Genomic DNA, 57,671 nt, shown 5'->3' with positions numbered 1-57,671 from the left:
GCCGAATGCGCCGTCCTGCACACCGAGGAGTTCGGCGTACCGCAAACCCGTCGACGCGCCATCCTGATCGCGCGCAAGCGTCCGACGGACTCGGTCCTGAGCGACGTGGTCGAGTTCCCGAAGCCCACCCATCGGCGGTTCCGGAAGGGTGCGACCCAGGACACGCACGACGGCGGCCTGCAGCCTTGGGTCACCATGGGGAAGGCACTCAAGGACGTGCGGACGCCCTACGAGGTGGTGTCGAACTACGGCACCGGCGGTGACCCTGCGGCCCGTGGTCGCCGCGGCCACGACGAGCCCGCCTTCACCGTCACCGGCAAGGTCTCCCGTAACTGGCTGGAGCGCCCGGACATCCCCTTGGACCCCAAGAACAAGGAGCGCTTCGGCCTCCCCCAGTCCGGTGTACTGCAGACCTTCCCCGCGAACTATCCGTGGCGCGGGAACGACCAGGCCCAACAGATCGGCAACGCCATTCCGCCGCGTCTCGGTGTCCACGTCCTGGCCGCGGCCCTCCGTCACGGGTCGGGGGACGTCGAGGTGGCCCTGAAGTCCCTCGACACCTGGGTGCCCCCGACCGACACATCCACGATGTACTCCGTGGACGAGTGGAAGCAGAAGGTCGCGTCCGACGAGCAGGCACCGGCGACCGTAGGAGCCTGAGCCGGTGACCTGTGGGTGGGGCGGCTCCTTCGCACAAGGAGCCGCCCCACCCACAGGTCACGACGTCGCCTCGGCGTCGCGCTTGCGCCCACGGTCCCGCAGCGGCGCGTGCTCGCTGAACTGCTGAAACATTCGGGCCAGTCGGTCCACCGAGTCGCGGCGCACCGCTTCCTCGGACGGACCGTCGGGCAGCCGGTCCCACGGGACGGAGGGCGCCGTGTCCGCTTCCGCCACCCAGGAGAGCAGGGCATCCGGATCGGGAAGGTCGTCCTGGGCGATGACGTCGTACATCAACGTGCTGCCGGCCGCGTTCACCGCCGTGCAGAGGGCATTGACCCGGTCACCCAGCCGAGTGGCACCCGACTCGGCCAACCCCTTCAGGACCCGAACCATGGCCAGGGCGGTGGGACGGTGGTCGATCGCGTCCAGCCGCATCGCCGTGTTGAGCATGTCCTGGTTCCGGCAGGCGATCTCGACCGGCCGGTAGTCTCCTCCGTCACGGAACAACTCGGCCGCCCACCACAGACGGGCAAAGGCCTGGGTGTAGTGGGTCCCGGTGAATCGGGGAGCACTGACCTTCGGCGGCTCGCCGTTCTTCGCCTCGCCGCGCGGGAGATGACGCCACAGCACGTAGTCCGGTGCGACCACCAGGGCGAGGAAATTCCACAGGCCCGGCCGCGCGGCTTCCGCACGGGTCAACCGGAGTGTCGCGTGCAGCCGGGGCGACAGCCAGGCGTCGGCATCGGTGGGCGAGTCCCCGAAACGGTGGATCGCCTCGTCGAGGAGTTCCCGGACCGGAGCTGTGTCCCAGCGGCCGGAGTCGTCGTCGACGGCCTCGCTCGCGCGCAGCAGCGCCACCTGGGGCAGTTGCTCCCGGCCCGCGCGGACCCCGACCGTCAGATATTTGGCGGCGACCGCCGGGGACAACAGGGCAAGCCGGTCGGGGGTGTCGATTCCGGGCCGGGTCAACGGCTTGCACCTTCCTGGTTGCGCGAGACGGTTCGGACGGCGGTGGTCAGCTGCTTGGGGACCTGGGCCCGGCGGGCCGCCGCGAACTGGATACGGGACTGGAGTTCGGCCCAACCGTGCCCCTCACGCCGGCGGGCGTGCGCCTCGGCCAAGGCATCGGCGAGGGGTCGGCCGGGAAGGACGTCCGGCAGCATGGCACGCAGGGCGGCTTCTCTCCAACCGTCGGGGAATCCGGGCGTACCTTCCTCGTCCAGCTCGACGTCGCCGAGCGCCGCGTGGAACATCGCGGTCCACGCCTCTCCCGCCACCTGGGCGGCCACCAGCCCGGCAGTGGCCTTCTCCAACGGACCGCGTGGAGTGTTGAGCAGTTCGGTCAGGCCTTCGAAGGACGTGTTGAGGTACACCACGGGCAGATCGCCCGTCGTCTCGACCAGCCACGGCGAATCCCTGAAGGGGTGGAGCCACTCGAGCGGACCGTCACGGAAGTCCTCCTGTCTGATCTCGATCTCGCGGCGCCGGAGCGGGGTTCGGGCGAGGAGGTCGACGAACCAGGGTTCATCGGCCGTTCCGATGATCCGACCGTCGACGCCGTCGTAGCTGCCGACCAGACTGACCTGCAGAGTCGCACGCGCCACGTGCGAACTCCGGCGGACCACCACCTCGCCGCGCCACTTGCGGTCGGTACGGCTGCGTTCGAGCCGGGTGACGGTACGGGCGTTGGTGGCGCCCTCGGTCAGGACAGCGACACAGCTCACCGCGGCCCACGGGCCGTCGGCCAGTTCGTCGCCGGGGGCGGTGACCTCCAGCTCGAGCACCCCCTCCCGCCAGTCGTCACGGTCTATCTGGTGCAGCGCGACAACGTGCTCCCGCTCGGAGACGTAGGAGAACGGAAGGTCCCTGCCGTCGATGCTCGCCCTCCGGACCGAGGCGTCGATCCTGCCCAGGAGGGTCGGGTAGGGGTAGACGGTGCTCACTGGGCGACCTCCCGGGCCTGCTGGACCTCCACGATCACACCGGCGAGGGCGGCGGCGACCGGATGGCTGCCGACAGCGGTGGTTCCCGTGAACCTGGCCGTGCGGGCGTCCTGGTCCACCATGATCCGGCCCTCGACGATCCTGCAGTTCTCGACGGCCGACAGCTCCGCCCACTCGAGCGACGGGCGCCCACCGGAGCGGACGTCGAATTTGACGACCGGCGTCAGCTGCCACGGGTCCTCTCGCGGTGGAATCTTCACCGCCACGTCCAGTGTCCAGGCACCGGAGGCATCGACCCGGCCCCTGGTCCGTTCCACCGCGGGGTGCCCGTCCACCCGACGCGCGGCGGCGGCCGGCAGGTCGAGACGGAGCAGGTTCCGTAGCACCTCCGGCCCGGCGGACTCCTGCCGCTCCAGGCGGCGACCGACGATCGCGCGCAGCGCCGCGTCCATCGCCGTGTTGAAGTCCGACAGCTTCCTCGGCGCGTTGGCGTAGGTCGCCGTCAGGTCCTCCGTCGCGGCCCAGCGGTCGTGCTCGGGGGGCTCCGCGGCGCGCAGGAACGCCTCGGCGGCGTGCACCGCCGCGCCGTCCTCCCCCGTGGCATAGCCGGCCAGCAGTACGGCCTGGAACGGGTCCGCGCCGAACCCGAGGTTGCGCGGCCGTCGGGAGGTGACGGTCATCCGGGTGCCGCGCATGCAAACGATCCGGCTGTGTTCCTCGTCGGAGTCGTCGGCCGGGGTGACCAGCAGGACGGCCTCGTGGGTGACCCCCTTGGTCCGGCGTCCGTCGGATCGCGGGGCCGGGACGTCCAGGGCGACCCGCACCGCTGCGACCTGGTCGGCGGCGGTGAGCTCCTCCACCGTGTCGCCGTCGAGGTAGGCCCGAAGAGCATGGGTGAGCGCGGGTCGGTGCTCCCGGGGGTCGACCGGTCGTTCCGGCAGGACGGCCTCCCCGTTGTGGAGGACCCGGACCGAGGCCTCCAGGAGGGCAGGGGTCGAGCGGCCCGCTGTCATGGCGGCCCAGAAGTTGTCGGCGAGGGCGGTGACCAGTGCGTTCTGCATCTCCTGCAGGGTGGTGCAGTTGCCCGCCGCGTCGTGCGCCCCGACGATCAGGAAGGACGTCCCGGGATCGTCACTGTCACGGTCGAGGTGCAGGTCGGCCACGGTCCGCTCGTCCGCCCACCAGGAACGCGAGACGCCCTCGTGCTCCTTCTCGCTGTCGGGTTCGCCGAGCCACGCCGGTCCCGCGTAGGCGGTGTCGTCGACGGTTCGCCACGGGAGGTCGAGCCTGCCGACCACCCGCCGGGCGGTGCGTCCCTCGTGCGCGGCGGACAGGGTGCTGTTGATCAGCACCAGGCCCAGCCTGCTCGCCGCCCACAGGGTGGCCTTGCCGAGTCCGTACGATCCACCCGCCCGGTCGCTCTTGTGGCTGTCGAGCTGGCGGCGGACCACAGCGGCGAACCGCCCGTCGCCGTACTCGGGGCCGGTCAGGCCGGATGCGTTGTAGTCGTCGATCCGCAGGAGGAGCAACGACGCCTCCTCGTCACCGAGGCCCCTGAGTCCGCGCAGCCCCTCGGCAACCACCCGGCCGACCTTCTGGCGGGACTCCGCGGCCGCGTCGTAGTGCGGCTCGATGTCGTCCCAGCGCAGCGCCCGCAGAAAAGAGTGGAGGTGCTCGCCGGTCAGCTCGTGCAGGGTGAAGCGGATCCGCACCGGCCGGGTCGCGTCCAGTCGCTCGTCGAGGCTGTTCTGGGTGGCCTCGCGCGCCAGTACCGCGAGATTGGCGTCGAAGGCGAACGCGGCGGCGTTGCCGTACTCGCGGCCGCCGTCCTGGTGGGCGAGCCGGTGGTGCCACTGGACCGGCCTGGTCGTTCCGGCGTCCGTGTCCCGGGTGACGACCGTGGCCACGTCCGTGGCGAGCAGCTCGGCGATCCTGGGCATGAGGTCGGGCCGGGGCTGTGCCCGCCCGGTGACCCACGCCGACACCGCTGCTCTGGTGAGCCCCAGTTGTTCGGCGAACTCGGCCTGCGACATCCCGGCGCGGCGCAGCTGGCGCCCCAACCACACGCCGAAGTGTTCGTCCTCCATCGACCCCTCTCCCGTCCGCTTCCGATGCTCTCCGGCCCTGGGCGGGCGGATCTTGAGACATCAGACTAGCACTTCGATTGACGGGATCGCACTTGTCAAATTCCCTTTGACGCGACATGCTCGTTCCAGCGCCAGCAGTCCCCGTCGAGAAGTTTTCGATCTTGCTCGGAACGGGGTCGACAGCGCCACTGCCGACCGGGTATGTTCATCGGCCACGGGGGCAACAACTATCCCTCCAGCCACGGCTGTTGAGGGGTGAGGTGTATCTTGTGGGCGCTTCCGCGCCCATTTTTCGGAGGGGAAGAAGAACATCATGTCGTACAACCGTTGGATCGCCCGTCGCATCGCGGACTTCGATGCGCTCGCCACCGCCCCGGAGCGGGCCGCCTTCCTGGCCAGGCACTGCCTCACCACAGCCGACCTGGACTACTGGCGGCAGCTCCTCCTGCGGGCCCGCGCCTCGGCCGAGGAGCCGAGCGCCTCCGTCCACGTGCGCCTCCGACCGCGTCCGATCGGGCGGCACGGGCGGGTGCGGATCCGCCTGCGCCGTTCGCACACCCGTCGCTCCCGCACCAACAGCATCACCGTCACGACGACCACCACGGTGACGACGACGATCACGACCCGCGTCCGGGGCTGATCGGGCTCCTCCCCTCCGCATCGCACCACCGCACCACCCGGGGTGCCGGCCCACCGTGCGCCGGCACCCCCACCCCACGTGATCGTTCGGACACACCCCGGAACAGGTGCTCCATGAGTGACCGGCAGTTCGCCGACCCCTCCTCCTCCCCCGTCATCGCCACGGTGCTGCGACAGTCGTCCGTGGTGCTCCAGACGTACCGGGTCGACCCCGGTCTCGTGCAGGAGCACGCGAACGGCGAGGTCCGCATCACCCAGGGCGGCTACGGCGACCGCCAGCTCTTCGAACTCGTGCAGAACGGTGCCGACGAGATCGCGGCGGCGCCCGGCGGCAAACTCCACGTCGTCCTGACGGACACTCACCTCTACTGCGCCAACGAGGGAACAGCGGTCACCGCCGAGGGCGCCGAGACCATCCTGCGCATGAGCGTCTCGCGCAAGCGGGGGGGCCAGATCGGTCGCTTCGGCGTCGGCGTCAAGTCGGTGCTCTCCGTCAGCGACACGCCGCAGTTCTTCAGCACCAGCGGCAGCTTCGGCTTCGACCGCGACTGGTCCGCCGAGGAAATCGCCGCCGCGCTCGGTGCCACCGGTCCCCTGGGCATGGACACACCGGTGCTGCGGATGGCCCGGCCGCTCGACGTCGACCGGGAGAAGGCCGAGGACAGCGTCCTCGCGAGCCTCCTCAAGTGGGCCAGCACGGTCGTCCGGCTCCCCCTCCTGCCGGGCGCCGCCGAACGCCTCGGGCACGACATCAACGGGCACAAGTATCGCGACGGACGAAAGGTCGACCCCTTCCCCGCTCGGTTCCAGTTGTTCTCCTCGCACGTCGGGGAGGTTCTCCTGCTCGACCACCGGACGATGCCCCCGGTCCGCCGTGAGATCACGGTGGAGAACAGTGGTGTCCACCGCCGACTGAAGGAGATCACCCGGGGGGCCAAGCCCACCGTCGAGGACTGGAAGGTGTACTCCGTCGCGCACCGGCCCACGGAAGGTGTCCGCGACAGCGCCGGGGAGCTGCAGTACCGCCCGGTCCTCGACATCTCCTGGGCGGTGCCGGAGTACACCGTGAAGAACGGTCTGCACACGGTGCCGCAGGGGAAGGGCGAGTTCTGGGCCTTCTTCCCGACCAAGTACGAGGTGTCGCTCAGCGGAATCCTCAACGCTCCGTGGAAGACCAACGAGGACCGTCAGCACCTGCTCGACGGAAACACCTTCAATCTGGAACTCCTGCGGACCGCGGCCGAACTGGTCGTGAGCACGATCCCCGCCCTGATGCCCGCCGAGGACCCCGCCGCCTACCTGCCGCTGCTCCCGGGCCGCACCAAGGAGTCCCTCAACTGGGCGGACGACTACCTGCTCCGGCAGATCTGGTCGCTCGCGAACCGCATGCCCTCGCTCCCCGACCAGGACGGTGAGCTGCGGATCCCGGCGGACCTGCACATCACCCCGGCGAACCTCGAGAAGGACTGGGTACGGATCTGGTCCGAGTACCCCGGCCGTCCCAAGGACTGGATCCACCCGTCCGTCGACGCCGCCGACAACGCTCTGCGTCGCGGCAAGATGAACCACATCCTCGACGAGACCGGCCTGAAGCCCGAGAGCGTCACCACCTGGCTCGAGGCCCTGGTCGGCGACGGAACGGCGGAGGCGTCCTGCCACGCCATCGAGATCCTCTCCTCCATGGTGCTCACCGACCAGTCCCGCCGACTGCGTGGGGACTCCGAGATCACCGCGGCGGCCCGCAGGGCGCGGATCGTGCTCACCGAGGAGCACGGCATGGTCGCCCCGGTGGCCGGTGAGATCTTCCACCGCACCTCGGAGGACGCCCTGCGCGACGACATGGTCTACGTCGACCCGCGGATCTCCGGGCGCAACGACATGGCTCGCCACCTGCACAACATCGGCATCCGGGTCGCCGACGCCCAGGGCCGGTTCGAGGGTGTCCTCGACCAGGGGTTCGACCACTACGGGGCTCAGGACTGGACCAACTTCTGGGTGCTGCTGCGCAGCGCCGGCGGCAACGCGCAGGTCGACCGCGTCCGTGCGAAGGTCCCGAAGCCGATGGAAACCCTGCGCGTCCGGACCGTCGACGGTCGTTTCCGTCCCATGCGCGACTGCCTCCTGCCCGGCCCGGTGGTGCCCGCCGACGGCAGCCGGGACCGGTCGATCGCCGTCGACGTCGACTTCCACGGCAGCGACCGACCGATCTTCCGCGACCTCGGACTGACCGATCGACCGACCCCGGGGCACCGACCGGACCAGGAGCCGTGGTTCGAGAGGTACCGGGAGGTCGTGCACGAGCACCACCTGCGGACCCTGCCGTCCAACGCCCCGCGGCCGAGCCTGTCCCGGCTGACCCTCGAAGGCGCCCCGACCGCGGGACCGCTGCACCTCCTCGAGACGCTCTCGGACGAGGGCCGCGCGGGATTCGTGGCGGCGCTGCCCGACATGGGGATCGTCCGACAGTGGACCAGCCAGTACGGTGCCCAGACGGCGACCCGCAAGGCCGTGCTCTCCCCGCTGCGTTGGATGGTCAACAAGTACGGGCGGGTCAACACCTCGATGGGCATGACCCGGGTCGGCGAGGCCGTGGGTCCGCAGCTCAAGGAGTACGCCGGGGTCCTGCCGGTCGCCGACATCGGCGCGGAGACCGCGCAAAAGCTGGAAATGCCCACCACCGCCGACGCCGTGCCCCCCGGCCGCTGGGGCAAGCTGCTCGAACGGGTGCTGGAGAGTGAGGACGACGCCTTCATCGGTCGTGCCTATGCCCTGCTGCTGCGGGTCGGCTTCGACTTCCCCGAGGACGTGCTGACACGGTGCCGGATCGGGAACACCTGGGACACCCGCCCCGACGGCAAGATCGCCGTGGCGACCAACGAGAACGACTTCAAGGAGCTGGTCCGCGAACAACTGCCCGCCGTCCTGGTCGCCGACCGGTCCGATGCGACCACCGCCAAGGCGATGATCGAGGAATGGGGCATGCTCAAGGTCTCCGACGTCATCACCAAGGAGATCCGGGCCGTCAGGATCGGGCCGGCGGTCTCCCTGTTCGACGAGTTCACCACCGTGCGTGCCCGGATCGGCAGCGCCGGGAGCAACCTCAAGATCCAGCGCTGCTCCGAGCTCGAGCAGGTCGTTCGCACCGAGAAGGGCGCCGAGCCCACCCCGCTCGCCTCCGCACGCAAGGGCAGTGCCCTCCTCGTACTCGATTCCCTCGATCGCCTGCAGGTCCTGGTCGCGGCCGACACCGAGTTCAAGTGGGGCTTCGGTACGGCCGGATGCCGGCAGGCGCTCGAACTCCAGGACCGCCAGGAGCAGGACCAGCAGCTCCAGGCGCGCCTGCGGGCCGTACGGGAGGCCGAGAGCGTCATCGACAAGATCGCGCTGCTCATCGGCGCCGATGCGCTCACCCGGGGCCTGCCGCCGGGCCTGTTGGAAAGCGAGGTCGAGGAGAGCGGCGAGGAGCCGGAGACCCGCCGTATCGCGGAGATGGCCTTCAACTCGCACGGCGAGTCGATCCTCGCGGAGCACGTCCGCGACCTGGCACTGGAGTTCCCGTCCCGGGCCCCGAGTTCCTTCAACGGGAGCGACAAGGCCCGCCGCTTCGTCGCCGACCTCGGCTTCCCCGACTCCTTCGCAGGTGCCCGGGCGCCGTCGCTCGACCCTCGGCTGGAGGTCGACGGGCCGTCGGAGTTCCCGTCGCTGCACGCGTACCAGGAACAGCTCGCCCAGGCGCTGTTCCGGCTGCTGGAGAGTCCCACGCCGCAGCGCGGCATGCTCAGCCTGCCGACCGGCGCCGGCAAGACCAGGGTGACGGCCGAGGGCGTGATCCGCTGGATCCGGGACGTCGAGTCCCGTCCGGGGCCCGTGCTCTGGATCGCCCAGACCGAGGAACTGTGCGAACAGGCCGTCCAGAGCTGGCGGTTCGTCTGGTCGAAGGTCGGCCCGGAGCGCCCGCTGGTGATCAGTCGGCTGTGGTCGTCCAACTCGGCCACTCCCGTCGACGGTCGCATCCACCTGGTCGTGGCCACCGACGCCAAGCTCGCCGAGTGCCTGGACACCGACGACTACGCCTGGCTGCGCGAGGACACGTCGCTCGTCGTGGTCGACGAGGCCCACACCGCTGTCTCGCCCCGCTACACCCGGCTGCTCGAACTGCTCGAACTCACCCAGCACCGCACCGGCAGGCACCTGGTCGGGCTCACCGCCACGCCCTACCGGAACAACGAGGAACTGACCCGACGTCTGGTCCAGCGTTTCGGCGCGCGCCTCGACACCGGGGTGTTCGACGGCGATCTGGCCGACGCGATCAAGCAACTGCAGCACATCGGGGTTCTTGCGGAGGTGCGCCATCGGGAGCTGGCCGGTGGGACGATCTCCCTCAACCCCGACGAGCTGAAGCGGTCCGCGACGTTCGCCACCTTGCCGAAGGGGGCCGAGCAGCGGTTGGCCGACGACCACGACCGCAATCAGCGCATCATCGACGAGATCGCCGACATGCCCTCCGACTGGCCGATCCTGGTGTTCGCCACCTCCGTCGCCCATGCCAAGTTCCTCGCCGCGAAGCTCAAGGACCGAGGGATCACCGCCACCGCCATCGACTCGACGACCTCGGTCGCCGACCGCCGTCAACGGATCGACGCCTTCCGCAACGGTCGGATCCAGGTGATCACCAACTACGGTGTGCTCACCCAGGGCTTCGACGCGCCGGCCACCCGCGCCGTGGTCGTGGCCCGTCCGACCTACAGCCAGCACATCTACCAGCAGATGATCGGGCGTGGCCTGCGCGGCCCCAGGAACGGTGGCAAGGAGACCTGCCTGATCCTCAACGTCCGGGACAACGTCACCAACTTCGGTGAGCGACTCGCCTTCACCGACTTCGAGTACCTGTGGGGAGCGGAGAAGTGACGTCGCCGATCCTCGAGAACCACGTGCTCACCGCCGAGCAGCAAGCCGTCGTCGACCAGCCCTGGGACGCGCGCGTGCTGGTGACCGCCGGTGCGGGAGCCGGAAAGACCCACACGCTCGTCCGGCGCCTGGACGCCCTCGTGGAGCGTGAGGAGCTGGAGACCTCGGAAATCCTGGTACTGAGCTTCTCCCGAGCCGCGGTACGCGAACTCACCGAACGGATCGGACGCCGTTCCTCGGCCGCGCAGCGGGTGCGGGCCCGGACCTTCGACGCCTGGGCCGCGGGTCTGTTGAACCGCGCGTACCCGGAGACCGACTGGAGTGCCTTGCCGTTCGACCGACGGATCGAGGCAGCCACCGAGGCCATCGACCGCGGCGCCGTCGAGGTCGGCGAGTACGGCGTACCGGCCCACGTCGTCGTCGACGAGGTCCAGGATCTCGTCGGTGCCCGCCGGGAGATGGTGGAGGCGTTGCTCGACCGTTTCCAGGAGAACTGCGGATTCACCGTGGTCGGCGACTCGGCCCAGTCCGTGTACGGCTTCCAGGTCTCCGATCCGGACCGACGCGCCGAGGAGACGGATCGTTTCCGGGACTGGCTCCGGGCGAGTTTCGGCGAGGACCTGGTCGAACTGTCCCTGGGGGAGAACTTCCGCGCGCGCAGCGAGGACGTCAGGTCGGTCCTGCGGTTCGGTCCGCAGCTCCAGCGGCTGCCGCGCGACAACGGGTCGGCGGCCACCGAGGCCGAACGGATCCACGGCGATCTGCGGGCCCTGCTGCTCGCAGCACCGAACTTCGGGAACCTGGACTCCGAGTTCGTCCGGGCCGCGCTCCACGACTACCCCGGCACCACGGCGATCCTGTGCCGCGACAACGGCCAGGCCCTGATGATTTCCGGCCGTCTGGCGGACGCCGGGGTGCCGCATACTGTCCAGCGGTCGGCCGAGGAGCGCTCCGCGCCCGCGTGGATCGCCGGTCTGCTCGCCTCGACCAGTGCCTCGACGCTCCTGCAGGGCCGGTTCACGGAGCTGCTCGGTGACCTCGAACTCCCTCCCGGCCCGAGCCCCGACGCGCTGTGGCGGTCGGTGCGCAAGGTCGCCAGGGGCGCCCGCGGCGTGCTCGACCTGGCGGCACTCCATCGTGCGCTCGCCGAGCGACGGCTTCCGGACGAGCTCACGGCCCCGTTGCCGTCGTCGCTGGTCGTCTCGACCGTCCACCGCGCGAAGGGCCTCGAGTTCGACCGGGTGCTGATCGTCGAACCGCGGGTGCTGAAGGAACCGCGACGTGTCGCCAAGAAGAAGTACGACTACGATCCGGCGGCAGAGGCCCGCCTCCTCTACGTCGCGATGACCCGGGCCCGGGACGACCTGTACGTGCTGGACGCTCCCAGTACGTGGCAGGTCCGCAAGGACGGCCGGCTCGACCGCTGGTACCTGGGCGGCCGGAGCTCCTGGGCGCGCAACGGCATCGAGATCCTCGGTGACGACGTGTCCCACGAGCTTCCGCCGGGGGCGGAGGACCTGCGGAAGGATCCGGTCGGACTGCTCGAGGGCCTACGGACCTGGGTCGCTCCGGGTGCGCGGGCGGAGCTGGTGCTGCTGCACGGCATCCCGGTCGCGCCGGACCAGTCGCCGCCGTACGCCGTCGCCGTGGACGGACGGCACGTCGCCGTCGTCTCGCAGCGGTTCCGCGCGGACCTGTGGCGGATGCTCCGCCGCAGTGCGCACTCCGAGGTCGAGAACTGGCCACCGCTGATCACCGGGCTGCGGGTCGACTGCGTCGAGAGCGTGGCCGGCGACGCCGCCGCGGTCGAGCGGGCAGGTCTCGACAACCGGGGAGTCTGGTTGGCACCCCGGCTCTGCGGTCTCGGTCGCTTCCAGTGGTACGACGACGGGCAGACCCCGACGAACGCCGACACCGAGGAGGGGTCCGCATGAACGACTCGCCGTACACAGCCCACTACGGGATGTGCGATTCCCTTCTCGAGGCGCTCCGTTCCGACCTGCTGGGCCCCCTCGGAGGTGAGGAGGAGGTGCTCACGGACGACGCGCCGATCACCGTGTATCCGATCGGCGTGCTCTTCCCCCGGACCCGGCCGGACGAGATCCGTCCGGAGGTCCCGGAGCTGGAAGCGGAACGCGACGGACTGGACAGCGCTCCGCTCACGGCCCGACGTGACGCCGAGGAAGCCTCCACCGACCTCGGCGTGTCGCTCGCCAACATGCGCATGCCCTCCTCGATCGGCCTCACCTTCGCCGTCGACCCCGCCGTCGCGCACCGGATCCGCTTCACCGTCCGGGCGGGCATCTACGTCCCGCAGGACGAGAAGGGCAGGCCCGTGCCTGCCGAACGCTCCGAGGCGCGGACGACGAAGACCCAGCAGGAGAACTGGCGACGCGTCCCCCTCCGCCCCGAGGCCGTGGAGGTCGACATCACCTCCCCGGGGAACCTGCCTCCGACGGTCCTGCACACCGGTCTCGAACTCCGGGTCCTGGTCCGTCCGGCCTCGGGGGCGGAGGGCACGGTGACGGTGACCGCGACAGTGGTGAACAGTCTGGAGATCGGCCCGTACGACCTCCGTGACGCCCACTGCTTCTACCAGCCGGTGCTGGAGGTCACCGGCGTGCCGGAAAGCTCCACCCCGTTCGTCGAGCGACCGGCCGCACTGGCGGCCGTCGATTCCGAACAGGCACTCAGCCGTCTGCTCCATCGTCACGCGCCGAGTTTCGCCACCGGCCACGGGTGTGCCGCGCAGTGGAACTGGTCCCCCTCGCCGATCGGAGCACCTGCCACGGAGCGAGCGGCCGTCGGGGCGGTGCGCACCGAGTTCGTACCCGCCCACGAGGTGCTGCTGACGGAGTCGAATCCGCTGATCGACACCGCGGCCCTCACCATGCACGGCCTCGGGACCGCCGATGCCGAGGACATCGTCGCGTCACTCCACCGACTGCTCACCGGGTACGAGGAATGGGTGGACGCCCAGGAGACTCTGGTGCGGTCCGCGGCGCTCGACGGGCACCGCGGGACCGCCGCCGAGCAGATCGACCGCTGCCGACACGCGCTCCGCCGCATGCGTGTCGGCGTCGACCTGCTGGCCGACCCGGCACGGCCCGAGGTCCTCCGGGCCTTCCGGTTGGCGAACCTCGCGATGGCCGAGCAGCGGGCGCGGACCGCCTCGGTCAAGAACGGCCGGCAGGACGCACCCGACGTCCGCGCCGGTCGGTGGCGACCGTTCCAGATCTCCTTCGTCCTGCTGTGCCTGGCGGGCATCGTCGACTCCGAGCACGAGGACCGCGGTGTCGCCGATCTGCTGTGGTTCCCGACCGGTGGTGGCAAGACCGAGGCCTACCTGGGCCTGATCGCCTTCACCACCTTCCTCCGCCGACTCCGTGACGGCGAGGACGGCTCGGGTGTCACGGTGCTGATGCGGTACACCTTGCGGTTGTTGACCCTGCAGCAGTTCGAGCGGGCGGCGGCCCTGATCTGCGCCATGGAGAGACTGCGGTCGGCGGATCAGGAGTCGCTGGGGCGCGAGGAGATCTCCATCGGCATGTGGGTCGGGCGCTCCGCGACGCCCAACACGCTGGCTGTCGCCTCCGAGAAGCTCGCCGAGCTCGTGACCAACCCGCTCCGCTCGGTGCAGACCGAGAACCCGGTGCAGCTGCGGAACTGCCCCTGGTGCGGCGAACCGCTGTCGGCAGCCGACTACGCGGTCGACGAGGTGGAGGAGCGCATGAGCATCCGCTGCCCGTCGACGGCCTGCGACTTCCGTTCCGGGCTCCCCGTACACCTGGTGGACCAGGCCGTGTACCGGGCCCGGCCGACCCTGGTGATCGCCACCGTCGACAAGTTCGCTTCCATGCCCTGGCGGGAGAAGTCGGCGGCGCTGTTCAACCGGGACCGCCCGGGCCGTACCCGGCCCCCCGAGCTCATCGTCCAGGACGAGCTGCACCTGATCTCCGGCCCGCTCGGCACCCTGACCGGTCTGTACGAGACCGCGGTGGACACCCTGGCGGCCCGGCCGAAGATCATCGCCTCGACAGCCACCATCCGACGGGCGGACGAGCAGGGAGCCCGCCTCTTCGCACGCCGGGTGGAACAGTTCCCGCCGGCCGGTCTGGACGCCCGCGACTCCTGGTTCGCGGTCGAGACACCCGCCGACGGGAAGGCCGCCCGCCGCTACGTCGGTCTGCTGACCTCCAGCACGAGTCAGTCCACGCTGTTGATCCGTGTCTACGCAGCGCTGTTGCACCGTGCCGCGGTGCACGACGCTCCCCCGGAGGTGAAGGACGCCTACTGGACCCTGGTCGGCTACTTCAACAGCCTGCGACTGCTGTCCGCCGCCGAACTGCAGGTCCTCGACGACGTACAGGACCGACTGGAGTACGTCTCGGCACGCGACGGGTCGAAGCCCCGCACCGTGAACGGGCTCACCGAACTCAGCAGCCGGGCGAACGCGAGCGACATCTCCAGAAGGCTGAAGGAACTCGAACGGGGACTCCCCCAGGCCGACGTGCTGGATGTTCTGCTCGCCACCAACATGATCTCGGTCGGGGTGGATGTCGATCGACTCGGCCTGATGGCCGTGATGGGACAGCCACAGACCACCGCCGAGTACATCCAGGCCACCAGCCGGGTCGGCCGTCGTCACCCCGGTCTGGTCGCCGTCATGCTCAACTCGGCCCGGTCCAGGGACCGCTCGCACTACGAGGACTTCCACCACTTCCACTCGGCGCTGTACCGGGAGGTGGAGTCCAGCAGTGTCACACCGTTCTCCTCCCGGGCGCGTGACCGCGGGCTGCACGCGGTGGTCGTGGCGCTGACCCGCCTGATGCTCCCCGAGGCCGCCGCGAACGACCGGGCGGCGCGGATCGAGGACTTCCTACCCGCCTTGGAACGACTCGTCCGTCCCGCCGTGCTCGAGCGGGTGGCGCAGGTCGAGCCGCACGAGTCGGAGGCCACGACCCTCGCCTTCGACAGGTTCGTCGAATGGTGGCGGGACGCGGCACATCTCTCGCCGAGCCTCGTCTACGAGGCGCCTCGCGGGACGCGGACCCCGGCCCTGCTGAGCAGCTACGACGACGAGAGCCCGCACGCCACCGGATGGCCCACGCTGTGGAGCCTGCGCGACGTCGACGCGTCGTCCCCCTTCTTCGAGGAGCGCTGAAGCGATGAGCCCCCTACCGCCCCGCACCCGTCGTCGTGGCCCCCTGGCCGCCCCCGTGCGCGCCGCCCGCCGCCTGGGCGAGATCCGCCGCACCCAGCTCGTCACCACGTACGGTGTCGGCGCCATGATCGCAGTCGAGAACGAGTCCTTCATGGTCCGGGGCATCGACTCGTGGGACACCTCGGAGGCGGTCACGGTGGTGGAGCCCCGCCTCGCGCAGCAGTTGGGCGTGGGCGGGTTCCGGCTGCCGCCGGCACCCGACCCGACCCGGGCCCGGGACGGCGTGCGTGCCTCCCGGTTCCCCCTCGTGTACTCCTGCCCGCAGTGCGGTTCGCTGGCCCCTTTCCAGCGGTTCAACTCCCCGGCCGGAAAGGCGGAATGCTCGCTCTGCTCGGAGGATCTCGTACCGTCCCGGTTCGTCGTGGCCTGCGAGAACGGCCATCTGGACGACTTCCCCTACTGGCACTGGGTCCACCGCGGCACCGGGCGACCGAGTGGCGGTTCCTGCGGCGGGAGTCTGTCCCTGCGCACGGAGGGTTCGACCGCCTCGCTCCGCGGCGTGGTCGTGAGCTGCAGCTGCGGTGTCGACCCCGTGTCCATGGAGGGTGCCTTCCGGCGGAAGGCCCTCAGGGACCTCGGACTCGGCTGTACCGGGCGGCTTCCCTGGCTGAAGGACGCACCCCACGAGCGGTGCGGTCTTCGGCCGCGCACCCTCCAGCGCGGTTCGTCGTCCGTCTGGTTCCCCGTGGTGCACTCCGCGCTGTCGATCCCCCCGTGGAGCGAGGGACTGGCCAAGCTCGTGTCCCGCTACTACGACAAGCTCAAGGACGCCTCATCGGCGGACATCCGGGGCTTCCTGAAGGTCGAAGGGGTGCTCGGAAAGCACCCCGAGTACTCCGCCGACGAGGTCGTCGATCTGGTCGACCAGTGGCGACAGGCGGGAACGGTCGACGAGGGGACGGCGGAAGGGCGATCACAGAGCCTGCGGGAGAAGATCTACCGTGACGAGTACGACACGCTCCGTCGTGCGTACCCGGAGCGGGAGGACGCCGAGCACCAGGACTTCGTCTGCGAGCCCCCGATCTCTTCCGTCCTGCCACTCACCCGCTCGCACGGCATCGAACAGGTCATGCTGCTGCACCGGCTGCGGGAGGTGCGGGCGCTCGAGTCGTTCACCCGGGTGGACGAGCCCAGCATGGCCGACGCCCCGTCGCGGCGGGCCCGGATCTCGCTCACGCCGCAGAACTGGCTCCCCGCCATGGAGGTCTCCGGCGAAGGCGTGTTCCTCCGGCTCGACGAGGAGCGGCTGCAGGCATGGGAGCAGGCCCCCGGGCCGGTCTCCCGTGCCCGAAGGGTCCGGGAGAACCATCAGCGCCTCCTGGAGGACCGCGCCGGAGGCGCCCGCATCGCTCCCCGCTCACCCGCCAGTCCCCGGTATCTGCTGCTCCACTCGCTGGCCCATGTACTGATCAACGAGTGGAGCCTGGACGGCGGCTACCCGGCGGCCGCTCTGCGCGAGCGGCTCTATGTCGACAAGGACATGGCGGGCATCCTGATCTACACGGCCACCAGTGAGTCGGCCGGGAGCCTCGGCGGCATCGTGGCCCAGGGGGAACCGGACCGACTCGCCGCCGGTCTGCACTCTGCCCTGCAGCGGGCCGGTTGGTGCTCGAACGATCCGCTGTGCATGGAGTCCGAGTCGAGCGGCGCGGACGGACTCGACCTGGCCGCCTGCCATGCCTGCCTGCTGCTGCCGGAGACCAGCTGCGAGAACAACAACATCCTGCTCGACCGTGCGGCCCTGGTGGGGACCCCGGACGGGCGCACGGCAGGGTTCTTCGGAGCCACGGGCTTCTGAGCCGGTCGCGGGAGTGCCGGTCGGGTGAGGTCCCGGCCGGCACTCCCGCCCTCTGGACACGCCCCCGGCGGGTCAGCCGCGGCGGGCGCGGCGGATGGCGGAGGTGACGACCGGGGGGAGGAGGTCGCCGACGGCGCGCTTGGCGACGTTGGCGGGGCGGCGGCGTTCGGCGGCGCGGGCGCGGCGGTCGGCGAGGTCGCGGTCGGCCGCGTCGCGGTCGTGCTCGGCGGTGCGGAAGGCCTCCTCGGCGACCTGCTCGGCGGCGCGCCGCTCCGCCTCGGCGGCCAGCCGGGCGTGGTGGCGGGAGACCCGGAACGGTTCGGCCCCCGCGTCGCTGCCGCTGATCCGGACCAGCCGGTGCCCGTCGACCGACTCGCTGGTGATGTCGCAGTGCGGCAGGGTGCCCCGGCGAGCCAGCAGGTCGAGCTGGGCGGGCTCGGGGTCGCCCCAGGTGCCGTAGAACTTGCTGTCGGTCAGCACGATCGGCCGCAGTCCGTGGTTGAACACGGCCTCCCAGGTGGCGGCGGCGACGCCCGGGGTGTGGGCGGAGCGGTAGTCGTCCAGCACCACGACGCCGTCGGGGGCGAGCGCCGTCCGGGCCACCTGGATGTCCTCGGCGACGTGCTCGTAGAGGTGCGAGGCGTCGATGTGGATGAAGCGGAAGGCGCCGGGCGCGACCCGGCCGCCGGCCAGTGTCGAGGTCGGGGCCTGCACGATCTCCGGCAGCCGCTCGTTGAAGGCGAGGTAGTTGGTCTCGAAGGCGGTGCGGGTCAGCGTCCTGCGGTAGGACATGTCCATCTCGGCGGCGTTCTCGTCGTCCGGGGCGTCGGAGTCGAAGAGGTCGCAGACCGTGAACGTCTCCCCCGGCTGGAGGTGCGAGCCGATGACGATCGCGCTGCGACCCAGATAGGCGCCCATCTCCATGAGGTCCCCGGAGCTGCCGGCCTTCTCCTGCCGACCGAGGAACCAGGCGAAGAGGTGACGGTCCTGGTCCCAGAACCACCCGGGTACGTCGTCGAGCACCGCCGGTTCAGCAGGTCGCTGCTGGTCGGCACTGAGTGCGGCGTCGGTCACGAGGCGGCTCCTAACACGGTACGAACGACCATTGGGCACGATTCTCCGGACTCGGGGTCTGCCTCCGCGGCCCTGCGACGGCCCTGGCGGTCCGCGGCCGGGCCCGACGGGCGGTCCGGGCGGACGGCCCGGGCGGACGGGGGCGACCCGGACTGGCACCGACGGTAGTCCGGGGTGCCCGAGTTCGCTGCAATCTACTCGCCACGGAGCGGAGTTGCGCGGGCTCGGAGCAAAGAATTTCGGGCCCCCGGCAATTTGTGCGCGGAGTTGACCGAGACCCGTACGCGACACGGGGACGGTCCGTCCATAGTGCCGTCCGACCACCCGATTGTCATCAGCACGACCCCCCGGGGGGAGCGGGCGGAGCAGCGGGCCCGGCCCGGCCGGGGGCGGTGGCCCCGGCCGGACGGGTGGCGGCGGTCAGGCCAGGTCGACGCCCGGGTAGAGCGGGAAGCCGGCGAGCAGGTCGGCGGCGCGCCCGGCGACGCCCTCGGCGACGGCCGGGTCCAGCACGTACTGGGCCTTGGACGGCGCTCCGGCGGCGGTGGTGGCCGGGGTGGCGGCGCGCAGCACGGTGTCGATCAGCCCGGCGATCTCGTCCATCTCGGCGGTGCCGAGGCCCCGGGTGGTGAGCGCCGGGGTGCCGATCCGCACCCCGGAGGTGTACCAGGCGCCGTTCGGGTCGCCCGGCACGGAGTTGCGGTTGGTGACGATGCCGGAGTCCAGCAGCGCGGCCTCGGCCTGCCGGCCGGTCAGCCCGTGGCCGGAGACGTCGACGAGCACGAGGTGGTTGTCGGTGCCGCCGGTGACCAGGGTGCCGCCGCGGCGCAGCAGCCCCTCGGCGAGGGCCCGCGCGTTGTCGACGACCTGCTGGGCGTAGTCCCGGAACCCGGGGCGCCGGGCCTCGGCGAAGGCGACCGCCTTGGCGGCCATGACGTGCGGGAGCGGGCCGCCGAGCACCAGCGGGCAGCCTCGGTCGACGTGTTCGGCGAGCTCCTCGGCGCAGAGCACCATGCCGCCGCGCGGGCCGCGCAGCGACTTGTGGGTGGTGGTGGTGACGATGTGGGCGTGGGCCACCGGGTCCTCGTCGCCGGTGAACACCTTGCCGGCGACCAGGCCCGCGAAGTGGGCCATGTCGACCATCAGGATGGCGCCGACCTCGTCGGCGATCTCGCGCATCCGGCGGAAGTCGACCCGGCGCGGGTAGGCGGAGTAGCCGGCCACCAGGATCAGCGGGCGGAACTCCCGGGCGGTGGCGCGCAGCGCGTCGTAGTCGATGAGGCCGGTGGCCGGGTCGGTGCCGTAGCTGCGCTGGTCGAACATCTTGCCGGAGATGTTGGGGCGGAAGCCGTGGGTCAGGTGGCCGCCCGTGTCCAGGGACATGCCGAGCATGCGCTGGTTGCCGAACTCCCGGCGCAGCTCGGCCCAGTCCGCCTCGCTGAGGTCGTTGACGTTGCGGACCTTGGCGCGCTCCAGGGCGGGGCTCTCGACCCGCTGGGAGAGGACGGCCCAGAAGGCGGTCAGGTTGGCGTCGATGCCGGAGTGCGGCTGGACGTAGGCGTGGTCGGCGCCGAAGAGGGCGCGGGCGTGCTCGGCGGCGATGGTCTCGACGGTGTCGACGTTGCGGCAGCCGGCGTAGAAGCGGCGGCCGGCGGTGCCCTCGGCGTACTTGTCGCTGAGCCAGTTGCCCATGGTGAGCAGGACGGCCGGGGAGGCGTAGTTCTCGCTGGCGATGAGCTTGAGCGAGGCGCGCTGGTCGTCGATCTCCCGGCCGATGGCGGCGGCGATCCGCGGTTCGACCTCGCGGACCACGTCGAGGGCGGAGCGGAAGGCGGTGTTGGCGGCGGGGGTGGCGGCCGTGTGCGGCTGCGGGGCCATGGCGGTCTCCGGTAGGGGAGGTCGGGGGCCCAGGCGCTCGGCAACTGCGTCGTGATTCGGCACGGGGCCGCTTCCCGATGGTCGATTCCATCCGTGCGCGCCAGTCGCGGCCCGCCGGAATCGTACCAACGCCGGGCGCCCTGTGGCGGAGATCTCAGAATGCGGGACGGCGGCGGACATGACATACCTTTTGTCCACTTGTGCCCGTTCTTCTGCTACGGCTGTATTGCGGCGGAATGAAGCCGTCACAATTCCCGAAACAAAGCCCGGGAACCCCTTCTCTGGCGGCTTCGGAATGATTTGCGGAAACTCCTCGGTGTCCGATCTGATGGCGCTCGGCGGCGCCCCCGGGAAACCCCCGGGGAGGCCGTCCGTAAATGTACGCCGGTGCACCCACACCCATGGGGCGGCACGGAATTCGGGGAGTACTCCTGTCATGGCAGTGGTCGAACACGTCGCCGCATCGGACGCGCCGCCCGTACGGCCCGCCCCGCCGGGGCTGCTGCGCCGGGTCTGCCGCGACCGCACCGGGGCCGTCGCGCTCGGCGTGGTGGCGCTCTTCCTGCTGCTCGCCCTGGCGGCCCCGCCGATCGCCGCGCTGTACGGCAGGAACCCGACCGAGCACTACGGCCAGGACGCGCCCGGCCTGCTCAGCGACGGCGGCCTGCCGATCGCGCCGAACGGCGGCATCTCCGGGGAGTTCTGGTTCGGCCTGGAGCCCGGCCTGGGCCGCGACGTGTTCACCCAGCTGCTCTACGGCATCCGCACCTCGCTGCTGATCGCCTTCGCCTCGGCCGCCGTGACCACCGCCCTCGGGGTGCTGGCCGGGGTCGCGGTCGGCTACCTCGGCGGAATCACCGACCGGGTGTTCGGCTTCTTCTCCAACGTCCTGCTGGCATTCCCGACCCTGCTCCTGCTGCTCGCGCTCAGCCCGGTGATCCAGTCCCGGCTGGTGGACCCGGGCAGCGCGGAGCCGGAGTGGATGCAGTTCCTGGTGCTGGTGCTGGTGTTCTCCGCGTTCGGCTGGATTCCGCTCGCGCTTTCCCTGCGCGCCACCGTCCGCTCACTCCGGGAAAGGGATTTCGTGCAGTCCGCCCGGGCGATGGGCGCCGGCGGATTCCACATCGTCGTCCGGGAACTCCTGCCGAATGTCCGGGCGCAGCTGCTGGTGCACGCCACCATGGCGGTGCCGGCGTTCGTCGCCTCGGAGGCGGTGCTGTCCTTCCTCGGCGTGGGCATCAACGAGCCGGTCCCGGACTGGGGCCGGATGATCTCCCGCGGCTCCGAGGTGTTCCGGGCCGACCCGACGTACATGTTCTTCCCCGGCGTCGCGCTGCTGGTCTTCGTGCTCGCCTTCAACCTGCTCGGAGACGCCGTCCGGGACGCCCTGGACCCGCGGGCCGCCCGCTGAGGCCGTCCCCGGCCGCGGTCCGACCGACCGACCGCCCTTTTTTCCTCTGTCCATCCGACAGTTCACCCGACCGCCCCGGAGACCCCGGGGCAAGGAGAGATTCGCCATGCGCTGGATCAGACCGTCCCTCGCCGTCCTCGCGACCGCCCTGCTGGCGACCTCCTGCTCGGCCGGCGCGGGCACCACCAGCACGGCCGGCCCCGGCGCCGCGGCCAAGGACGCCTCGCCGCTGACCGCCGCGCTCGGCACCGAGAAGGAGAGCGCCGGACCGGCCCCCGCCGTCCCCGGTGCCCGCGCGGGCGGCACGGTGAACGTCTACAACACCACCGACTTCCGCCACCTCGACCCGCAGAAGGTGTACGCGGGCGCCGCCTACAACACCTCACTGCTCTGGGGCCGCCAGCTGACCCAGTACCAGGTGGTGGACGGCAGGGCCAAGCTGGTCGGCGACCTCGCCACCGACACCGGCACCCCCGCCGACGACGGCCGCACCTGGACCTACCGGCTCAAGGAGGGCGTGGCCTGGGAGGACGGTCAGCCGATCACCTCCCAGCAGGTCAAGTACGGCATCGAGCGCTCCTTCGGCAAGGGCTACGAGGTCGGCCCGCCGTACTGGCCGCAGTGGCTCACCGGCGAGGCCAGCTACGACGACGCCCGCAAGAAGTACGGCGGCCCGCAGGACGGCGACCTCGCCGCGATCGCGACGCCGGACGACCGCACCCTGGTGTTCCACTTCCCGCAGCCGCAGGCCGACGTGCCGTACATGGCCGCGCAGTCCTCCTCCTCGCCGGTGCGCAAGGACAAGGACACCGGCACCGACTACGACCGGCTGCCGTTCTCCACCGGCCCGTACCGGATCGTCGAGCACGTCCAGAACACCCGGCTGGTGCTGGAGCGCAACCCGCACTGGAAGGCGGAGACCGACCCGATCCGCAGCCAGTACCCGGAGAAGTTCGTCTTCACCTTCGGGAAGGAGGCGCTCAACATCAACCAGGAGATCCTCTCCGGGCGCGACGGCGGCGCGGACGCCACCACGGTGGCCACCCCGCTCTCGCCCGAGCTGTACCAGACCGTGGACACCGACCCGAAGGCCAAGGACCTGGTCGTCTCCGGACGGCAGGGCGCCTTCGTCACCTACCTCATGGTCAACAACGAGCGGGTGACCGACCCCGAGGTCCGCAGGGCCCTCAACCTCGCCTACCCGCGCCAGCAGGCCCGCCAGGTCCTCGGCGGCAGCCGGGCCGGCGAGCTGGCCGCCACCCTCAGCTCGCCCGCCCTGGTCGACTGGCAGAAGTACGACCTGAACCCGGCCAGGCCGGAGGGCGACCCGGACGCCGCGAAGGCGGTGCTGGCCAAGGCCGCGCAGCCGCCCGCCGCACTGACCTACGCGCACGCCAACACCCCGAACGGCCAGCGGGTCGCGCAGGTGCTGGTCGACGGCTTCGCCAAGGCCGGCATCACCCTCGTGCCCAAGCCGGTCGACCCCAAGGCCCTGCTGGACGAGGCGCACCGCGCCGACTCCCCCTACGACCTGTGGGAGGAGACCAGCTCGGTCGACTGGCCGACGCCCTCCACCCTGATCCCGTTCTCCTTCGACGGGCGCGCCAACAGCGACCTCAACTCCGCCCGCTACCACAACGCCGAGGTGGACAGGGAGATCGACCGGATCAACCGGATCGGCGAGCCCCGCGCCAAGGCCAAGGAGCTCTACGCGCTGGAGCAGACGGTGATGAAGGACCTGCCGGTGCTGCCGTTCGCCTACCCGAACGTCAACCAGCTGCGCGGCGCCAACGTCGGCGGCGCGTTCGTCCACCCGATCTACGGCTCCGTCAGCCTCGCCTGGCTGTACCTCAAGGCCTGACACCCCGCACACCCCCGGTGGTCCCGCCGCCCGCCCCGCGCGGCGCGCGGCGGGACCACCGCCCCGACGCCCACCGACCCCGGACCGGCCACCATGCTCTCCTTCGCCCTGCGGCGGATCCTCCAGGCGCTCGCCGTCCTGGCCGCGGTCTCCGCCGCCGCCTTCGCCCTCTTCTACGCCGCCCCCGCCGACCCGGCCCGTGCCGCCTGCGGCCCGCGCTGCGACACCGGCCAGGTCGCGGCGGTCCGCGCGAGCATGGGCCTGGACCAGCCGCTGCTCACCCAGTACATCGACTATCTGACCGGGATCGTGGCCGGCCGTGACGTCCAGGACGTCGACGGCTCCACCCTGCACTGCGACGCGCCCTGCCTCGGCTACTCCTACCGGCTGCACCAGCCGGTCACCGAGGCCCTGGTCGACCACCTGCCGGTGACCGTCTCACTGGCGGCGGGCTCGCTGGCCGTCCTGGTGGTGTTCGGACTCGGCACCGGCTTCGTCGCCGCGCTGCGGCACGGCACCCGGACGGACCGGCTGCTCTCCGGCTTCACCCTGATCGGCGCCAGCGTGCAGATCTACTTCCTCGGCTATGTCGCCCAGTGGGGCCTGGTCTACACCACCGGACTGCTGCCGCTGCCCTCCTACACCCCGCCGGCCACCGACCCCGCCGCCTGGGCGGGCGGCATGCTGCTCCCCTGGATCGTCCTCGGCTTCGTCAACTCCGCCGTGTTCGCCCGGCTCTCGCGCTCCCAGCTGCTGGAGACGATGGACGAGGAGTACGTCCGCACCGCCCGCGGCAAGGGCCTCGGGCGGCTCCGGGCGCACCTCAAGTACACCGCGCGCGGCGCCGCCGGACCCCTGGTGCAGCTGCTCGGCCTGGAGGCGGGCGCGCTGCTGGGCGGCGCGGTGATCACCGAGACGGTGTTCGGGCTGAACGGCGTGGGCCGGTTCGCCACCGAGGCCGTCGAGGGGCAGGACCTGCCGGCCGTGGTCGGCGCCGTGCTGCTCGCCGCCTGCTTCGTCGTGCTGTTCGTCGCACTGGCCGATCTGGTGACCGCCTGGCTCGATCCGCGCATCCGCCTCGGCTGAACCCGCCGCCCTCCCGCCTGGAGCCCTCCCGATGACCGCCTCCCCCGCGACCGCCGCCGCGCACCCGACCGCCGCCCCCGCGACTGCCACCGCGACCGCCGCCGCGCACCCGACCGCCGCCGCGCCGCCGGTGCTCAGCGTCCGCGACCTCTCCGTCAGCTTCGCCGACCCGCGCGGCGGCGAACCCGTCCACGCCGTGCGGGGCCTGTCCTTCGACCTCGCCCGGGGCGAGGTCCTCGGCCTGGTCGGCGAGTCCGGCTCCGGCAAGTCCGCCACCGGGCTCGCCGTGCTCGGCCTGCACGACCCGCGCACCACCACGGTCACCGGTTCGGTCCGGCTGGACGGGCAGGAACTGGTCGGCGCCGGGGAGCAGGTGCTGCGACGGGTGCGCGGCGGCCGGATCGCCCTGGTCTTCCAGGACGCGCTCACCTCCCTCAGCCCCTTCCACACCGTCGGCGCGCAGCTCGCCGAGATGTACCGGCTGCACCACCCCGGCGCCGGCCGCGCCGAGGCCCGCCGGAAGGCCGCCGGGATGCTCGACCGGGTGGGCATCCCGGCCGCCCGGACGAACGACCACCCGCACCGCTTCTCCGGCGGCATGCGGCAGCGGGTGATGATCGCGATGGCCCTGCTGAACACCCCCGACGTGCTGATCGCCGACGAGCCCACCACCGCGCTCGACGCCCGCGTCCAGGACCAGGTGCTCGAGCTGCTGGGCGAGTTGCAGCGCGAGCACGGCACCGCCGTGCTGCTGGTCAGCCACGACCTCGGGGTGGTCGCGGGCAGCACCGACCGCACCCTCGTGCTGCGCGGCGGCCGGGAGGTGGAGACCGCGCCCACCCCGGCCCTGCTGGCCGCGCCCCGGGAGCCGTACACCAGGGCCCTGGTGGGCGCCGCGCTGACGCTGGACTCGGTGCCGGGCACGCCGCTGCCGACGGTCGACGACCCCTCGCCCGCGCCCCGGGCGCTCCCCCGGTCCGGGCCGACGTCCGCCGCCGGGCGGTGGCTGGTCGAGGTCGAGGACCTCTCCGTGCACTTCCCCGGCCGCCGCCGCTTCCCCGGGACGCGGTCCGAGCCGGTGCGGGCCGTCGAAGGGCTCGGCCTGCGCATCGCCCCCGGCGAGACGCTCGGCCTGGTCGGCGAGTCCGGCTCCGGCAAGTCCACCACCTCCCGGGTGCTGGCCGGCCTCCAGCCCGCCACCGGCGGCACCGTCCGGTACGACGGCCTGGACGCCACCCGGCCGGACCGGGCGCTGCGCCGGCGGCTCGGCAAGGAGGTCCAGCTGGTCTTCCAGGACCCGTACGCCTCGCTCAACCCGCGCCGCACCGTCGCGCAGACCCTGGAGACCCCGCTGCGCCTGCACACCGCGCTCGGCGCGGGCGAGCGGCGGCAGCGGTCCGCCGAACTGCTGGAGCAGGTCGGCCTGCCGGCCGGCCGGCTGGACCGCTATCCGCACGAGTTCTCCGGCGGCCAGCGCCAGCGGATCGGGATCGCCCGCGCACTCGCGGCCGAGCCCCGGCTGATCATCGCCGACGAGCCGGTGTCCGCCCTGGACGTGTCGGTCCAGGCGCAGGTCCTCAATCTGCTGATGGAGCTGCGCGAGCGGCTCGGCGTCGCCTTCCTGTTCGTCTCCCACGACCTCGCGGTGGTCCGCCACTTCTGCGACCGGGTGGCCGTGATGCACCGCGGCCGGCTCGTCGAATCCACCGACCGTGACCGCCTGTTCGCCGCCCCGCACACCGACTACACCCGGGAGCTGCTCGCCGCCGCGCGCTGATCGGAGCACGGTCCCGGGGCCGCCGTCCACGGGGCGCGCGCGGGCGGCCGACAGTTCGGGTCTTCGCCTGCGCGGCCGGTACCGGGCGGGTTAGCGTGCAGCGAATGAACCGCTGTGACGGTGTGACGGTGTGACGGGACATCTGCTCGATCCGGGGGAAACGTGTCCGAGGAAAAGCTGCTCGCGAGGATCAACCACGGGTTCGACCACCTCGACGCCGACGGGGACGGCCGGCTGACCGAGCACGACCACGTGCTGATGGGCCGGGCGGTGGCCCGCTCGCTGGGGCACGCGGAGGGTTCCCGCACCGAGGAGCGCGTCGTCGACGCCTACCTCGCGATCTGGCGCGACCTGCACGTCTCCCATCTGCCGGTCGGCACCACCTCGATCGGCCGCGCCCAGTTCGTCGCCTCGACCCGCTCGCTCGCCGACGACCCGGTGGCCGCGCGGACCGTGTTCGGCGCGCTGGCCGAAGCCTTCCTCGCGATCGCCGACGTGGACGGCAGCGGGACGGTGGACGCGGGCGAGTTCTTCGTCTTCCAGCGCGGCCACTTCTCCGCCCTCTCCCGCGACGACGCCGACGAGGCGTTCCGCCGGCTGGACCTGGACGGCGACGGCGTGCTCTCGGTCGAGGAGTTCGTCGGCGGCATCATCGAGTTCTGGACCAGCCGCGAGGCCGAGGCCCCCGGGCACTGGTGGGCCGGGCGTCCTCCGTACGCGGTCTGACGCGGCCCCGCCCGGTCCGCCCGGAGGGACCTCGCCGGCTGGCCCGGTCGGACGATCCGCGCAGGTGACCGGCGGTCTCCGGCCGACGGCCGGGGCCAGGGGCGGGGACGGCGGCGGGGTGGTCCGGCGGGTAGCGTGGCGGTGCCGGCGCCCGGACGGGTCGGACGCTGTCACGACGGGTCGGTGCGTCCCGGCCGCCCCCCGGCCGGCCTGGTGCCGCGCCGTCGGGCGCGCCACGACCGCCCGGCCCGGCCGTCGCGTCCGGCCGGACGCGGCGCGCGCAGCCGCAAGGAACCATCCGCATGCCCAGCACGGCCCCCACCCCCGCTCTGACCACCCCCCTCTCCACCCCCACCCCCGCCCCCGCTTTCGTCGCCCGCCCGGCGCTCGCCCTCGGTCCCCACACCGTGACGGCCGAGCGGATCCGGGAGGACATCCTCGACCGCAACCCCGACTACCCGGCCCGTCAGGCCCAGACCGTCCGGCTGGCCCTCGGCAACCTGCCCGGCACCCGCCGCTACTTCCGGCCCTACGAGCTGGTCTCCTCCCCCGAGCGCACCGCCGCCGAACGCAAGGCCACGACCTTCGGCGACCTGCTGTCCGCCGCCGAACACGCCGCCGCCGAGGCGATGCTGACGGCCGGCGTCCGGCCCGAGCAGGTGGACTGCGTGATCGTGTCCAGCGCGACCGGCGACGCCGTACCCGGGCTGGACGTCCACCTCCAGCAGAACCTGGGCCTGCGCCCCGACATCAGCCGGCTGCCGATGAGCCAGCTGGCCTGCGCGGGCGGCGCCCACGTCCTGCTCACGGCCCGTCGCTTCCTGGCCTGGAACCCGGCCGCCGTGGTGCTGGTGGTCGCCGCCGAGTCGCTCTCCTCGCTCTACCAGAACACCCGCACCTCGGTGGAGGACCAGATCTACAAGGGCCTCTGGGGCGACGCGGCGGCGGCCGCCGTGGTCACGGCCGAGCAGCGCACGCCCGGGCTCAGACTGGAGCACTGCTTCGAGTACACCATCCCGCACACCACCGACCGCTACCGCAAGCTGACGGACCACCGGGGCGACCACTTCGCCTCCACCCGGGCCTCGCTCCGCTCGGTCACCGACCTGGGCCCGGCGCTGCTCGACTGGCTGGACCGGCACGGCGGACGGGAGCTGGACTTCGGCGTGCTGCACCCGGGCGGCCCGGCCATCCTGGACCGGCTCGGGGTGCTGCTCGACGCGGACGCCGCGTTCCTGCGGCACTCGCGGGACGTCCTCACCGAGGAGGGCAACCTGGGCGGGGCCACCGTGTTCTCCGTCCTCGACCGCACCCACCGCACGCCTCCGCCGGCCGGCGCCCGCGGCCTGCTGCTGGGCCTCGGCCCGGGCGTGACCCTGAGCACCCTGCTCGCCACCTGGTCCGGGTGAACCGCTGCCGGGGCCGGCGGCGGTGACGCAGCGGGTACTGGTGCGGGTGCTGGTGCCGGACCCGGCCTCATCCCTGGGCGGACTCCCGGGCGGGCTCTCCGACGGGCTCCCGGGCGGGCTCCCGGACGGGCTCTCCGACCGGCTCCCGGGCGGCCTTCCGGGCGGACCGCCGGGCCGACGGCCGTCCCGACCTGCGGCTGGCGCTCACCACCAGGCACACGCCGGCGACCACGACGGCCCCGCCCAGCAGGGTGGGGCCGGTCAGCGGTTCGGCCAGCACCAGCCAGCCCAGCAGCACGGCCACCACCGGGTTCACGTACGCGTAGGTGGCCACCAGCGTCAGCGGGGCGGAGCGCAGCAGCCAGGCGTACGCGGTGAAGGCGACCAGCGAACCGAACACCACCAGGAAGGCCAGCGCCAGCCAGGACCGGGTGGACACGTCGCCGGGGCGCAGCCCGCGCTCCTCCCCGCGGGCCAGTCCGATCAGCAGATTGCCGAGCCCCCCGGCGAGCATCTGGTAGGCGCTGGACGCGAAGACGTTCCCGGGCATCCGGATCCGCTTGCCGGCGAAGGACCCGATCGCCCAGGTGAGGGTGGCGCAGCTGATCGCGACCACCCCGGCGGGGGCGATGGAGCCCCCGATCGCGGGGGCGGAGAGCACGGCCAGGCCCACCAGTCCGAGCAGCACGCCGGCCAGTTCGGCGCGCTCGGGCCGCTCGCCCCCGGCCGCCGTCAGCAGCACCATCCAGAGCGGCACCGCCGCGACCAGCAGCGCGGCCAGGCCGGACGGGACGGAGGTCTCGCCGAGCACCACGAGTCCGTTGCCGCCGGTCAGCAGCAGCAGTCCGACCAGGGCGGCCGACCCCAGCTGGCGCAGGTCCACCCGGAGCCCGGCCCGGCCGTGGCGGACGGCGACGAAGCCGGCGAGCAGCAGACCGGCGGTCAGGAAGCGGGCGGCGGCGGAGAGGAAGGAGGGCATGGTCTCCACGGCTATCCGGATCGCCAGATAGGTCGAGCCCCACACCACGTAGACCACCACGAGCGCCGTCCACGCCCCGGCTCCGAGCCGCCCGGCGGCGGCCCGGCCCGCCTCACCGGCCTCACCGGCCTTGCCGGCCTTGCCGGCCTTGGCGAGGCTTTCGTCGGCGGCCCCGGCGGGGGCGGGGCGGGCGGGCGAGGGCCCGGCCGGCCGGCGTTCGGCTGGAGCTGTCATGGGTGTCCCCCTGGGACGGTGCTGGCAGATGTATCCGACATGACACCGCACCGGCCACCCCGCGCGCCAGTGGGTATCACCAGGCGGTCACTGTCGAACACCGGTCCGCGTCCCAGCCCCGCCCCCCGCCCCGCCCCGCCCCGCCTCGAGGAGTCCCCGTGCAGCCCGCCCTCCCCTTCTTCGTCTACGGCACCCTGCTCACCGGGGAGCGCAACCACGCGGTGTTCCTGGCCGGCCGCTGCGCCTCGGTACGGCCGGCGGTCCTGGACGGCGCGGCGCTGCACGCGGGCCCCGGGTTCCCGTACGCCGTGCCGGACGCCGCCCCGGGCCGGCGGATCGTCGGCGAGCTGGTGACGATCCGCCCGGCCGCCTACCCGGAGGTGCTCGCGGCGCTGGACCGGCTGGAGGACTGTCGTCCGGACGGCGGCGGCGAGTACGTCCGCGAGCGGCTGACCGTCCGCACCGAGGACGGCGGCACCGCGCCGGCCTGGGTGTACCTGGCCGGACCGGCCGCCGGCGCCCGGCTGCGCGCGCATCCGGCGCTCATCGCCTCGGGCGACTGGCGGCGGCGCTGAGGGCCGAGCCGAGCCGTGTCGCGTCGCGTCGCGTCTCGGCCGGTCCAGGGCCGTACCCCGACCCGGCCAACGCCCCACCCCGGCCGCCCCCTGGGCCGCCCCCTGGCCGACCGCACGCCGAATACCGCCAGGTAGGCTGCCCCCACCCCGCGTCGACGACCCCGCCCCGAGGAGCCCCCCGGTGTCCCAGCAGCCACCCCCGATCACCGTCGTCGGGATCGGGGCCGACGGCTGGCCCGGGCTCGCCGCCGCCGCGCGCGCCGCCCTGCGGGCCGCCGGGGCCGTGATCGGCGGCCCCCGGCAGCTGGACCTGCTGCCCGCCGAGGAGGTCGGCGCCGAACGGGTGCCCTGGCCGTCCCCGCTGCGCCCGGCCGTCCCCGGTCTGCTCGCCCGGTACGCGGACCGCCGGCCGGTCGTCCTGGCCAGCGGCGACCCGATGTTCTTCGGTATCGGCCGCACCCTCGCCGAGACCGTCGGCCCCGAACGGCTGCGCATCCTGCCGCACCCCTCCTCGGTCGCCTACGCCTGCGCCCGGCTCGGCTGGCCGCTGGAGGCCACCGAGGTGGTCAGCCTGGTCGGCCGGCCGCTCGACACCCTGCGCCCGGCCCTCAACCCCGGCCGCCGGCTGCTGGTGCTCAGCGCCGACGCCGCCACCCCGGCCGCCGTCGCCGCGCTGCTCGCCGCGCACGGGTACGGCTCCGCCCGGCTGCGGGTCCTCGAACAGCTCGGCGGGCCCGGCGAGCGGCAGCTGGACGGCCCCGCCGACGGCTGGCCGCACCCGCCCGGCGACCCGCTCAACCTGATCGCCGTCGAACTCGGCGCCGACGGCCCCCGCACCCCGGTCGTCCCCGGCCTGCCCGACGACGCGTACGAGAGCGACGGCCAGCTGACCAAGCGGCACGTGCGCGCCGCCACCCTCGCCACCCTGGCCCCCGTCCCCGGCGAACTGCTGTGGGACATCGGCGGCGGCTCGGGATCGATCGCGATCGAGTGGCTGCGCGCCCACCGCGACAACCGGGCCGTCACGGTCGAACGCGACCCGGTGCGGGCCGAACGGATCACCCGCAACGCCGCCGCCCTCGGCGTACCCCGGCTGCGCGTGGTCACCGGCCCCGCCCCCGACGCGCTCGCCGGACTGCCCGCCCCGGACGCGGTGTTCGTCGGCGGCGGCCTCACCGCGCCCGGCCTGCTCGACACCTGCTGGGCGGCGCTGCCCGCCGGCGGCCGACTGGTCGCCAACACGGTGACCCTGGAGTCGGAGGCGCTGCTCACCACCTGGTACCGGCGGCACGGCGGCGAACTGCTGCGGCTCGCCGTCGCGCACGCCGTCCCGGTCGGCGGCTTCACCGGCTGGCGCCAGGCGATGCCGGTCACCCAGTGGTCCGCCGTCAAACCCGCCGCCGACACCCTCACCCCCCGGGAGAACGCCTCGTGACCGTCCACTTCATCGGGGCCGGCCCCGGCGCCGCCGACCTGATCACCCTGCGCGGCCAGCGGATCCTGGCCCGCGCCGAGGTCTGCCTCTACGCCGGCAGCCTGGTGCCGCGCGAGCTGCTCGCCGAGTGCCCGCCCGGCGCCCGGCTGGTCGACACCGCCAACCTCACCCTGGACCTGATCGTCGAGGAGATGGTCCGCGCCCACGCCGCCGGGCAGGACGTCGCCCGGCTGCACTCCGGCGACCCGTCGGTGTTCAGCGCCGTCGCCGAGCAGATGCGCCGCCTCGACGCGGCCGGCGTGCCCTACGACGTGGTGCCGGGGGTGCCGGCCTTCGCCGCCGCGGCGGCCGCGCTCAAGCGGGAGCTGACCGTGCCGACCGTCGGCCAGACCGTGATCCTCACCCGGATCGCCAAGCGCGCCACCCCGATGCCGGCGGGCGAGGACCTCGCCACCCTCGGCCGCAGCGGCGCCCTGCTCGTGCTGCACCTGGCCGCCGGGTACGTGGACGACGTGGTCGAGCAGCTGCTCCCGCACTACGGGGCGGACTGCCCGGCCGCCGTGGTCGCGATGGCCAGCCGCCCGGACGAGCTGGTGCTGCGCGGCACCGTCGGGGACATCGCCGGGCAGCTGAAGGCCGCCGGCGTGGTCCGCACCGCGGTGATCATCGTCGGCCGCACCCTGGCCGCCGAGCAGTTCCGCGACAGCCACCTCTACTCCGCCGACCGCGAGCGCCCGCACGAGCCCTGCGGCGCCTGATGACGCCCCCGGACCGCCGCCACCTGCTGATCCTCGGCGGCACCACCGAGGCGCGCGCCCTCGCCGCCGCGCTCGACGGCCGGGCCGGGCTCCGGGTCACCAGCTCGCTCGCCGGGCGGGTGGCCCGGCCGCGGCTGCCCGCCGGCGAGGTGCGGATCGGCGGCTTCGGCGGCGCCGACGGCCTCGCCGACTGGCTGCGCGCCGAGCGGGTGGACACGGTGGTGGACGCCACCCACCCGTTCGCCGCCGTGATGTCCGGCAACGCCGCCGCGGCCGCCGCGGCGACCGGCGTCCCGCTGCTGGCGCTGCGCCGCCCCGGCTGGGCGGCGGTGCCGGGCGACGACTGGCACCGCGTCCCGTCCCTGGACGCCGCCGCCGCGCTGCTGCCCGCCCTCGGCCGACGGGTCCTGCTGACCAGCGGCCGGCAGGGCATCGGCGCCTTCGCCCGCCTCGACGGCCTGCACTTCGTGGCCCGCTCGGTCGATCCGCCCGAGCCGCCGCTGCCCGCCGCGCTCGACGTCCTGCTCGAGCGGGGACCGTTCACCCTGGACGGCGAACGGGCGGTGTTGCGCGAGTACCGGATCGACGTGCTGGTCACCAAGGACAGCGGCGGTGCGGCCACCGCTCCCAAGCTCACCGCGGCCCGCGAACTCGGCCTGCCCGTGGTGGTCGTGGACCGCCCGCCGCTGCCGGCCGGGGTACCGGTCGCGGCCAGCGTCCCGGAGGTGCTGGAACAGCTGGCCGGACGGGGCCTGACCGGCCGGTAATTCCCGCGCGGGACCGGCCCTCCGCTGCCAGGATGGCCGGATGACCGACGCCTACGAACTCGCCGACGCCGCCCGGACCGAGCCGCCCCTGGCCGCCGGGGAACTCGCCACCCTGGTGGGCTTCCTGGACTTCCAGCGCGCCACCTTCGCCTGGAAGTGCGCCGGGCTGACCACCGAACAGCTCCGCGCCCGCCCGCTGCTCCCCTCTCCGCTCTCCCTGCTCGGGCTGACCCGCCACCTGGCCGAGGTGGAGCGCGGCTGGTTCCGCAACGTCCTCAACGGCGAGGGCCACCCCGGCTTCTGGGGCGGCAGGGCCGCCGAGTTCGAGGCCGACGAGGCCGACCCGGACGAAGCCCTCGCCCGCTGGCGCGGCGAGTGCGAGCACGCCCGCGAACTCGTCGCCGCCGCCCCGTCCCTGGACGTCCTCGGCCACTACCGCGCGCCCGACGGCGAGGAGACCGAGTACTCGCTGCGCTGGATCCTCACCCACATGATCGAGGAGTACGCCCGCCACAACGGCCACGCCGACCTCCTGCGCGAGCACCTCGACGGCCGCACCGGCGAGTAGCCGGGCCCGGGAACGCCGCTGCCCGGCCCCGGGGTTCCGGGGGCCGGGCAGCGGCGGGTGCGCGGATCAGATGTCGCGGAAGGTCTCGATCTGGGCGCCGATGGAGTTGAGGCGCTCGGCGAGGTCCTCGTAGCCGCGGTTGATGACGTAGACGTTGCGGAGCACCGAGGTGCCCTTGGCGGCCAGCATCGCCAGCAGGATGACCACGGCGGGGCGCAGCGCGGGCGGGCAGACCATCTCGGCGGCGCGCCAGCGGGTCGGGCCCTGGACGAGCACCCGGTGCGGGTCGAGGAGCTTGATGTCCGCGCCGAGCCGGGTGAGTTCGGTGAGGTAGATGGCGCGGTTGTCGTACACCCAGTCGTGGATCATCGTGGTGCCGTGGGCGGCCGCGGCGATGGCGGCGAAGAACGGCACGTTGTCGATGTTGATGCCGGGGAAGGGCATCGGGTGGATGGTGTCGATCGGCGCGGTGAGCTTGGAGGGGCGCACGGTGAGGTCGACCAGCCGGGTGCGGCCGTTGTGGGCGGGGTACTCCGGGGTGCGGTCGTAGTCGAGGCCCATGCCCTCCAGCACGGCGAGCTCGATCTCCAGGAACTCGATCGGCACCCGGCGGACGGTCAGCTCGGAGGAGGTGACCACGGCGGCGGCGAGCAGGCTCATCGCCTCCACCGGGTCCTCGGCCGGGGTGTAGTCGACGTCGCGGGTGATCTCGGGGACGCCGTGCACGGTGAGGGTGGTGGTGCCGACGCCGTCGATCCGCACGCCCAGCTTCTCCAGGAAGAAGCAGAGGTCCTGGACCATGTAGTTGGGCGAGGCGTTGCGGATGACGCTGACGCCGTCGTGGCGGGCGGCGGCGAGCAGGGCGTTCTCGGTGACGGTGTCCCCGCGCTCGGTCAGCACGATCGGCCGGTCCATCGGCGTGCCGGGCTGGACCGAGGCGTGGTAGGCGCCGCCGGTGGTGGCGACCTCCAGGCCGAACCGGCGCAGCGCGGTGAGGTGCGGCTGCACGGTGCGGGTGCCGAGGTCGCAGCCGCCGGCGTAGGGGATGGCGAAGTTGTCGGCGCGGTGCATCAGCGGGCCGAGGAACATCAGCACGCTGCGGGTGCGGCGGGCGGCCTCGACGTCCATGCCGGCCAGGTCGAGTTCGGCGGGCGGGGTGAGTTCGAGGTCGCGGCCGTCGTTGGTCCAGCGGCTCTTGACGCCGATGCTGGTGAGCACTTCGAGGATGCGGTAGACCTCCTCGATCCGGGCGACGCTGCGCAGGGTGGTGCGGCCGGTGGTCAGCAGCGAGGCGCAGAGGATGGCGACGCAGGCGTTCTTGCTGCTGCGGACGTCGATCGCGCCGGAGAGGGTGGTGCCGCCGGCGACCCGCAGGTGCATCGGGCCGGAGTAGCCGAGGGAGACGATCTCGCTGTCGAGCGCTTCGCCGATGCGGGCGATCATCTCAAGGCTGACATTCTGCTTTCCCTGCTCGATGCGGTTGACCGCGCTCTGGCTGGTGCCGAGGGCCTCGCCGAGCTGGGCCTGGGACCAGCCGCGGTGCTGACGCGCGGTGCGGATGAGGGTGCCGATGCGGGTGAGGTAGTCGCCTGTCACTCGCCAGACGATATCTCATGACTGAGATAGCAACAGAACCGACCCCGGGCGTGGCGCGACTTTTGTCCGTTTCTCACCCCGTATGAGCGTCAGATCTTCACATCATGGCGAAGTTCTCGGGACACTCTCGGGACAGTCTTCGGGACACTCCTGGAGACTCCTGGAGCAGAACTCCCCGACGGAGGACGGCTCTCACGGCCCCAGCGGTTCCGCCCGGCCGACGATCGTCCCCGCCCGGTCGATGCAGATGACGTCCACCGCGACCGGCGAACCGACCAGCACCCCGAGCGCGGTGGCCCGGGCCGCCTCGGCCACCAGGTCGCCCAGCGGCACCCCGGCCGCCCGGCAGAGCTGGATCGCCTCCAGTCCGGTGTTGGCCGCCGCGACCGCCGCCGTCAGCTCCTCGTCCGCGCCGCCCGCGCGGGCCAGCCCGGCCAGGTACCCCTGGTCCACCTGGGAGCGCGCCGAGTGCAGGTCGAGGTGGCCGGCGGCGAGCTTGGAGAGCTTGGCGAAGCCTCCGGCGACGGTCAGCCTCGGCACCGGGTGGCGCTTGAGGTACTTGAGCACGGCGCCCGCGAAGTCGCCCATGTCGAGCAGCGCGTCCTCGGGCAGTCCGTGCACCGCCACGGCCACCTTCTCCGAGGTCGAGCCGGTGCACCCGGCCACATGGGTGCGCCCGGCGGCCCGCGCCACGTCCACCCCGCGCCGGATCGAGTCGATCCAGGCGGAGCAGGAGTAGGGGACGACGATGCCGGTGGTGCCGAGGACGGAGAGCCCGCCGAGGATGCCGAGGCGGGGGTTCCAGGTGGACCGGGCGAGTTCCTCGCCGTGGTCGATCGACAGCTCCACCACCACGTCCCCGCTGCCGCCGCACTCCGCCGCGACCTCGGCGACGGCGTCCCGGATCATCTGCCGGGGGACCGGGTTGATGGCGGGTTCGCCGACCGGCAGCGGCAGCCCGGCCTTGGTGACCGTCCCCACCCCCGGCCCGGCCCGGAACACCACGCCCGCGCCCGGCTCCCCCGCCCGCACGGTGGAGCGCACCAGCGCGCCGTGCGTGACGTCCGGGTCGTCCCCGGCGTCCTTCACCACCGCGGCCGTCGCCCGCCGCCCGCCGTCCGGCTCCTCGGCCAGCAGCTCCGCCGCGAGCGCGAAGGCCGGCCGCTGCCCCTTCGGCAGCGTGATCTCCACCGGATCCGGGAACACCCCGGTGAGCAGCGCCCGGTACGCGGCCTTGGTCGCCGCCGTGGCGCACGCCCCGGTCGTCCAGCCGTGCCGCAGCCCACTGCTCCGCAACTGCCCGGCCCGCCCGCCGATCTCGCCCATGTCCCGCACCGTCTCCCTGCCGTTCGTCCGTCGATCGGGACATCATGCTCCACTGCCGACGCACCGGCTCCCCGGCGGAGCGCCTTGTGTACACATGGAACACTTCGTACACTCGATGCATGAGCGAGCAGCCTGTGCAGACCGTTTCGATTCGCGAGGCCCGCGAGCACCTCGCCGACGTCGTCGACCGCGCGGAACGGGACGAGCCGACCGTCATCACCCGGCGTGGACGGGAGGTCGCCGCCGTCGTCCCGATAGAGCTGCTGCGCGAGTACCGGCAGTGGGAGGAGCGCGAACTGCTGCGCCTCATCGAGGAGCGCCGCGACGAGCCCACCTACTCGCTGGACGAGGTCATGGCCGAGACCCTGGCCAGGCCGGAGTGAAGTACAGCACGCGCTTCACCGAGTCGGCCCGCGCCGAGCTGCGCAAGCTGCCCCGGACTACGGCGATCCTGGTCCTGCGCAAGCTCGCCGAGCTCGAACAGGACCCCTACGGCTTCCACACCACCGCACTGGTGGGCTCGCCCGACCACCGCCGTCTGCGGGTGGGCGACCACCGGGTGGTCTACACCGTCGACGGCGGGCTGCTGCTCGTCCTGGTGGTCCGGGTCGGCCATCGTTCCGAGGTCTACCGCGACTGACTCACGCGCCGCCGGCCGGGACTTCCCCTCCGGCGTCCGCCCGTACCGCCCGATCCGGCCCCGGGCCCGTCGGCGGGCCCGGGGCGGAAGGGCGGTGCTCAGGCCTCCGGGTAGCGGCGGGGGGTCCAGGTGACGTCCGGGTGCGGGGCGCGGGCGACGTGCCGGGTCTGGGAGGAGCCGATCAGGAGGATGGTCCGCATGTCGACCTCGGCCGGGTCCAGCTCGCCGAGGGGGACGGTGCGGACCCGCTCAGTGGGGCCGCCGACGTCGCGGGCCATCACCACCGGGGTCTCCGGGGCGCGGTACTCCAGCAGGAGGTCCCGGGCCCGGCCGACCTGGGTGGTGCGGGACTGCGAGCCGGGGTTGTAGAGGGCGAGCACGAGGTCCGCCCCGGCGGCGGCGCGCAGGCGCTGCGCGACCACGTCCCACGGCTTGAGGCGGTCGGAGAGCGACACCACCGCGTAGTCGTGGCCGAGCGGGGCGCCGGCCCGGGAGGCGGCCGCGTGCGCGGCGGTCATCCCGGGGACGATCCGCACCGGCACCTCGCGGTAGGACTCCTCGCAGGCGACCTCCAGCACGGCGGTGGCCATCGCGAAGACGCCCGGGTCGCCGGAGGAGACCACCACGACCCGGTGGCCCCGGCGGGCCAGGTCGAGGGCGAACTCGGCCCGCTCGGACTCCACCTTGTTGTCGGAGCCGTGCCGGGTCTGGCCGGGCCGCTCCGGCACCCGGTCGAGGTAGGTGGTGTAGCCGACCAGGTCGGTCGCGGCGGCGAGGGCGCCGCGGGCCTCGGGGGTCAGCCAGAGCGGGCCGGCCGGGCCGGTGCCGACGACGGTGACACTGCCCGGGCCGCTCGGGTCGGGGGCCGGGGCCTCCAGCGGGGCGACCTTGCTGGGCAGCACCGCGACCGAGAAGTAGGGGACCGTGTCCGGGTCGACGGAGGCCAGCGGGGCCGTCCGCTCGCCGTCCATGAACGCCCGCTCGACGTACTGGGCGTCGGCCAGCCGGCCCGCCCGCTCCAGGGCGCGGCGCACGGTCGGGAAGGTGCGGCCGAGCTTCATGACCACGGCGGAGTCGGCGGCGGCCAGCCGCGCGGTCAGCTCCTCCTCGGGCAGCGTGCCGGGGATGACGGTGAGCGTCTCCTCGGCCTCGGTGAGCGGCTGGCCCAGCCGGGCCGCCGCGGCGCTTATCGAGGTCACGCCGGGCACCACCTCGGTCGGGTAGCGGTGCGCGAGGCGCTTGTGCATGTGCTGGTAGGAGCCGTAGAAGAACGGGTCCCCCTCGGCGAGCACCACCACGTCGCGGCCGGCGTCCAGGTGGGCGGCCAGGCGTTCGGCGGCCTCCTGGTAGAAGTCGTCCAGCGCGCCCCGGTAGCCGCCGGGGTGGTCGGTGGTCTCGACGGTGATCGGGTAGACCAGCTTCTCCTCGATCTGACCGCCCGTCAGGTACCGCTCGGCGATGGAGCGGGCGATCGAACGGCCGTGCCGCGCGCTGTGGTACGCCACCACGTCGGCCTTGCCGATGAGTTCGGCGGCGCGGACGGTCACCAGCGACGGGTCGCCGGGGCCGAGGCCCACACCGTAGAGCCGGCCGGTTGCCTGCTGGTCGACTGTCTGACGGTCGGTCATTCTTCTTCGCTCGCAATCGCGTTGATCGCGGCCGCGGCCATCGCGCTGCCGCCGCGCCGCCCGCGCACCACCAGGTGCTCCAGCCCGGCCGGGTGCGCCGCCAGGGCCTCCTTGGACTCGGCCGCGCCGATGAAGCCGACCGGTACGCCGATCACCGCGGCCGGGCGCGGGGCGCCGGCCTCGATCAGCTCCAGCAGTCGGAACAGCGAGGTCGGGGCGTTGCCGACGGCGACCACCGCGCCCTCCAGCCGGGGCAGCCACAGCTCCATCGCGGCGGCGCTGCGGGTGTTGCCCATCGCCCGGGCCAGCTCGGGCACGGCCGGGTCGGTGAGGGTGCAGATCACCTCGTTGTCGGCCGGCAGCCGCTTGCGCGTGACACCGCTGGCGACCATGTTGACGTCGCACAGGATCGGCGCCCCGGCCCGCAGGGCGGCGCGCGCGGAGGCGACCGCGCCGGGCGAGTACACCAGGTCCTCGACCAGGTCGACCATGCCGCAGGCGTGGATCATCCGCACCGCGACCTGGGCGACGTCCGCGGGCAGCCCGGCCAGATCGGCCTCGGCCCGGATGGTGGCAAAGGACTGGCGGTAGATGGACGCGCCGTCCTTCTCGTACTCGATCACGTGGTCCTCCGGGCCGCGGCGACCGCCGCGGCCATCTGTTCGCTCGTCACTTCCACGGCGGTGTCCCGCCCCTGCGGCCCGCCGGTCACCGCCACCCGGTAGCCCTCCCCGGTCGCCAGCACGTCCACCCGGCGTCCGGCGGGGTGGCCGCAGCGGCGTTCGCAGCCCGACCAGTGCACCGGCAGCAGGCCGGCGCCCGGGTGCGGGCCCGCGCCCTCGTCCAGTGCCCGGGTCCCGTCCAGTGCCCGGGTCCCGTCCAGCGTCCGGGCCCCGTCCAGCGCCCGGGCTTCGTCCAGCATCCGAGCCCCGTCCAGCACCCGGGCCGCGTCGGCCCGGACGTCGGACCGCGACTTCGCGCAGCCCGGCAGCCCGGTGCAGGCGCTCGCGCCGTCCCAGGCCGTCCCGGCCGCCGTCCGGAACCCGGCCGCCGCGAGCGCGGGGAGCCGGCCGGCGGGAGCGCCGGGCAGCACCGCGCCGCGCCACGGGGTCAGCCGCAGCTCCCCCTCGGCGGCGTCCACCAGCACCCGCCACTGCCCGGCCGCGGCCACGCCGAAGCGCAGGCCCACATGCAGCCCGCCCACCTGCAGCCCGCCCCCCGGCAGGGCGCCGAGCGGCGGCCGGGTGCCGGCCGGCGGCGGCAGCGGCAGCCGGCCGGGCGGCAGCAGATCGGGCAGTTCGCGCAGGTGCCAGGCCCGCAGCCCGGCGGCGCGCTGCGCGTCCAGGAACTCCCGGGCCGCGTCCAGCGCCGCCGCGACCGCCCGGCCGGCCGGCACCGGCCGCGCGGTGGCGGCCCGGCCGAGGCGCAGCAGGGCGGTGCCGCCAGGGCCTGCGATCAATGTCACATCGGCGTCGAGGGCGGCGACGTCCCCGCGGCCGTCGTCCAGGGCGAACAGGAACTTTCCGGACAGGCCGGTCGCCCACGGGCTGGCGCACAGGGCCGCGTCGAGGGCGCGCGCCCAGGCCCGCACATCGGCGGCGCCGCCGGCCGGCCCGGCGCCGGGGCCTGGCGAGGCGACGATGTTGCGGACCCGTTCATGGGTGTCGGAGGGCAGCAGGCCGGCGGCCCGCAGCCGCCCGGCGAGTTCGCCGCCGCAGTCCGGAACCAGGCCGCGCAGCTGGACGTTGCCGCGCGAGGTGACCTCCAGGCGGCCGTCTCCGAGCGCCTCGGCCGCGTCGGCCAGCGCCAGCGCCTGACGCTCCGTCAGCAGCCCTCCGGGCAGCCGGACCCGCGCCAGGGCGCCGTCGTCGGCGGTATGCAGACGAAGGGCCCCGGGGCAGGCGTCCGAACGCGCCCGGTCGGGCACGGCGGCGCCCGGCACGACGGCGTCGGGTACGGGAGGCATGGCGGCGAGCATACCGAGGATCCGACGGGTTGCCCCCGTACCGTCGATCACACCTCGGGCCCCGTCCGCACCGGCCGGAACCCGCACTCCCCCAGGTCAGCCTCACCCCGTACGATGCTCGCGGACGGTCCCCGCGGACCGCCCGCACGCCAGCGACGGCGCAGGGGAGGAAACCGGTGCGAACCCGGTGCGGTCCCGCCACTGTGACCGCGCTTCACCGGACCTCCGGGGAAGCGCGGGAGCCAGGAACTCCTGCCGTCCTCCACCGGCCCGGGGCGCGGACCCCGAGGAAGGCTTGAAGCCATGCGCCGCCGCATGCCCGCGCCCCCGTGGTGCACCATGCCGATGCCGATGCCTGCCCCCATGCCCGCTGTCGAGGCCGGGAGGGCCTTCGCATGATCCTGCTGCTGTCGACGTCAGACACCGACCTGCTCAGCGCCCGCGCGTCCGAGGGCCCGGTCCGCTACCGGCTCGGCAACCCGGCCCGGCTCGCCGCCGAGGAGCTGCCCGCCCTGCTGGAGGGCACCGAACTGGTCGTGGTCCGCCTGCTCGGCGGCCGACGCGCCTGGCAGGAGGGCCTGGACGCCCTGCTCGCCGGCCCCCGCCCGGTGATCGTGCTGACCGGTGAACAGGCCCCCGACGCCCAGCTGATGGAGCTGTCCACCGTCCCGGCCGGCATCGCCGCCGAGGCGCACGCCTACCTCGCCCACGGCGGCGCGGCCAACCTCGCCGAGCTCGGCGCCTTCCTCTCCGACACCGTGCTGCTCACCGGCCACGGCTTCGCCCCGCCCGCCTCCGCGCCGGCCTGGGGCCCGCTGGAGCGCACCGCCCGCACCACCGAGGGCCCGACCGTCGCGGTGCTCTACTACCGCGCCCACCACATGAGCGGCAACACCGCCTTCGTGGAGACGCTCTGCCGTGCGGTCGAGGACCAGGGCGCCCAGGCCCGCGCCTACTACTGCGCCTCGCTGCGCGGCGCCGAGCCGGAGCTGCTGGCCGCCCTCGGCGAGGCGGACGCCATCGTCACCACCGTGCTCGCCGCCGGCGGCACCCGCCCGGCCGACGCCCAGGCCGGCGGCGACGAGGAAGCCTGGGACGCGGGCGCGCTCGCCGCCCTGGACCGGCCGATCCTCCAGGCGCTCTGCCTGACCTGGTCGCGCGCCCGCTGGGAGGAGAGCGACGACGGCCTGTCCCCGCTGGACACGGCCACCCAGATCGCCGTGCCCGAGTTCGACGGCCGGCTGATCACCGTCCCGTTCTCCTTCAAGGAGCTGGACGAGGACGGCCTCACCGTCTACGCCGCCGACGAGGAGCGCTCGGCCCGGGTCGCCGGCATCGCCGTCGCCCACGCCCGGCTGCGGCACGTCCCGGCCGCCGAGCGCCGGCTCGCGCTGGTGCTGTCCGCCTACCCGACCAAGCACGCCCGGGTCGGCAACGCGGTGGGCCTGGACACCCCGGCGAGCGCGATGCGCCTGCTGGAGCGGCTGCGCGCGGAGGGCATGGACCTCGGCACGGACCTGCCGGGGCTGGACACCGTCGACGAGGGCGCCCACGAGGGCGACGCCCTCATCCACGCGCTGATCGCGGCCGGCGGCTACGACCAGGACTGGCTGACCGAGGACCAGCTCGCCCGCAACCCGGTGCGCATCCCGGCCGCCGACTACCGCCGCTGGTACGCGGCCCTGCCCGAGGGCCTGCGCACCCGGGTCGAGGAGCACTGGGGCCCGGCCCCCGGCGAGCTGTACGTCGACCGCTCGCAGAACCCGGACGGCGACATCGTGCTGGCCGGGATCCGCTCCGGGAACCTGCTGGTGCTCATCCAGCCGCCGCGCGGCTTCGGCGAGAACCCGGTCGCGATCTACCACGACCCGGACCTCCCGCCGTCCCACCACTACCTGGCCGCCTACCGCTGGATCGCCGCCGCGGAGTCCGACGGCGGCTTCGGCGCCCACGCCGCCGTCCACCTCGGCAAGCACGGCAACCTGGAGTGGCTGCCCGGCAAGACCGCCGCGCTGTCCGCCGACTGCGGCCCGGACGCCGTCCTCGGCGACCTGCCGCTGGTCTACCCCTTCCTGGTCAACGACCCGGGCGAGGGCACCCAGGCCAAGCGCCGCGCGCACGCCACCCTGGTCGACCACCTCGTCCCGCCGATGGCCCGCGCCGACTCCTACGGCGACATCGCCCGCCTGGAGCAGCTGCTCGACGAGCACTCCAGCATCGCCGCGATGGACCCGGCCAAGCTGCCCGCGATCCGCGCCCAGATCTGGACCCTGATCCAGGCCGCCCGGCTCGACCACGACCTCGGCCTGGACGAGCGCCCCGAGGACGACGGCTTCGACGACTTCCTGCTGCACGTCGACGGCTGGCTGTGCGAGATCAAGGACGCCCAGATCCGCGACGGCCTGCACGTCCTCGGCCAGGCGCCGAGCGGTACCGACCGGGTCAACCTCGTGCTCGCCATCCTGCGTGCCCGGCAGATCTGGGGCGGCGTCAGCGCCCTGCCCGGCCTGCGCGAGGCGCTCGGCCTGGACGAGGCCGCGCTCACCCTCGGCGCCACCGACGCGGCCGAGGCGCAGGCCCGCGCCCTGGTCGAGGCCATGGAGGCGGCCGACTGGGCGCCCGAGGCGGTGGAGAAGGTCGCCGCCGGGCTGCCGGAGGCCGTCCACGAGGTGCTGGCCTTCGCCGCCGCCCAGGTGGTGCCGCGGCTCGCCGCGACCACCGACGAGCTGGACGCCGTACTGCACGCGCTCCAGGGCGGTTTCGTCCCGGCCGGCCCGTCCGGCTCGCCGCTGCGCGGGCTGGTCAACGTGCTGCCGACCGGCCGCAACTTCTACTCCGTCGACCCCAAGGCCGTGCCCAGCAAGCTCGCCTGGGAGACCGGCCAGGCGCTCGCCGCCTCGCTGGTCGACCGCTACCGGGCCGACAACGACGGCACCCACCCGTCCTCGGTGGGCCTTTCGCTGTGGGGCACCAGCGCGATGCGCACCGCCGGCGACGACATCGCCGAGGCCTTCGCGCTGCTCGGCGTCCGCCCGGTCTGGGACGACGCCTCGCGCCGGGTCACCGGCCTGGAGCCGATCCCGCTCGCGGAGCTGGGCCGCCCGCGCATCGACGTCACGCTGCGCATCTCCGGCTTCTTCCGGGACGCCTTCCCGCACGTGGTCGCGCTGCTGGACGACGCCGTCCGGCTGGCCGCCGCCCAGGAGGAGCCGGAGGCGGACAACTTCGTCCGCGCCCACGTCCAGGCGGACCTGGCGGTGCACGGCGACGAGCGCAAGGCCACCACCCGGGTCTTCGGCTCCCGCCCCGGCACCTACGGCGCCGGACTGCTCCAGCTGATCGACAGCCGGGACTGGCGCACCGACGCCGACCTCGCCGAGGTGTACACGGTCTGGGGCGGCTACGCGTACGGGCGCGGACTGGACGGGCGTCCGGCCCGCGAGGAGATGGAGACCGCGTACAAGCGGATCACCGTCGCCGCGAAGAACACCGACACCCGCGAGCACGACATCGCCGACTCGGACGACTACTTCCAGTACCACGGCGGCATGGTGGCCACCGTGCGGGCGCTCACCGGCAAGGCGCCGACCGCGTACATCGGCGACTCGACCCGCCCGGAGACGGTCCGCACCCGCACCCTGACCGAGGAGGCGGCCCGGGTCTTCCGCGCCCGGGTGGTCAACCCGCGCTGGATCGAGGCGATGCGGCGGCACGGCTACAAGGGCGCCTTCGAGATGGCCGCGACCGTCGACTACCTGTTCGGGTACGACGCCACGACCGGCGTGGTCGCGGACTGGATGTACGAGAAGCTCGCCCAGGAGTACGTGCTGGACCCGGTCAACCGGGAGTTCCTGGCCGGCGCCAACCCGTGGGCGCTGCACGGGATCAGCGAGCGGCTGCTGGAGGCGGCGAGCCGCGGGCTGTGGGAGCGGCCGGATCCGGCGCTGATCGAGCAGCTCCAGGCCGCGTTCCTGGAGACCGAGGGGGACCTGGAGGGCGAGGAGGGCTGACCCGCCCTCGACCGGCCCACCCTCGATCGGTAGGCCGTTCGAGTGATCACGGGGCTGGTGACGGGGCCGCGCCGAGCGGACAATACGGGGCATGCCGCGCCCTCCCCTGCTCACCGGCCCCGCCGGTCCCCCCGGCCCCGTCGCCCCGGCGTCCGCCGTCGCCGCCCGCCCCGCCGGGACGCTCGCCCGGTACCGGCCCCGGCTGGCGGCGCTGGCCGCCGGGGCGCTGCCCGTGCTCGCCTTCCCCGCCCCCGGCGTGGCGGCGCTGGCCTGGGTCGCGCTCGTCCCCGGCCTGCTGCTGATGCGGGCGGCCCCGGGCGCCCGTGAGGCGGCGGTGCGCGGCTGGTGGTTCGGCGCCGGGTTCATCCTGACCGGGATGTCCTGGCTGACCCGCTCCATCGGCCCCGGACTGCCGCTGCTCGCGGTGGTGTTCGGGGCGCTCCAGGCCGGGGTGGGCGTCGCGGTGTGGCGGCTGCTGCGGCCCCCGGTGACCGTCCGGCGGGCGCTGCTCGCGCCGGTGGTGGTCGCGGCGGTCTGGCTGACCACCGAGTACGCGCGCTCCTGGCACGCCCTGGGCGGGCCGTGGGCACTGCTCGGCGCCACCCAGTGGCAGCACCCCGCCGTCCTCGCGCTGGCCTCGGCGGGCGGGATCTGGCTGGTCAGCGCCGCGGTGGTGGCGGTCAACACCGCCGTGGCGGTGGCGATCGGCGCCGTCGACCCGCGCCCCCGGGCGGTGGCGGCGCTGTTCGCGGCGGCGGTCCTGGCGGCCGGGCCGCTGCTGTTCGCGCTCCGGCCGGCGCCGCCGGCCGCCGCGGGCGGGTCCGGGCCGGCCGAGGTGTGGATCGCCCTGGTGCAGCCCGGGATCGTGGACGAGCCGGACGCCCGCTTCGAGGCGAGCGCCCGGGCCACCGCCGCACTGGTCGGGCGGCCCCCGGTGGACCTGGTGGTCTGGGGCGAGTCCAGCACCACCGCCGACCTCGAACGCGACCCGGCGGTGCTGGCCCGGCTGCGCGAGCTGTCCGCCGCCACCGGGGCCGAGCTGCTGGCCGGCGAGGACGCCCGGAAGTCGGACGGGCGGATCTCCAAGGACGCCGTCCTGGTGTCCCCGGACGGTGTGGTGGACCGGTACCGGAAGATCCGGCTGGTGCCGTTCGGCGAGTACATCCCGCTGCGGCCGGTGCTCGGCTGGCTGGCCGGGGTCAGCCGGGCCGCGGGCGAGAACCGGGCGCCCGGCGCCGGCCAGCACCTGCTGCCGGCCGTGGACCGGTCCGGCCGCGCGCTGCCGGTCGGCACCCTGATCTGCTTCGAGTCGGCGTTCCCCGACATGGCGCGGACGGCCGCCAGGGCGGGGGCCAGGGTCCTCGTCTACCAGTCGTCGACCTCGACCTTCCAGCGGAGCTGGGCGCCCGAGCAGCACGTCTCACTGGCCGCGATCCGGGCCGCCGAGACCGGCCGGCCGGTCGTCCAGGCCTCGCTCACCGGGGTGTCGGCCGCCTTCGACGCGCAGGGCCGCGAGCTGGCGCGGCTGGGCACCGACGGCACGGGCGCCCTGGTGGTGCGGCTGCCGCTGACGGCGCCGGACGCGGCCACCTGGTACGACCGGGTGGGGGACGTGCTCCCGCTGGCGGCCGTGCTGGTCACGGCGGGGGCGGCGGCGGTCGCGGGGGCCGGCCGTCGGCGGGAGCGGCGCGGGCCCGGCCCGGCCGGGGGGTGAGCGCCGGACGCCGCGCCCCGGCCCAGCCCGGCCGGCCGGCCGGCCGGCCGTCAGCCCACTTCGAGGACGAGCTTGCCGCGCGCGTGCCCCGATTCGACGAGGGCCATGGCCTCGGCGGCGTGCGCCAGCGGGTAGCGGGCGGAGATGTGCGGGTCCAGTTCCCCGGCGGCGACGAGCTCGGCCAGGGCGGCCAGGGTGTCGGGGGTGGTGGACCGGGTGATGTAGCGGCCGCCCAGCTCCTGGGCGGTGTCCGGGTCGCTGGTGGAGACCAGCCGGGACCGGTCGGCCAGGGTCACGGCGGCGGCCCGGGCGTCCTCCCCGCCGATCAGGTCGAGGATGCCGTCGACGCCGTCCGGCGCGACCGCCCGGATCCGGTCCGCGACGCCCTCGCCGTACCGGACCTGCACCGCGCCCAGCGACTCGACGTAGGCGCGGTTGGAGTCGCCGGCCGTGCCGACGACGCGGATCCCCCGGCTGCGGGCGATCTGCGCGGCCGCGCTGCCGACGCCGCCGGAGACACCGAGGACCAGCAGGGTCTGCCCGGCGCCCACGCCGATGTCGCGGACGGCGTCGTCGGCGGTCGCCGCCGCCACCGGCAGGGTGGCGGCCTGGTCGAAGCCGACCTTCGCCGGTTTCAGCGCGCTCGACCCGGCCAGCAGCAGCGTCTGTTCGGCGAAGGCGCCCGCCGCGGCCAGCCCGAACACCTCGTCGCCGGGGGTGAAGCCGGTGACGCCGGGGCCGACCCGCTCCACCACCCCGGAGGCCTCCGAGCCCATCACGAAGGGCAGTCGGCGCTCCCGGCCGAGCAGGCCCCGGCGGACCTTCCAGTCGACCGGGTTCACCCCGGCCGCCCGGACGGCGACCGCCAGCTGCCCCGGGCCGGGCTCCAGTCCGGGCCGGTCCAGGAACTCCTGGTTCTCCGGGCCTCCGTAGTCGACGAATCCGAACGCCTTGGCCATCACCGCTCCACTCTCCCGCTCGACGGCCCCCGCCCCAGCATGCGGGCGGGGGCCGGGGCGGGCCGGTCCTGGTGGGCCGAACGGGCGGGCGGAGCGCTCCTGTCAACCGCCCGACCGCGTCAGGTGCCCGACCGCGTCAGCCGACCACCGCGTCAGCCGCCCGACCGCGCCACCGGGATCCAGAGCTCGGCCTCCGCCTCGCCCGCCGCCGCGGCGCCGACCCGCAGGATCTCCGGGCCCGGCCGGAACTCGTACGGGTTGGACGGGAACCACTGCGTGAAGACGTCCCGCCACATCTCCTGGAGGGCCTGCGGGAACGGCCCGGTGGCGAGGAACACCGCCCAGGTGCCGGTCGGGACCTCCCGCACGTCGAGGTCCTCCGGCACCTCGGCGTCCGGCCCGGCCGCCACCGCGTGGTAGTAGTCGAGCGGCACGCCCTCCTCCCGGCTGTCCGAGAAGAACTCGGTGACCGAGAGGATCCCGCGCGGCTCCTGCTCCGAGAGCGCGGCGATCCGTTCCACGCCTTCCGGCCCGATCCCGCGGATGAACTCGGCGATGGCCGGGTTGATCCCCTCGTGCACCAGCGGGACCCTGGCCCTGCGCCCGACGATCCTGAACGCCGGCTTCTCGACGATCCGGTACTCCATACTGCTGCTCCCTTCGACGACGAGCCGGAAGGACATCCGGGGCTGGGAGACGAGCACCGCTCCGCGCTGCCGGGCCTCGCCCGGTCCGACGCCGTGCATCGCCCGGAACGCCCGGGCGAACGCCTCCCCCGAGCCGTAGCCGTAGCGGACCGCGACCTCCAGCAGGGTCCGCTCCCCGGCCAGTACTTCGGCCCCGGCGAGGGTCAGCCGCCGGCGCCGGAGGTACTCCGACAGCGGCATGCCCGCCAGGGCCGAGAACAGCCGCCGGAAGTGGTACTCCGAGGTGGTCGCGATCCGCGCGAGTTCGCCCGCGTCGACCGTCCCGTCGAGGTGCTCCTCGATGTACCCCATGGCCTGGTTCAGCCGCTCCAGCATCCGTCCTGCCCCGTCCTTCCGTTCCTGTGCTCCTCACCGTAGGCAGCGGCCACCCGGCCGGACCCGACATCCGGTGCCCGCTCCGGTCGGGTGGCCGGAGCGGGCACGGGACCGGCCGTCAGATCAGGCCCTGCGCCAGCATCGCGTCCGCCACCGGCTCGAAGCCGGCGATGTTGGCGCCCAGGACGTAGTCCCCGGGGCGGCCGTACTTCTCCGCCGTGCGGTGGCAGGAGGCGTGGATGTCGCGCATGATCGCGGCCAGCCGCTCCTCCGTCCGCTCGAAGGACCAGGTGTCGCGGGAGGCGTTCTGCTGCATCTCCAGCGCGCTGGTCGCGACCCCGCCGGCGTTGGCGGCCTTGCCCGGCCCGAAGGCCACCCCGGCCTCCTGGAACACCCGCACCGCCTCCGGCGTGGCCGGCATGTTGGCGCCCTCGGCGACCGCCCGCACCCCGCCCCGGACCAGGGCCAGCGCGTCCGGCCCGGACAGCTCGTTCTGGGTCGCGCAGGGCAGCGCCACGTCCACCGGGACACCCCAGACACCGGTGCCCTCCTGGTACTTGACGTGGCTGCCGCGCCGCTCGGCGTACTCGGTGAGCCGGCCGCGCCGGACCTCCTTGACCTCCTTCAGCAGGTCGAGGTCGATGCCCTTCTCGTCCACCACGAAACCGGTGGAGTCGGAGGCGGTGACCACGGTCGCCCCGAGCCGCTGGGCCTTCTCGATCGCGTACAGCGCGACGTTCCCGGAGCCGGAGACGGCGACCCGCAGGCCGTCCAGCTCCTCGCCCCGGGCACGCAGCATCTCGGCGGTGAACAGCACGCAGCCGTAGCCGGTGGCCTCGGTCCTGGCCTGGGAGCCGCCCCAGCCGATGCCCTTGCCGGTCAGCACGCCCGCCTCGTAGCGGTTGGTGATCCGCTTGTACTGGCCGAACAGGTAGCCGATCTCCCGGCCGCCGACGCCGATGTCCCCGGCCGGGACGTCGGTGTGCTCGCCGAGGTGGCGGTACAGCTCGGTCATGAAGGACTGGCAGAAGCGCATGATCTCGGCGTCCGAGCGGCCCTTGGGGTCGAAGTCCGAGCCGCCCTTGCCGCCGCCGATGCCGAGGCCGGTCAGCGCGTTCTTGAAGATCTGCTCGAAGCCGAGGAACTTCACGATCCCGAGGTTCACCGAGGGGTGGAACCGCAGCCCGCCCTTGTACGGGCCGAGCGCGCTGTTGAACTCCACCCGGAAGCCCCGGTTCACGTGCACCCGGCCCCGGTCGTCGGTCCACGGCACCCGGAACATCACCTGCCGCTCGGGCTCCACGATCCGCTCGACGATCCGCGCCTCGACCAGCTCCGGCCGCGCCGCCAGCACCGGTCCGAGCGTCTCCACCACCTCCCGCACGGCCCGGGCGTCGTGGGACGCGACGGGCACAGGGACAGCCGGCATCTTGTGAGCACCTTCCACGGGATGGTCGAAAGACAGGCGCTCCCCGCCCGGGGAGACGCCGGCGGTCCCCTCGCCATTGAGGGCGTCACGGCGCGCAACAACACCAGCGCGGCGACTCCGGACCGCTCGCAGGCGTCAGTCTCGCACCGCTCCCCCGCGTTTGTCCGCCCCTACCGGATCGCGGCCGACCTCGGCTTTCGGTTCGTGAGCAGTGCCGACCCTCCGTGCGCCATCGACCGGGGTCGTGGTCCGGACCGGAACTATTCCCGGGCGGCGACCGGGCGGCCCTGCGGCTCCTCGGCGATCCGCCGGGCGATCTCGGCCGGCCGCACCGGCCGCCCGAAGTGCCAGCCCTGCGCCCAGTCGCAGCCGATCACGCGCAGCCGCTCGGCGTCCCGGCGGGTCTCCACACCCTCGGCGGTGACGGTCAGCCCGAGCGCGTGCGCCATCGACACCAGACCGCTGACGATCCGCCAGCCGGTCTCCTCGTCCTTGGCCGGGTCGTGCAGGTCGCCGACGAAGGACCCGGCGATCTTCAACCCCGAGACCGGCAGGTCGCGCAGGTAGGCGAGGTTGGACCAGCCGGTGCCGAAGTCGTCGACGGCGAGCGAGACGCCCCGCTCGACCAGGCCGTGCAGGGTGCGCAGCGCCTCGTCCTCCGGACCGACCACGGTGGACTCGGTGATCTCCAGCTGGAGCCGGGCCGGGTCCAGGCCGGTGCTGTCGAGGATCCGGTTGAGGTCGCCGACCAGGGCTGCGCTGCGGGCCTGGCGGACCGCCAGGTTGACGTTGAGCTGGGGCGCGGCGTCACCGAACCGCCTGACCCAGTCGGCGGCCTGACCGCAGGCCTGCTCCAGCACCCAGCGGCCGAGCGGCATGATCAGCCCGGTCTCCTCGGCGGTGGTCACGAACTCGTCCGGGCCGAGCACCCCGAGCTGCGGGTGGCGCCAGCGCACCAGTGCCTCGACGGCGGCGAGCCGGCCGTCGGCCAGCGCGTACAGCGGCTGGTAGTCGATGAAGAACTCGCCCCGGTCCAGCGCGGCGGGCATCCGCACCGACACGGCGTAGCGGGAGACGGCGCGGGCGTTCTCCTTGGGGTCGAAGAGCGTCCAGCGGCCCCGGCCGGCCTCCTTGGCCCGGTAGAGCGTCAGGTCGGCGGCCCGGACGGCGGCGCCGGGGGTGGTGGTGGAGACGCGGCGCTCCAGGACGCCGACGCTGGCGCCGACGGCGAGCTTGTGGTCGCCGATCAGCACCGGCCCGGCCAGGGCCTTGAGCACCGTCTTCGCGGCGGCGACGGCCTCCTGCTCGCCGCGGCTGTGCTCCAGCAGGACGACGAACTCGTCCCCGCCGAGCCGGGCCACCAGGTGGCCGAGCGGGCTGAGCGCGGCCTTCAACCGGGCCGCGACGGCGGACAGCAGCTGGTCGCCGGTGTCGTGGCCGAGGCTGTCGTTGACCACCTTGAAGCCGTCGAGGTCGACGTAGCAGAGCCCGAACCGGGCGCCCGGGTCCGGGTCCTCGAAGAGCTTCTCCAGCCGTTCGAAGAACGCGGCCCGGTTGGGCAGCCCGGTGAGCGGGTCGTGGGTGGCCTGGTGGCGCAGCCGCTCCTGGAGCCGGTAGCGGTCGGTGACGTCCTCCAGCATCGCGACCTGGTACTGCGGGACGCCCTCGTCGTCGCGGATCAGCGAGACCGTCAGGTGGGTCCAGACCACCTCGCCGTCCTGCCGGTAGTACGGCTTGTCGAACTGGAAGTACTCGCGCTTGCCGCTGATCAGCTCCTCGTAGACGTCCCAGACGCCGTCGCCGTCCTCGGGGTGGACGAGGTCGCCGACCCGGCGGCCGATCATGTCCTCCGGGCCGGCTCCGAACAGCTCCTGGAGGGCCTTGTTGACGGCCAGGATGTTGCCGTCCGTGTCGCCGATGCCGATGCCGATCGCGGCGCTCTCGAACAGCGCCCGGAACCGGGCCTCGGACGCCCGCAGCGCCCGCTCGGCCTCCTTGCGGGCGACGTCGGCGGCGGTGCGGATGGCCTCCTGCTCGCGCAGGGTGCGCTCGCGCAGGGCGGCCGCCCAGCCGGCCGCGAACGCGCCGCACAGCGCCGGCCCCCGGCCGTCCGCCGCCGGCTGCCGCTGGAGCAGCTCCACCGCGCGGGCCAGCACGATCGGGTCGGTGAACTGGGCCTCGACGAGCTGCGCGCCGGCGTCGGCGGCCAGCCGCGGTTCGAACGGGTCGTCCAGCTGGGCGCGGCGGAGCAGCCCGGCGGTCGTGGACACCAGCCGGTCGAGCAGTCCGGGGTGGACCGCCGTGCCGTGGTCACCGGAGAGCAGCCGCGCCCAGTCCTCGTGGAACCGTTCGGCGCCGCTGCTCGGTTCCGGTGCTCGGGTCACGGGCGGAACCCCACCCCGGCCACCCCTGTCATCCGCTCCGGGTGCTCGCCGACGGCCTCCGGCTGGTCCGGGTGCCACTGCGGCAGGTAGACGACGCCGGGCTCGACGATGTCGAAGCCGGCGAACATCCCGGTGATCTGCTCGACGGTGCGCATCGTCAGCGGCGTCGGCGTCATCCGGTAGAGCCGCTGGTGGTCCTCGGCCTGGTCGGGGCGGCCCTCCAGGGAGGCGTGCGAGAGCACCAGGGCGCTGCCCGGCGGGAGGGCGTCGCGGATGACCGCGATCAGCTTCCACGGGTCGTCCGCGTCCTGGACGAAGTGCATGACGGCGACCAGCAGGACGGCCACCGGCTCGCCGGGCGCGAGCAGCGCGGTCACCTCGGGGCGGGACATCAGGTCGTCGACGTCCCGGACGTCGGCCTGGACGACGAGGCTGCCCGGGTCGTCCTCGAGCAGCAGCCGGCTGTGGGCGACGGCGACCGGGTCGCGGTCGATGTAGACGACCTGGGCCTCCGGCCGGACGGCGCGGGCGAGCTCGTGGACGGCGCCGAAGGTGGGGATGCCGGAGCCGATGTCCAGGAAGCGGCTGATGCCGTGTTCGGCGGTGAACTGGACGGCTCGGCGCAGGAAGGCGCGGTTGGAGCGCATGATCTGCGGCAGTTCCGGCCAGAGGGCGATGGCCTTGCGGGCCATCTCCCGGTCCACCTCGAAGTTGTGCGAGCCTCCGAGGTAGTAGTCGTAGACCCGGGCGGCGTTCGGTTTGTCCAGGTCCGTGCCCTCCGGTACCCAGTTCGGTCGCCGCATCCTCGGGACTCCTTCGTTCCGGTTCCGATGAATCAGTCACCTGCCGTGGCGGCTGAGACTGATGAGACTACAAGCACACAAGATCCTCCCTTGCACGTCGAACGGGTGCAAGCGGAGTGACGCGGTCCTTTCCGCGGCCTCCGGCGGACCTGCAGGCGGGGCGCCGGACGGACCCCGGCGGCACCGGACGGACGTGCCGGAGACGCCGGACGGACCTGCCGGAGACGCCGGAGGGACGTGCCGGAGACGCCGGACGGCCCCCTGGCGGCACCGGACGGACCGGCCGGACTACAGTGCCGCCGTGGACCCCAACCACTACCGGTTCCGCGGCGACTGGCGGCTGGCCGCCCCGCCGGCGGCGGTCTTCGCGGCGCTCGCCGACGTCCCGGGCTATCCGCGCTGGTGGCCGGAGATCCTCGCCGCCCGCGAGACCGGGCCGGACCGGGGCGAGGTCCTGGTCCGGGCGCTGCTCCCCTACCGGCTGGTGATCGGCCTGACCGCCGTGCGCCAGGACCGCGCCGCCGGGGTCCTGGAGGCGGCGATGGACGGCGACCTCACCGGCTGGTCCCGCTGGACGGTCGCGGCGGACGGCACCGGCGGCAGCCTGGTCCTGTTCGAGGAGGACACCCGCCCGGCCAAGCCGCTGCTGCGCCGGCTGGCGCTGCCCGCCCGGCCGCTGTTCCGGGCCAACCACGCGGTGATGATGCGGCGCGGGCGGCGCGGCCTGGCGGCGCACCTGGGGGTCGGCTGAACCCCGGGGCCGGCGGGACGCAGGGCGTCAAAACGGCCCGATTCACCCGTTCGCACCGGCTCTGACCTGCGAGGACACACCTTCACAAGATGTTTGCGCGGCGGCCCCGCATGGTCCGTAGCAGACTGGGCAGGGTAGTCCGGGCCGCACCCGTGCCCCAAGGATGGTGAGTCCGGTGATACCCCTCCGCCCGACCGGTCCGACCGACCGGCAGAACGCGGGACCCCCCGCCGCTTCGGTGACCCCGCTGACCGAATCCGCCGCGCGCAACCACATGACCGGCGTCTGCTTCAAGATCGGCCCGCCCCGGCTGGTCGGCGTCGAGCTCGAGTGGTTCGTCCACGACGACCGATGTCCCGACGAACCCGTCCCTCCGGAACGACTGCACACCGCACTGGACGCACTGCCGCTCGGCGGCCCCGACGGGACCTCGCTCCCCTCCGGTGCCCGTCTCACCCTCGAACCCGGCGGACAGGTCGAGCTCAGCTCCCCGCCCGCCGACAGCCTCACCGGCTGCGTCGCCGACACCCGGCGTGACCTCGCCGCCCTGCGGAGCGCCTTCGCCGCCCAGGGCCTGCGCCTCACCGGCACCGGCACCGACCCGCTGGCCCGCCCCCGCCGGATGGTGCTGGACCACCCGCGCTACCACGCGATGGAGCACCACTTCGACTCGGCCGGACCCTGGGGCCGGATCATGATGACCGGCACCGCCTCGCTCCAGGTGTGCCTGGACGCCGGGTCGGAGAGCGGCCCGCAGGCACTGGAACGCCGCTGGCGCCTCGCCCACCGGCTCGGCCCGGTGCTGGTCGCCGCCTTCGCCAACTCACCGCTGCTGGACGGCCGCCCCACCGGGCACCGGTCCACCCGGCAGACCGTCTGGTCCCGGATGGACCCCTCCCGCACCCTGGCCCCCGCGCCCGACCACGGCGACCCGCGCGAAGCCTGGACCCGGTACGTGCTGGACGCCCAGGTGCTCTGCGTGCGCCGCCGCGACGGCCTGCCGTGGACCGCGCCCACCGGACTGACCTTCCTCGACTGGCTGCGCGGCGGCGGCGAGCGCCCGCCCACCCTGGCCGACCTCGACTACCACCGCACCACGCTGTTCCCGCCGGTCCGCCCGCGCGGCCACCTGGAGCTGCGGATGATCGACGCCCAGCCCGGGGACGGCTGGATCGTCCCCGCCGCGCTGGTCACCGCGCTGCTGGACGACCCGGTCGCCGCGGACACCGCGCTCGCCGCCCTGGAGCCGCTGGAGCCGCCGCCGGGCACCGCGGGGCCGCGCGCGCCGCGCAGCGACGCCTGGCGCCGGGCCGCCGCCCTGGCGACGGCCGACCCCGAGCTGCGCCGCGCCTCGCTCGCCTGCTTCGCCGCCGCCGACGCCGCGCTGGGCCGGCTGCCCGGCGCCGAGCGGCTGCGCGCCTCCGTCGCCGCCTTCGCCGAGCGCTATCCCGCGCGCGGCCGCTGCCCGGCCGACGACCAGCTGGACGCGCTGCGCTCCGGCACCCGACCCACTCCCCCGGAGGAGGCCGCACCATGATCGACGACGCCCGCGCCGACCGCAGCGCCCGGGAGAACCGCCCGCCGACGCCGCTTCCGTCGGAGGCCCCCTCGCTGGAGGACCCCTCACTGGAGGCCCCCTCGTTGGAGACCCTGTCGCCCGAGGCGCTGCGGGAGACCATCGCCACCGAGCTGCTGGCCGCCCGCGCCCGCACCGCCGCGCTCACCGACTGCGTCGGGGACCACGACCTCACCGCCCAGCACTCCCCGCTGATGTCGCCGCTGGTCTGGGACCTCGCCCACATCGGCAACCAGGAGGAGCTCTGGCTGCTGCGCAACATCGGCGGCCGCGATCCGATGCACCCCGAGATCGACCCGCTCTACGACGCCTTCGAGCACCCCCGCTCCGAGCGCCCCACCCTGCCGCTGCTGCCGCCCGGAGAGGCCCGCGCCTACGCCGGCGAGGTGCGCGGCCGGGTGCTCGACCTGCTCGCCGCCAGCCCGCTGGAGGGGGCGCCGCTGCTCGACGCCGGGTTCGCCTTCGGCATGATCGCCCAACACGAACAGCAGCACGACGAGACGATGCTGAGTACCCATCAGCTGCGCCGGGGCGAACCCGTGCTGGCCGCCCCGGCGCCTCCGCCCGCCCCGGCCGACGCCGCCTCGCTGCCCGCCGAGGTGCTCGTCCCGGCCGGCCCGTTCACCATGGGCACCGACACCGAGCCCTGGGCGCTGGACAACGAACGCCCGGCCCACCGCGTCGACCTGCCCGCCTACCGGCTGGACACCACCCCGGTCACCAACGGCGCCTACCTGCGGTTCATCGAGGACGGCGGCTACGACGAGCCGCACTGGTGGACCCCCGAGGGCTGGGCGCACCGGCGGAACGCCGACCTGACCGCGCCGCTGTTCTGGCGCCGCGAGGACGGCCAGTGGCTGCGCCGCCGGTTCGGCGTGCTCGAGCCCGTCCCACTCGACGAACCGGTGCTGCACGTCAGCTGGTACGAGGCGGACGCCTACGCCCGGTGGGCCGGACGGCGACTGCCGACCGAGGCGGAGTGGGAGAAGGCCGCCCGGCACGACCCGGCCACCGGCCGCTCGCGCCGCTACCCGTGGGGCGACGGCGCCCCCGGCCCCGAGCACGCCAATTTGGGCCAGCGGCACCTGCGCCCGGCCCCGGCCGGCAGCTACCCCGACGGCCAGTCACCGTACGGGGCAAGGCAGTTGATGGGCGACGTGTGGGAGTGGACGGCCAGCGACTTCCGGCCGTACCCGGGCTTCCGGGCCTGGCCGTACCGGGAGTACTCGGAGGTGTTCTTCGGGCCCGAGTACAAGGTGCTGCGCGGCGGCTGCTTCGCGGTGGCGCCGGTCGCCTGCCGGGGCACCTTCCGCAACTGGGACTACCCGATCCGGCGGCAGATCTTCGCCGGGTTCCGCACCGCCGCCGACGTCACCGACGGCCCCGGCTCCGACGGCCCCGACGGCCCCGATGCCACCGCCGGCGCCACCGACGGCCGCGGCTCCGGTGCCGGTCCCGCTCGCGTTCGGAGGGCCGGCTGATGTGCCGCCACCTCGCCTACGTCGGTGAGCCGGTGTCGCCCCGGGCACTGCTGGTGGAGCCGCCGTTCGGCCTCCACCGGCAGTCCTGGGCACCGCGCCTCCAGCAGTACGGCACCGTCAACGCGGACGGCTTCGGCCTCGGCTGGTACGCGGACGGCGACGAGGTGCCCGCCCGCTACCGGCGGGCCGGGCCGATCTGGGCGGACACCTCCTTCGGCGACCTCGCCCGGGTCCTGCGCACCCGGGCGCTGCTGGCGGCGGTCCGCTCGGCCACCGAGGGCTGCGCGGCCGGCGAGGAGGCGGCCGGGCCGTTCGCCGCCGGGCGCTGGCTGTTCAGCCACAACGGGGCGCTGGCCGGCTGGCCGGAGCGGACCGGCGCGCTGGCCGCACTGCTGCCGCCCGCCGAACTGCTCGGCCTGGTGGCCCGCACCGACTCGGCCCTGCTGTGGGCGCTCGCCCTGCACCGGCTGCGCGCGGGCGCCGGACTCGGCGACGCCCTGGCCGGCACCGTCGCGGACGCGGACGCGCACACCACCGGCCGGATGAACCTGCTGCTCACCGACGGCCGGGAGATCGCCGCCACCGCCTG

At 73.7% G+C, this 57,671-nt stretch carries 41 protein-coding genes and 2 riboswitches (2 of these 43 running past the window's edge); of the genes, 25 read left to right on the top strand and 16 right to left on the bottom strand.

The features are described 5' to 3' along the window. On the top strand, window positions 1–660 hold the 3' portion of the coding sequence (locus SM793_RS01695) for a DNA cytosine methyltransferase (protein ID WP_320436167.1). 507 nt of this gene lie to the left of the window's left edge; 660 of the gene's 1,167 nt are visible here — the last part of the coding sequence; its start codon lies off the left edge, out of view; its stop codon occupies window positions 658–660. A 57-nt stretch (window positions 661–717) separates the two neighbouring features. Here SM793_RS01695 and SM793_RS01690 read toward each other — a convergent pair whose 3' ends face one another. From SM793_RS01690 to SM793_RS01680, 3 genes are all read right to left on the bottom strand, one after another. Next, the gene (locus tag SM793_RS01690; RefSeq protein WP_320436166.1) at window positions 718–1,518 is read right to left on the bottom strand and encodes a DUF6339 family protein; all 801 of its coding nucleotides are present in this window, start codon (window positions 1,516–1,518) and stop codon (window positions 718–720) included. 107 nt (window positions 1,519–1,625) lie between these two features. Further along, window positions 1,626–2,603 (bottom strand): hypothetical protein, encoded by a 978-nt coding sequence (locus tag SM793_RS01685; RefSeq protein ID WP_320436165.1) that lies wholly within the window; start codon window positions 2,601–2,603, stop codon window positions 1,626–1,628. After that, on the bottom strand, window positions 2,600–4,690 hold the full coding sequence (locus SM793_RS01680) for a helix-turn-helix transcriptional regulator (protein WP_320436164.1): 2,091 nt from the start codon (window positions 4,688–4,690) through the stop codon (window positions 2,600–2,602). Before SM793_RS01680 ends, SM793_RS01685 begins: the two co-directional genes overlap by 4 nt. Before the next feature lie 313 nt (window positions 4,691–5,003). Between SM793_RS01680 and SM793_RS01675 the strand changes: the two genes are divergently transcribed. The 5 genes from SM793_RS01675 to SM793_RS01655 all read left to right on the top strand — a co-directional run bounded on the left by SM793_RS01675 (window position 5,004) and on the right by SM793_RS01655 (window position 17,259). Beyond that, complete coding sequence (locus tag SM793_RS01675) at window positions 5,004–5,330, top strand: hypothetical protein (RefSeq protein WP_320436163.1); 327 nt, start codon at window positions 5,004–5,006, stop codon at window positions 5,328–5,330. Window positions 5,331–5,443: 113 nt separating this feature from the next. Next, a complete protein-coding gene (locus SM793_RS01670) occupies window positions 5,444–10,237 on the top strand; it encodes a DEAD/DEAH box helicase (protein ID WP_320436162.1) in 4,794 nt (1,597 codons plus the stop codon). Then, window positions 10,234–12,171: a UvrD-helicase domain-containing protein gene (locus tag SM793_RS01665; RefSeq protein ID WP_320436161.1), complete on the top strand. Its 1,938-nt coding sequence runs from the start codon at window positions 10,234–10,236 to the stop codon at window positions 12,169–12,171. The genes SM793_RS01670 and SM793_RS01665 overlap by 4 nt, the downstream gene beginning before the upstream one ends. Beyond that, entirely contained in the window at window positions 12,168–15,401 is a 3,234-nt protein-coding gene (locus SM793_RS01660) for a helicase-related protein (RefSeq protein ID WP_320436160.1), read from the top strand. The genes SM793_RS01665 and SM793_RS01660 overlap by 4 nt, the downstream gene beginning before the upstream one ends. A gap of 4 nt (window positions 15,402–15,405) precedes the next feature. Continuing rightward, window positions 15,406–17,259: a DUF1998 domain-containing protein gene (locus tag SM793_RS01655; protein ID WP_320436159.1), complete on the top strand. Its 1,854-nt coding sequence runs from the start codon at window positions 15,406–15,408 to the stop codon at window positions 17,257–17,259. Between the two features lie 72 nt (window positions 17,260–17,331). Here the strand turns inward: SM793_RS01655 and SM793_RS01650 are convergent, their stop codons facing one another. Both SM793_RS01650 and SM793_RS01645 read right to left on the bottom strand, forming a co-directional pair. Then, entirely contained in the window at window positions 17,332–18,333 is a 1,002-nt protein-coding gene (locus SM793_RS01650; RefSeq protein ID WP_320436158.1) for a class I SAM-dependent methyltransferase, read from the bottom strand. 420 nt (window positions 18,334–18,753) lie between these two features. Beyond that, window positions 18,754–20,211 carry a glycine hydroxymethyltransferase gene (locus SM793_RS01645; RefSeq protein ID WP_320436157.1) on the bottom strand — a complete coding sequence of 486 codons (1,458 nt, stop codon included), beginning with the start codon at window positions 20,209–20,211 and terminating at the stop codon, window positions 18,754–18,756. 20 nt (window positions 20,212–20,231) lie between these two features. Continuing rightward, window positions 20,232–20,329: riboswitch (ZMP/ZTP riboswitch) on the bottom strand. A 318-nt stretch (window positions 20,330–20,647) separates the two neighbouring features. Here SM793_RS01645 and SM793_RS01640 point away from each other — a divergent pair. The 6 genes from SM793_RS01640 (at window position 20,648) to SM793_RS01615 (ending at window position 28,481) form a co-directional block, all read left to right on the top strand. After that, window positions 20,648–21,622: an ABC transporter permease gene (locus SM793_RS01640; protein WP_320436156.1), complete on the top strand. Its 975-nt coding sequence runs from the start codon at window positions 20,648–20,650 to the stop codon at window positions 21,620–21,622. Between the two features lie 106 nt (window positions 21,623–21,728). After that, window positions 21,729–23,483, top strand: coding sequence for an ABC transporter substrate-binding protein (locus tag SM793_RS01635; RefSeq protein WP_320436155.1), 1,755 nt, complete (start codon window positions 21,729–21,731; stop codon window positions 23,481–23,483). Between the two features lie 93 nt (window positions 23,484–23,576). Then, window positions 23,577–24,569 carry an ABC transporter permease gene (locus SM793_RS01630; RefSeq protein WP_320436154.1) on the top strand — a complete coding sequence of 331 codons (993 nt, stop codon included), beginning with the start codon at window positions 23,577–23,579 and terminating at the stop codon, window positions 24,567–24,569. 31 nt (window positions 24,570–24,600) lie between these two features. Beyond that, window positions 24,601–26,346 carry an ABC transporter ATP-binding protein gene (locus SM793_RS01625; RefSeq protein WP_320436153.1) on the top strand — a complete coding sequence of 582 codons (1,746 nt, stop codon included), beginning with the start codon at window positions 24,601–24,603 and terminating at the stop codon, window positions 26,344–26,346. 162 nt (window positions 26,347–26,508) lie between these two features. Beyond that, complete coding sequence (locus SM793_RS01620) at window positions 26,509–27,072, top strand: EF-hand domain-containing protein (RefSeq protein WP_320436152.1); 564 nt, start codon at window positions 26,509–26,511, stop codon at window positions 27,070–27,072. 302 nt (window positions 27,073–27,374) lie between these two features. After that, window positions 27,375–28,481 (top strand): PhlD, encoded by a 1,107-nt coding sequence (locus tag SM793_RS01615; protein WP_320436151.1) that lies wholly within the window; start codon window positions 27,375–27,377, stop codon window positions 28,479–28,481. 67 nt (window positions 28,482–28,548) lie between these two features. On the opposite strand, the gene SM793_RS01610 is transcribed toward SM793_RS01615, so the two are convergent. Continuing rightward, entirely contained in the window at window positions 28,549–29,694 is a 1,146-nt protein-coding gene (locus tag SM793_RS01610) for an EamA family transporter (RefSeq protein WP_320436150.1), read from the bottom strand. A 158-nt stretch (window positions 29,695–29,852) separates the two neighbouring features. Between SM793_RS01610 and SM793_RS01605 the strand changes: the two genes are divergently transcribed. From SM793_RS01605 to SM793_RS01585, 5 genes are all read left to right on the top strand, one after another. Then, window positions 29,853–30,269, top strand: a complete 417-nt coding sequence (locus SM793_RS01605; protein WP_320436149.1) for a gamma-glutamylcyclotransferase family protein — start codon at window positions 29,853–29,855, stop codon at window positions 30,267–30,269. A gap of 181 nt (window positions 30,270–30,450) precedes the next feature. After that, a complete protein-coding gene (gene cbiE / locus SM793_RS01600) occupies window positions 30,451–31,704 on the top strand; it encodes a precorrin-6y C5,15-methyltransferase (decarboxylating) subunit CbiE (RefSeq protein ID WP_320436148.1) in 1,254 nt (417 codons plus the stop codon). Then, on the top strand, window positions 31,701–32,462 hold the full coding sequence (cobM, locus tag SM793_RS01595; protein WP_320436147.1) for a precorrin-4 C(11)-methyltransferase: 762 nt from the start codon (window positions 31,701–31,703) through the stop codon (window positions 32,460–32,462). Before cbiE ends, cobM begins: the two co-directional genes overlap by 4 nt. Next, on the top strand, window positions 32,462–33,229 hold the full coding sequence (locus SM793_RS01590) for a cobalt-precorrin-6A reductase (RefSeq protein ID WP_320436146.1): 768 nt from the start codon (window positions 32,462–32,464) through the stop codon (window positions 33,227–33,229). The genes cobM and SM793_RS01590 overlap by 1 nt, the downstream gene beginning before the upstream one ends. A 40-nt stretch (window positions 33,230–33,269) precedes the next feature. Next, complete coding sequence (locus SM793_RS01585) at window positions 33,270–33,797, top strand: DinB family protein (RefSeq protein WP_320436145.1); 528 nt, start codon at window positions 33,270–33,272, stop codon at window positions 33,795–33,797. 66 nt (window positions 33,798–33,863) lie between these two features. On the opposite strand, the gene SM793_RS01580 is transcribed toward SM793_RS01585, so the two are convergent. Continuing rightward, a complete protein-coding gene (locus tag SM793_RS01580) occupies window positions 33,864–35,393 on the bottom strand; it encodes a UDP-N-acetylglucosamine 1-carboxyvinyltransferase (RefSeq protein ID WP_320436144.1) in 1,530 nt (509 codons plus the stop codon). Between the two features lie 192 nt (window positions 35,394–35,585). Continuing rightward, complete coding sequence (locus tag SM793_RS01575) at window positions 35,586–36,719, bottom strand: cobalt-precorrin-5B (C(1))-methyltransferase (protein WP_320436143.1); 1,134 nt, start codon at window positions 36,717–36,719, stop codon at window positions 35,586–35,588. A gap of 119 nt (window positions 36,720–36,838) precedes the next feature. Here SM793_RS01575 and SM793_RS01570 point away from each other — a divergent pair, with 119 nt between their 5' ends. Then, window positions 36,839–37,102 (top strand): type II toxin-antitoxin system prevent-host-death family antitoxin, encoded by a 264-nt coding sequence (locus tag SM793_RS01570; RefSeq protein ID WP_320436142.1) that lies wholly within the window; start codon window positions 36,839–36,841, stop codon window positions 37,100–37,102. Then, window positions 37,099–37,359 (top strand): type II toxin-antitoxin system RelE/ParE family toxin, encoded by a 261-nt coding sequence (locus tag SM793_RS01565; RefSeq protein ID WP_320436141.1) that lies wholly within the window; start codon window positions 37,099–37,101, stop codon window positions 37,357–37,359. Before SM793_RS01570 ends, SM793_RS01565 begins: the two co-directional genes overlap by 4 nt. Window positions 37,360–37,457: 98 nt before the next feature. Here the strand turns inward: SM793_RS01565 and SM793_RS01560 are convergent, their stop codons facing one another. The 3 genes from SM793_RS01560 to SM793_RS01550 are packed head-to-tail and all read right to left on the bottom strand — an operon-like array spanning window position 37,458 to window position 40,953. After that, window positions 37,458–38,987 (bottom strand): precorrin-2 C(20)-methyltransferase, encoded by a 1,530-nt coding sequence (locus SM793_RS01560; RefSeq protein ID WP_320436140.1) that lies wholly within the window; start codon window positions 38,985–38,987, stop codon window positions 37,458–37,460. After that, window positions 38,984–39,610 (bottom strand): precorrin-8X methylmutase, encoded by a 627-nt coding sequence (locus SM793_RS01555; protein WP_320436139.1) that lies wholly within the window; start codon window positions 39,608–39,610, stop codon window positions 38,984–38,986. Before SM793_RS01555 ends, SM793_RS01560 begins: the two co-directional genes overlap by 4 nt. Next, window positions 39,607–40,953: a hypothetical protein gene (locus SM793_RS01550; protein ID WP_320436138.1), complete on the bottom strand. Its 1,347-nt coding sequence runs from the start codon at window positions 40,951–40,953 to the stop codon at window positions 39,607–39,609. Before SM793_RS01550 ends, SM793_RS01555 begins: the two co-directional genes overlap by 4 nt. Before the next feature lie 166 nt (window positions 40,954–41,119). After that, window positions 41,120–41,205: riboswitch (cobalamin riboswitch) on the top strand. A gap of 143 nt (window positions 41,206–41,348) precedes the next feature. On the opposite strand from SM793_RS01550, the gene cobN reads away from it, so the two are divergent. Both cobN and lnt read left to right on the top strand, forming a co-directional pair. Then, window positions 41,349–44,963, top strand: a complete 3,615-nt coding sequence (cobN, locus tag SM793_RS01545; protein ID WP_320436137.1) for a cobaltochelatase subunit CobN — start codon at window positions 41,349–41,351, stop codon at window positions 44,961–44,963. Window positions 44,964–45,054: 91 nt separating this feature from the next. After that, a complete protein-coding gene (gene lnt, locus SM793_RS01540; protein WP_320436136.1) occupies window positions 45,055–46,677 on the top strand; it encodes an apolipoprotein N-acyltransferase in 1,623 nt (540 codons plus the stop codon). A 50-nt stretch (window positions 46,678–46,727) separates the two neighbouring features. Here the strand turns inward: lnt and SM793_RS01535 are convergent, their stop codons facing one another. The 5 genes from SM793_RS01535 to SM793_RS01515 form a co-directional block, all read right to left on the bottom strand. Then, on the bottom strand, window positions 46,728–47,636 hold the full coding sequence (locus SM793_RS01535; protein ID WP_320436135.1) for an NADP-dependent oxidoreductase: 909 nt from the start codon (window positions 47,634–47,636) through the stop codon (window positions 46,728–46,730). Window positions 47,637–47,788: 152 nt separating this feature from the next. Then, window positions 47,789–48,658: an AraC family transcriptional regulator gene (locus tag SM793_RS01530; protein WP_320436134.1), complete on the bottom strand. Its 870-nt coding sequence runs from the start codon at window positions 48,656–48,658 to the stop codon at window positions 47,789–47,791. Window positions 48,659–48,776: 118 nt separating this feature from the next. Then, window positions 48,777–50,087, bottom strand: a complete 1,311-nt coding sequence (gene gdhA / locus SM793_RS01525) for an NADP-specific glutamate dehydrogenase (RefSeq protein WP_320436133.1) — start codon at window positions 50,085–50,087, stop codon at window positions 48,777–48,779. A 260-nt stretch (window positions 50,088–50,347) separates the two neighbouring features. Next, window positions 50,348–52,471 (bottom strand): putative bifunctional diguanylate cyclase/phosphodiesterase, encoded by a 2,124-nt coding sequence (locus SM793_RS01520; protein WP_320436132.1) that lies wholly within the window; start codon window positions 52,469–52,471, stop codon window positions 50,348–50,350. Further along, a complete protein-coding gene (locus SM793_RS01515) occupies window positions 52,468–53,274 on the bottom strand; it encodes an SAM-dependent methyltransferase (RefSeq protein WP_320436131.1) in 807 nt (268 codons plus the stop codon). The genes SM793_RS01520 and SM793_RS01515 overlap by 4 nt, the downstream gene beginning before the upstream one ends. 301 nt (window positions 53,275–53,575) lie before the next feature. Here SM793_RS01515 and SM793_RS01510 point away from each other — a divergent pair, with 301 nt between their 5' ends. The 4 genes from SM793_RS01510 to egtC form a co-directional block, all read left to right on the top strand. Continuing rightward, complete coding sequence (locus SM793_RS01510) at window positions 53,576–54,025, top strand: SRPBCC family protein (protein WP_320436130.1); 450 nt, start codon at window positions 53,576–53,578, stop codon at window positions 54,023–54,025. Between the two features lie 175 nt (window positions 54,026–54,200). After that, window positions 54,201–55,562 carry an ergothioneine biosynthesis glutamate--cysteine ligase EgtA gene (gene egtA, locus SM793_RS01505; RefSeq protein WP_320436129.1) on the top strand — a complete coding sequence of 454 codons (1,362 nt, stop codon included), beginning with the start codon at window positions 54,201–54,203 and terminating at the stop codon, window positions 55,560–55,562. After that, window positions 55,559–57,082 (top strand): ergothioneine biosynthesis protein EgtB, encoded by a 1,524-nt coding sequence (egtB, locus tag SM793_RS01500; RefSeq protein WP_320436128.1) that lies wholly within the window; start codon window positions 55,559–55,561, stop codon window positions 57,080–57,082. The genes egtA and egtB overlap by 4 nt, the downstream gene beginning before the upstream one ends. Beyond that, a protein-coding gene (egtC, locus tag SM793_RS01495; RefSeq protein ID WP_320436127.1) for an ergothioneine biosynthesis protein EgtC crosses the window boundary here: on the top strand, window positions 57,082–57,671 show its 5' portion. The gene runs 148 nt beyond the window's last position; only the first 590 of its 738 coding nucleotides appear in the window; its start codon is at window positions 57,082–57,084; the stop codon falls past the right edge of the window. Before egtB ends, egtC begins: the two co-directional genes overlap by 1 nt.

Source organism: Kitasatospora purpeofusca, from assembly GCF_034043715.1.
GTDB lineage: Bacteria > Actinomycetota > Actinomycetes > Streptomycetales > Streptomycetaceae > Kitasatospora > Kitasatospora purpeofusca_A.
The sequence above is the reverse complement of the archived record's forward strand: the minus strand, read 5'-3'. Positions and strand labels throughout refer to the sequence as shown.

Bases quoted from the DNA above. Each gene is read 5' to 3' on its own strand.
- SM793_RS01680 (WP_320436164.1), bottom strand. From the start codon at position 4,690: ATGGAGGACGAACACTTCGGCGTGTGGTTGGGGCGCCAGCTGCGCCGC.
- SM793_RS01675 (WP_320436163.1), top strand. From the start codon at position 5,004: ATGTCGTACAACCGTTGGATCGCCCGTCGCATCGCGGACTTCGATGCG.
- SM793_RS01670 (WP_320436162.1), top strand. From the start codon at position 5,444: ATGAGTGACCGGCAGTTCGCCGACCCCTCCTCCTCCCCCGTCATCGCC.
- SM793_RS01660 (WP_320436160.1), top strand. From the start codon at position 12,168: ATGAACGACTCGCCGTACACAGCCCACTACGGGATGTGCGATTCCCTT.
- SM793_RS01655 (WP_320436159.1), top strand. From the start codon at position 15,406: ATGAGCCCCCTACCGCCCCGCACCCGTCGTCGTGGCCCCCTGGCCGCC.
- SM793_RS01645 (WP_320436157.1), bottom strand. From the start codon at position 20,211: ATGGCCCCGCAGCCGCACACGGCCGCCACCCCCGCCGCCAACACCGCC.
- SM793_RS01640 (WP_320436156.1), top strand. From the start codon at position 20,648: ATGGCAGTGGTCGAACACGTCGCCGCATCGGACGCGCCGCCCGTACGG.
- SM793_RS01635 (WP_320436155.1), top strand. From the start codon at position 21,729: ATGCGCTGGATCAGACCGTCCCTCGCCGTCCTCGCGACCGCCCTGCTG.
- SM793_RS01630 (WP_320436154.1), top strand. From the start codon at position 23,577: ATGCTCTCCTTCGCCCTGCGGCGGATCCTCCAGGCGCTCGCCGTCCTG.
- SM793_RS01625 (WP_320436153.1), top strand. From the start codon at position 24,601: ATGACCGCCTCCCCCGCGACCGCCGCCGCGCACCCGACCGCCGCCCCC.
- SM793_RS01615 (WP_320436151.1), top strand. From the start codon at position 27,375: ATGCCCAGCACGGCCCCCACCCCCGCTCTGACCACCCCCCTCTCCACC.
- SM793_RS01610 (WP_320436150.1), bottom strand. From the start codon at position 29,694: ATGACAGCTCCAGCCGAACGCCGGCCGGCCGGGCCCTCGCCCGCCCGC.
- SM793_RS01590 (WP_320436146.1), top strand. From the start codon at position 32,462: ATGACGCCCCCGGACCGCCGCCACCTGCTGATCCTCGGCGGCACCACC.
- SM793_RS01585 (WP_320436145.1), top strand. From the start codon at position 33,270: ATGACCGACGCCTACGAACTCGCCGACGCCGCCCGGACCGAGCCGCCC.
- SM793_RS01575 (WP_320436143.1), bottom strand. From the start codon at position 36,719: ATGGGCGAGATCGGCGGGCGGGCCGGGCAGTTGCGGAGCAGTGGGCTG.
- SM793_RS01570 (WP_320436142.1), top strand. From the start codon at position 36,839: ATGAGCGAGCAGCCTGTGCAGACCGTTTCGATTCGCGAGGCCCGCGAG.
- SM793_RS01560 (WP_320436140.1), bottom strand. From the start codon at position 38,987: ATGACCGACCGTCAGACAGTCGACCAGCAGGCAACCGGCCGGCTCTAC.
- SM793_RS01550 (WP_320436138.1), bottom strand. From the start codon at position 40,953: ATGCCTCCCGTACCCGACGCCGTCGTGCCGGGCGCCGCCGTGCCCGAC.
- cobN (WP_320436137.1), top strand. From the start codon at position 41,349: ATGATCCTGCTGCTGTCGACGTCAGACACCGACCTGCTCAGCGCCCGC.
- lnt (WP_320436136.1), top strand. From the start codon at position 45,055: ATGCCGCGCCCTCCCCTGCTCACCGGCCCCGCCGGTCCCCCCGGCCCC.
- SM793_RS01535 (WP_320436135.1), bottom strand. From the start codon at position 47,636: ATGGCCAAGGCGTTCGGATTCGTCGACTACGGAGGCCCGGAGAACCAG.
- SM793_RS01530 (WP_320436134.1), bottom strand. From the start codon at position 48,658: ATGCTGGAGCGGCTGAACCAGGCCATGGGGTACATCGAGGAGCACCTC.
- gdhA (WP_320436133.1), bottom strand. From the start codon at position 50,087: ATGCCGGCTGTCCCTGTGCCCGTCGCGTCCCACGACGCCCGGGCCGTG.
- SM793_RS01515 (WP_320436131.1), bottom strand. From the start codon at position 53,274: ATGCGGCGACCGAACTGGGTACCGGAGGGCACGGACCTGGACAAACCG.
- egtB (WP_320436128.1), top strand. From the start codon at position 55,559: ATGATCGACGACGCCCGCGCCGACCGCAGCGCCCGGGAGAACCGCCCG.